The sequence below is a fragment of the Pseudomonas sp. 8(2025) genome, from assembly GCF_052665325.1.
The window spans coordinates 169,733-227,403 of the sequence record NZ_JBQOIE010000011.1 but is presented as its reverse complement, the minus strand read 5'-3'; the positions used below and the strand labels follow the sequence as shown (position 1 = coordinate 227,403).

The following is a 57,671-nucleotide window of genomic DNA, read 5'->3' as shown; positions in this document are numbered from 1 at the left end:
AAAATATCGGGCCAACTGCCAAGCATCCGGTCGTTATTGATTAATTCATACCCAAGAGCGACATCAATCACTCCATAAAGCCAACTAGCAAGGTCACCGGGACTTGCTGTTCAACGCGCTGTGCATGCGGGCAAACCCGCTCCCCAGCACACTTTGCGCGATGTTCGGGCGCAGGTGGCGCCAATGGTACCGACGTACCGCTACCCTCCAGTTCCTGACTCTGAAGTCCTATATGACTGAGCGTATAAACGCGACCGACGGTATCTTCGGTGGTATTATGCGGCGCATAAACGGACACAGTTAATGGCACATTGATTCCAATGGCGGCAGTTACTACTCAGCCTGTACAACACGAACAGACAGCGTTGATTGAAACCGGGTATTCAAAGAGCACCGTTTCCCAAACAAGCCTCGTCATCCATACTTGACCGGGCTCTTCGCAGCGAACATCCATTGGCTCCATCCGCTATGTACGCCAGCCTCAAGTCATTCTTCTCTTGGCCCCCCTCCCGTGATCACCTGCGCTGGCTCAGCCTGTTGCTGTGCTCCTGCTCGACCCTGGCCAGTGTGCTGGTCTACTGGCTGGGCCGGCCTCTGCCTCTGGGGTTGCTGGTCATCAACGTGGCGGCGCTGGCCTGCATCTGGATGCAATACGGTTATTCGCGCAAATCCATCCGCTTCCAGCCCCAGGAACTCGCCGAGCGCCTGCTGGAGGTCAAGGAAAACGAACGGCACCGTCTGAGCCGTGAACTGCATGACGACATCGGCCAACTGCTGACCGCCGCCAAGCTGCAGACCGACTGGCTCAAGCGCCGCCTGCCGGACGAGCTGCAAGAACATTGCGCGGTGCTGGGCACCACCCTGGAAGAGACCCTGGCCAAGGTGCGGGACGTCTCCGCCATCCTCAACCCGCGGCAACTGGCCAGCCTCGGGCTGGAAGCCAGCCTGCGCGCCCACCTGCTCAAGACCCTGGAAAACACCTCGGTGCACTGGAGCCTGGAGTGCCACCAGCGCCTGGCGGGCATTCCCGAGGAAATGGCCGTCGCAGCGTTTCGCATCACCCAGGAAGCAGTGACCAACATCCTGCGCCACGCCCAGGCGAAAAACCTGCTGGTACGCCTGCAACGACTGCCCGAAGGCCTGTCGCTGTTCATCAGCGATGATGGCCAGGGTTTCGCCCCGGCCAGCGACCCGGGCGCCCAGGGCCAGCGGGGCATGGCCGGAATGCAGGAACGAATCAGTCAGTTGGGCGGCCTGTTGAAGGTCACCAGCGAGGCCGACCAAGGCACACAGATCGAAGCACTCTTTCCCTGGGCCCCTCGCACTCTGGAGCGGGCCAGCACGAATAAGGTTTTACATTGACCTGTAATTTACTCTTGGTGGATGACCACTCGCTCATCAGGGCTGGCGTGCGTGCCCTGGTCATGGACATTCCCGGATACGCGGTGATCGGTGAAGCGGATGACGGCTCGTTCCTGCTGGAAATGGTCGAAAGGCTGCATCCGGACATCATCCTGCTGGACCTGTCGATGAAACACACCGGCGGCCTCGACGCCCTGCGCCGGCTCAAGGCGCTCCACCCGCAGAGCAAGGTGCTGATCCTGTCGATGCACACCGACCCGGCCCTGATCATGCAGGCCCTGGAATGCGGCGCCCACGGCTACCTGCTCAAGGACACCACCGCCACAGAACTCGAGCATGCCCTCCAGGCCCTGCGCAACAATGAACGCTACCTGAGCCCGGCCATCGCCCACACGGTGATCAACCAGGCCCTGACCCGGGCTCAGAAGCAACCTCCGCCACCGGAGCAGAACCACAACCTGACGGCCCGCCAGCTGGAAATCCTGCGGCTGATCGTGCGCGGCAAATCCACCCGGGAGATCGCCCTGGGCCTGGGCCTGAGCATCAAGACCGTGGAAACCCACCGCTCGCAGATCATGAAGCGCCTGCAGATCTTCGACGTTGCCGGGCTGGTGCTGTTCGCCGTGCGCGAACGCATCATCAGCCTCGACGACTGACTCAGCGGGCGCCTCCCAGCAGCGGCGAATCCTCGGGCAGATGCACCCGCAACGCGCCAGGACGGGCGGTGAAACGCAAGGTATCGCCCTGCAGCGGCTCGCCGTCGAGGTTGATGTCCAGGCCTCGGGACGCCTTGATCTCGACCCAGGGCAGGCGTGCCCGGACAAACAGATTGTCGATCCCCAACCCGCCCGCCAGCAGGTTCTTCAGCGTGCCGACCAGTTCCTGGGGCGCCGGCAGGATGCTGATATCCAGCAAGCCATCATCGGCCAGGGCCCCCGGGCACAACTCGTGCCCGCCGCCCGCTTGACGGCCGTTGCCGATGCCCAGGGCCAGAAGTTCGCCATGCCAGTGGAAACCCGGCCCCTGCAACTCGCCATAGGCCGCGCTCAGCTCGGCAAAACGTGACAGACCGGTGAACAGGTAGGCCGCGCCCCCCAGGACCTTCTTCAAATCCTCCGAGGTGTTGGCGGTGACCTGGCTGCCAAAGCCGCCCGTGGCCATGTTGAGGAACATCTGCCCGCCGACCTCCCCCAGGTCGATCGCCCGCGCCGGCACATCCAGCAGGTCCAGGGCCGCCGCCGGGGTCAGCGGCACGCCGGCAGCCCGGGCAAAGTCGTTGGCCGTGCCCAGCGGCAACAGCACCAGGCTGGCCGGGGCGTCGGCATTGGCCAGGGCTTCGGCGATGTCCCGCAGGGTACCGTCGCCACCGCCGGCAATCAGCCGGGTATGGCCGGCAGCCAACGCCTCCTGCACCAGGCGCTGGGCATCCCCCGCCTCCCAGGTCAGGCGCACCTGCAAGTCCCAGCCGGCGGCGCGCCGGGCCTCGACGGCCGCGCGCACCTCCTCGTTGAGGGCCTGTTTGCCGTGCAGTATCAACAATGCCTTGCGCTCACTCATCAGCCCTGACTCCGGTTATGGATTCCATGAAGGATGTTGACCCTGCCGCCCGCCGAAAAAGTCTGTCGTCGGAATTTATTTTTTTGCCGGAAGCAGTCTGGCCATGGCCCCCCCGGCAATCCGGCAGCTTAGCCGCAGGGAGGCAAGGATTCGTCCGGCACGGTTCGGCTTTCAATTAGCGGGTCGCTGTTTCATGAGCTTTACTGACCCCTGTCGTTTAGATGAGGAAGTGCAGGTCATCACCTTGACCGGCGCCGGGGGCCCCACCTGAATATGCAGAGGGCCCGGTTTTCCCACTTGAATGCCGACCACGCCTGGGGATGAAGGGACGTGGCTTTTTTCGGTGCCGGGACCAGACGACGGGAAGTCGCAAACATTGCGAACTTCCTCGCGATCTCTCCAGTCAACCGGTGTGCCTTAGGTCGAGGGAATTGATCTTATGCGGTTGCAACCTGTAGACAGCCTGTTACTGACTCGCCCCAGCATGGTCGAGTACTTCCTGTTCGGCATCCGTGTGGTTCATGGGCTGACTGCAATCCTTCCCGGGCTGTTGCTGATCCTGCTGTCCAACAACAGCCAGGAAGCCTTGAAAAGCGACCTGACCCTGCTGGTGTTCTTCGCCCTCATCAGCGTGCTGATCTTCCAGGCCCTGGGGGTGTACGCCGAATCCATCTTCAGCAACCAGCTGCGCTTCCAGCTGACCCTCTTCGCCTGGGCCTCGTCCTTTTGCGTGCTGCTGTTCATGCATCACTCGATGCAGATGTTCAACACCATCGGCAACCCCGAGCTGTTCGGCTGGTTTGCCGGCAGCTTCGTGCTGTTCGGCATCGAGCGCCTGGTGCTGCTGACCCTGTTCCAGCAGTTGATGCAGCGCGGCGTGTTCCTGCAGAACGCGGTGATTCTCGGCGCCACGGAAAACGGCCAGCGCCTGGCCGAATACCTGGCCCAGCATCAGGACATCCGCTCCGGAGTGACCGGTTTCATCGACGACCGCATCGGCCGCCTGCCCAAGACCCTGTGCAACCTGCCGCTGCTGGGCAACTCCAGCGACCTGGAACGGCTGATCCGCGAGGAAAAGGTTACCCAGGTCCTGGTGGCGCTGCCCTGGTCGGCGGAAAACCGCATGGCCTATGTCATCCGCGAGCTGCGAAGGCTGCCGGTGAATGTGCTGCTGGTGCCCGACATGGTGGCCTTCCGGCACGCCCACAACCGCATCACCGAAGTCGCCAACCTGCCGATGTTCAACGCCTCCGAAGTGCCGTTGCGGGGCTGGTCGCCGTTCTTCAAGCGCCTGGAAGACATGGTGCTGTCGAGCATCGCCCTGGTGCTGCTGTCGCCGGTGATGCTGCTGGTGGCACTGGCGATCAAGCTGGACTCCAGCGGCCCGGTGCTGTTCAAGCAGAAGCGCTACGGCTACAACAACCGGCTGATCGAGGTCTACAAGTTCCGCTCGATGCACCAGCACATGGCCGACGCCCATGCCGAAAAGCAGACCACCCGGGGCGACCCGCGCATCACCCGGGTCGGGCGCTTCATTCGCAAGACCAGCCTCGATGAACTACCCCAGCTGTTCAATGTGTTCGGCGGCAGCATGTCCATGGTCGGGCCGCGCCCCCATGCCACCGCGACCAAGGCCGCCGGCATTCTCTTCGAAGAGGCGGTCAAGGAGTACACCTCGCGCCACCGGGTCAAGCCGGGGATCACCGGCCTGGCGCAGATCAACGGCTATCGGGGCGAAACCGATACCCTGGAAAAAATCGAGAAACGTGTCGAGTTCGACCTGGAATACATTGAAAACTGGTCGGTCTGGTTCGACCTGTACATCCTCTTCCGCACTGTTCCGTCCGTGATCATGACCCGCGAGGCCTTCTGAATGAGCACACTCATTCCCTGCATCATTGCTGGCGGCGCCGGCACCCGCCTGTGGCCGGTATCCCGCGAGGCGATGCCCAAGCCCTTCATGCGCCTGCCAGACGGCGAAAGCCTGCTGCAGAAAACCTTCGTGCGCGCCACCGCGCTCAAGGACGTCGGCCGCCTGTTGACGGTGACCAACCGCGAGGTGTTCTTTCGCACCCTCGACGACTATCGCCTGCTGAACAAGGCCAGGGTGGAGCTGGACTTCATCCTTGAGCCGTTCGGGCGCAACACCGCACCGGCCATCGCTGCCGCCGCCCTGCACGTGAGCCGCCTGTATGGCGATGATGCACAGCTGCTGGTGCTGCCCGCCGACCACCTGATCAAGGATGTGCAGGCTTTCGCCAACGCCGTGGACAGCGCCCGGCAATTGGCCGAGCAAGGCTGGCTGGTGACTTTCGGCCTGGTGCCCACCCATGCCGAGACCGGCTTTGGCTATATCGAGAAAGGCCAGGGCCTGAACAAGGACAGCTTCCAGGTCAGCCGCTTCGTCGAGAAACCCGACGCCGCCACCGCCCAGCGTTATGTCGATGGCGGCCTGCATCTGTGGAACGGCGGGATGTTCTGCATGCGTGCCGACGTGATCCTGCAGGAACTGCGCGAGTTCGTGCCCGAGGTGGTCAGCGCCGTCGAACACTGCCTGGAGCAGAGCCACCGCAAGGAGGGCAAGCACGAACTGCAAGTGGAGCTGGATGGCGACAGCTTTGCCCAGGCCCCGGACATCTCCATCGACTACGCGGTGATGGAGCGCTCGAAGAAAGTCGCCGTGGTGCCCTGCCAGCTGGGCTGGAGCGACATCGGCTCCTGGCAGGCAGTGCGCGAGCTGACCCCGGCGGACGAACATGGCAACCAGTGCAACGGCGAGACCGTGCTGCACGATGTCAGCAACTGCTATATCGACTCGCGCAAGCGCCTGGTGGGCGGGGTCGGGCTCAACAACCTGATCATCATCGACACTCCGGACGCCCTGCTGGTGGCCGACGGCAACCGCAGCCAGGACGTCAAGCTGATCGCCCAGGAACTCAAGCGCCTGGGCCACGACGCCTACAAGCTGCACCGCACCGTGACCCGTCCCTGGGGCACCTACACCGTGCTCGAGGAAGGGCCGCGCTTCAAGATCAAACGCATCATGGTCAAGCCCAATGCCTCGCTGTCGCTGCAGATGCACCACCACCGCAGCGAACACTGGATCGTGGTCAGCGGCATGGCCCTGGTCACCAATGGCGAGGACGAATTCCTGCTCAATACCAATGAGTCGACCTTCATCAAGCCCGGCCGCACTCACCGCCTGGTCAATCCCGGGGTGATCGACCTGGTGATGATCGAAGTACAGAGCGGTGAGTACCTCGGCGAAGACGACATTGTGCGCTTCAACGACATTTACGGGCGGGCTCCCGCCGAAGCCGCCAAGACCTGAACTGACGCTCCAAGCAGCAATCTGGCCCGACAGGGAGTTGTGACTATGCACGCCAGGAAGACCGCTCGATGAAAAGACTCCTGCTGATTTCCAGTGTTCTCATGCTCTGCGCCTGCTCCATTCCGGCAAAGGTGGAGCTGCCGCCCAGCCAGGACCTGGAGGCTGCCCATCGGGCCGGTGATGCCCTGGCCGGCCAACCGTTGCCGCCCCAGCGGATTCGCCCGGGGGACACCCTGCGCATCGTCCGCAACACTGGTGAGGCGCCATCGATCTCGGCATTCACCGCCAACTCGATCTACGAACTGACGCTGTTCACCGTGCTCAACGATGGCACCTTCGCCTACCCCTATGCCGGGCAGGTCAAGGCCGCGGGGCTGACTCCGCAGCAACTGACCCAGGTCCTGGAAAACAAGCTGAAGAACATCTACCAGGACTCGGCACTGACCGTGAACATCAACCAGGCACCGGGCAACACCGTGTTCGTCGGCGGCTCGGTACGCAACCCGGCGTCCCTGCCGGTGACCGTGACCACCACCCTGGAGCAGGCCATAGTCGGCGCCGGGGGCCTCTTGAACGTGGGCGACAGCCGCAATATCGCCCTGCTGCGCGAGGGCGAGGACGGCCGCTACAAGACCTATTTCTTCGACTACCGCAAATTCATGATCGCCGGCAACGCCGGCGCCGCCCCGGTGCTGCTGCAACGCGGCGACGTGGTGTTCGTGCCCAAGTCCAGCGTCGGCAACGGCATCGAGTGGGTGGACGTGTACCTCAACCAGTTGATTCCGTTCACCAAGTCGATCGGCATCGGGGCGAGTTACGAAATCAATCGCCAGTCGGCCAACTGATCGCCAAGGACAGCACTCATGATCAATATCCGTTCCTTTCGCGATCTGCTGCGGTTGTTCTTCATCTTCAAGCGCGAGGTCAAGATCACCGTCCTGGTGACCTTCGTCATCATCCTGCTGGGCGCCTTCCTGCTGCCCAATCGCTTCGAGTCCACCGCCCTGCTGCTGGTCAAGCCGGGGCGCGACACCAGCACCCTGCCGATCGAGATCGCCGATCGCCAGGCTGTGGTGATTCCCAGCGCCCAGCGTGATCCGATCATCGATGAGGAGCGCATCCTCGGCGGCGAGCCCATCGCCCGCAAAGTGGCGGAAAAGTACCTCGACGACCTGTCCCGCCAGCCCCAGCCAAGTGGTGCCCTGGCCACCCTCAAGAACGCAGTGAAAGGCGCGGTGGAAGGCATCGTCGACCTGCTGCGCGGGGCCCTGCAACTGGTGGGCCTGGTGGAGAAGCAGACCCCGGTGGAACGCCTGACCGAACGCATGTTGAAAAGCTTCAGCGTGACCCACGCCGCAGGCTCCTCGGTGATGGAAGTGAGCTTTACCTGGAACGACCCCAAAGTGGCCCAGACAGTGGTCAAGAGCTGGATCGAGCAGTACCAGCAGGAACGCGCGCAAACCCTCGGGCGCAAAAGCCTGTACGCCTTCTATGAAACCGAAAGTGGCGCCACCAACCAGCGCATCCTCGGCTACAAGAAGCAGATCGCCGACTACCTGAACCAACTGGGGGCGGTGAGCATCGAGGAGCGCCTGAACGATATCTCGCGCAACCTCAACAACCTCAAGGGCGAACACCTCAATACCACCCGAGCAGTGGCATCCACTCGCAGCGGCCTGGAGACCATCCAGAAGCAGCTCAACAGCATGAAGAAAGAAATCAGCATCGGCCGCCAGATGAGCCTCAACCCGGACCGCCAGGACCTGCAGCAGCGGATCAACGCCAAGCAGATCGAGCGTCAGGAAATGCTCCGTACCTTCAAGGAAGGCGCCCCTCCGGTCCGCGCCATGGATGCGGCAATCGCCAACCTGCAAGCCTTGCTGAAATCGGAAAGCGGCACTGTGCAACGCAGCGAAAACCTGGCCCCGAACCCGGTCTATACCCGCCTGCAGAACAGCTTCGCCGACCAGCAGGCCAGCCTCAGCCGCCTGCAGACCCAGGCCGCCCAACAGGAAACCCAGTTGCTCAAGCTCGAACAGGAACGGCGCCAGGCGCTGGCCGTGGAACCTGAACTGGCACGCCTGCAACGGGAACTGAGCGCGGCGGAGAAAAGCTTCGCGCTGTACAGCGACAGCACCGAGAAAGCCCGCATCGACCGCGAGCTGGACCAGAGCCAGATCAGCAACATCGCGGTGATCGAAGAAGCCACCTTCAAACCCAGCCGGGTCTTTCCCAAGAGCCTGAGCATGCTGCTCGCCGCCATCCCCCTGAGCCTGGCGGTGGGCCTGCTGGCGCTGTACTTCTTCTATCTGCTGGACCAGCGCATCCATGACGGCGACCAGATCGAGGAGCGCTTCGGGGTCAAGGTCTGGACCAGCCTGCAGGACCTCGACAGCCACCTGCCGCAACGCAACAGCGCCTTCACCGCCAGCCTCTACCGCCTGTACGGCATCCTGCCCCTCAAGCAAGTGGCGCTGCAGGGGCTGGTGATCGGCCTGACCTCGGCACGCCGCGGCGAAGGCGTGAGCTTCGTCACCGCGCACCTGCGCGACCTGCTCCAGGAGCGCGGGCACGTGGTGCGGGTCAATGGCGCCCCCAACGCGGTGCCCGGCGAAATCGTCCTGCTGGAAGCCTCGGGCTTCTTCTCCAACCAGGAAGCCTTCGTCAGCCTGCGCGAGGCCGACCTGATCGCCCTGATCGTCGAAGCCGAAACCACCACGGTGCCCGTGCTGCAAAACGCCCTGTCGATTCTCACCACCGCCTTCAAGCGGGTCGACGGCATCATCATCAACCGCCGGCGCTTCGGCATCCCGGAGAACGTGCTGAACTTCCTGGCGCGGATCAGGAGCCCCCACTGATGCACATTGCCCTGCTGGCACCCATGCCTCCCGAGCAGAACGGCATTGCCGACTACGCCGCGCACCTGCGCGCCGCGCTGGAAGGCCTGGGGCTGAAAGTCAGCACGCCCCTGGCCGGGCTGGGCAACGACCCGCAACGCGCCATCGAGCGGGTGGCGCACAGTGACTGGCAGGGGATCGACCTGGTGCACGCCGAGCTGGGCGGTGGCCGGCTGGCGGAGTTTCATGCCCTCAAGGCGTTGCGCGAGCGTTTCCCCAGCCTGCCGCTGAGCGCCACGGTGCACGACCCCGAACGCCTGGTCTGGCGCCGGGCCAGCCTGCCCTGGCCGCTGTCCCTGGCCACGCGGCTGCCCTCACCGCTGCCACAGATCGCCACGGTACTGACCGACCCCTTGTGCCTGCACGAAGAAAAGCAGCTGGCCCGCAGCCTCACCCGGCTGATCACCCTGACCCACGCCGGCGGCGCCTGCCTGCGCCAGCGCATGGGGTTGCGTGCGGAGCAGATGGTGGTGATCCCCCACGGCAACCTGGCCATTCCCGCCCGGCCGCTGCCGCCGCTGAGCCCGTTGAGGCTGCTGTATTTCGGCTTCATCTACCGCGGCAAGGGCATCGAGGATCTGCTGGATGCACTGGCCATGGCCTTCGCCCAGCAACCGGCAATGCGCGAGCGCATGCGCCTGACCCTGGCCGGGGGCAGTGAACCGGAAATGGCCTTCGGCAGCGCCGGCAGCTACCTCGACCAGTTGCGCCAGCACATCCAGCGCCTGAACCTGCAGGACAGCATCGACTGGCAACTGGACCTGCCGGCCACGGACATTCCCAAGGTGATCCAGGCCCACCACGTGATGGTCCTGCCCTACCGCGAGTCGAGCAAACTCAAGCTCCTGGGCACGCTGCGGGGGACCAGCGGCGCCCTGTCCTGGGCGGTGGCCTGCGGCCGCGGCGCCATCACCTCCGACGCCCGCTCCTTCGCCGAAGAGGTGGCCCAGGACAACGGCGTGATCTTTCCCCAGGGCAACGTCGCCGCCCTGGCCGCCGAACTCAGCCACTTGTGCGCCAGCCCGGAACGGGTGGAGCGCTGGGCCGAGCACGCCGCGGTGATCGGCTCCCGGCGGGTCTGGAGCCATACCGCCGAGCGCTTTGCCCGGGTGTTCAGCGATGCCTGTGGAGGCCCGGCCCATGCCTATGCGACGTAGCTCGGCGATTGCCCTGCTGGTGCTCGCCTGCCTGTCCTGGAACGCCCTGGCGGATACCACCCTGCGCGCGCCGCGAGCGGTGGTGTGGAAGGATTTTCTCGGGGTCAACGCGCAGTTCCAGTACTTCACCCCCGGCGTCTACCAGAAGCAGATGGACCGGCTCGATGCCCTGGGCCTGAGCTGGGTCCGCCTGGCCATTCACTGGGCCATGATCGAACCCAGCGAGAATGACCTGCAGCTGGACACCCTGGACGCCGCGATGAACGCCATGCAGGGCCGCCAGTACCGGGTCCTGGCCTACATGGTGGGTTCGGCGCCCTTCGCCGCCAACGTGCCCAGCGGCTCGCCCCCTTCCGACCAATACCCGCCCAAGGACTTCAACGTCTTCGCCCAGCGCATGAAAATGCTCGCCCAGCGTTATCCCCAGGTGAACACCTGGCAGGTGTGGAACGAACCCAACATCGTCTGGCTGCCCAAGGAAGACCCCGACGCCTACGACCAGTTGCTCACGACCACCACCAGCGCCATTCGCGCGGCGATTCCCGACAAGCCTGTAGCGACCGCGGGCATGGCCTACTACAGCCAGATGCGCAGCACCCCGGGGCTGATGCTCGAAGACCTGCTGCAACAGGGCCTGGGCACGGAAAACCTGATTGCCGCCTACCACCCCTATTCCGAGCTCCCGGAAGGCGACGATGCCGCGGCCCAGGATTTCCTCGTACGCGGCAACTTCCTCAACAACGCGCTGCACAGCCAGGGCGTGCAACAGGTCTGGGCCACCGAGTGGGGCTGGTCGAGCTACACCAGCGGAGCCCGGGAAATGCAGGCGATGATCGGCGTCAACGGCCAGGCCGACTACACCCTGCGCCGCCTGGCCCTGATGGCGGCCATGGACTACCAGCGGATCTTCCTGTTCAACCTCAGCGACCTGGATGCCCGCGCCAGCAACCGCGACCAGTCCTACGGGCTGGTGGACCTGGCCGGCGAACCCAAGCCGGTCTACAACGCCCTCAAGTATTTTCTCGACACCACCGGGCCGAGCCTGGCCCCGGCTGATCCCCCCGGCCTGAGCAACGCCCCGAGCGACTTGTACAGCATCGCCTGGACCCGGCCCGACGGCTCCCACGTCTGGATGTTCTGGAGCGCCAGCGGCGCCAGCCTGCAGGTTCCCGGGCTCAACGCGGCCACGCTGCATGATCCGCTGACCGGCACCCGCACCGAGCTGAGCGGGCAAGCGGGCCTGAGCGTGCCGTTGAAAACCAGCCTGCAACTGTTGGTGTGGTGAGCATGAAAATCCTCTGGACCCTGCCCTACCTGCCCTGGCCCGCCACCAGCGGCGGCAAGACCCGGCAATACCACCTGCTGCGGGCCCTGGCCGCCCGCGGGCACCGCATCACCTTGCTGGTGCAATCGAAAACCCCGTTGGACGACGCCACCCGCGCGGCCCTGGAGCCCTGGCTGGAACGCCTGATCGTGCTGCCGCGGCGGCCGTTGCGCAGCCTCAAGACCCTGTTCTCGGTGCTGTTCGCGCCCTACCCCATGCTGGCCGACGTCAACGGCTTGGCCGTGCCGCTGCAACAGCGTTTTCGCGAGCTGTTGGAGGAACCCTGGGACGTGATCCAGATCGAGCACAGCTACAGCTTCCAGCCCTTCGAACAGCCGCTCAAGCAATTGCAGCGCCCGTTCATCCTCACCGAACACAACGTCGAGTCGGCCCTCGGTGCCGCCAGCTACGACCGCCTGCCGGCCTGGTCGAAACCCTTTACCCGTTACGACCAATGGCGCTACCGGCGCTGGGAACGCCGGGTGTTCCAGCAGGCGGCCCGGGTCATCGCGGTGACCGAACAGGACGCCCTGACCCTGGCCCGGCTGAGTGGCAAACCGGCCGCGGTGGTGGTCAACGGCGTGGACTGCGGGCACTACGCCGCGGTGCAACCGGACCTTGGCAGCCAGCGCCTGCTGTTTATCGGCAACTACGAATACAGCCCCAACCTGGATGCGGTGCAATGGGCCCTGGAAGAGATACTGCCGCGCCTGTGGGCCATCAACCCCGAGGTGCACTTCGCTATCTGCGGCTACGCCCTGCCGGACAGTTTCCGCCAGCGCTGGACCGACCCGCGCATCGAGTGGCAGGGTTTTGTCCCCGACCTGCGGGACCTGCAACGGCGCTCGGCGCTGTTCTTCGCCCCGCTGCGCCAGGGCGGCGGCTCCAAGCTCAAGGTCCTGGAGGCCATGGCCGCCGGCCTGCCGGTAGTCACCACGGCCCAGGGCAGCTCCGGGCTGCAGGTGGAGAACGGCCAGCATTACCTGGGCAGCGAAGACCCCGGGGCCCTGGCGCAGATTCTCGCCCAGGCCCTGGCCGATCCCGAGCGCCTGCAACGCATCGGCGCCGCCGGGCGCGACTACGTGCTGGCCCACCATGACTGGAGCGCCGCGGCGGCCCAGCTGGAAGCGGTCTATCACCAACTCCCCTCTGACAAAGAAGAAGTGTCCGTATGCGCATAGGTCTGGATTACCGCCCCGCCGCGGGCTACAGCAACAGTGGTATCGGCCGGCAGAACCTGGCACTGGAAGACGCCCTGCGCGCCAATCCGCAGGTCAGCCTGCAATTGTTCGGCGTCGCCCCGGAAGACCATCCGCTGCGCCGCCGGGTGCATTGCCCCAGGTGGGGCGCACCACTGCAGGGGGTGCATCGCCTGCCGAACCGGCTGCGCTTCGAGGGCGGTTTTCTGCCCGAGGCCCTGCGTGAGGCCGAGGTGGAGCTGTACATCTGCAACTTCAACATGGGCCTGCCCCTGGGCAGGAAACCTAAGAACCTGCGCTATGTATTGCAACTGCATGACCTGTTCCAACTGACCCTGACCAACAGCCATGGCTCGCGGCTCAAGGAGCGGGTCTATGGCCTCACCGACAAGCTCTCCATCGGCCACTCGGTGAAGCAGGCGGACCGCATCTGGACACCTTCGCAGTACACCGCCGACGAACTGGTGAAGCTCTTTCCCGAGGCCCGGGACAAGGTCCGGGTGCTGCCCAACCTGGTTACCGGTTTCCAGGGCGAACCCGCCGACATCCGCGACCTGCAACTGCCCGAGCGCTACTGGCTGGCGGTGGGCACCCGCGAGCCGCGCAAGAACATTCCCTGGTTCGTCGCTGCCTGGCAGGCCGCACGCCAGCAATCCCCGGATGTACCGGAACTGGTGCTGATCGGCGCACCGGAACACCTGCCCAGCGAGCTGCGCGCCGTGCATGGCCTGCACTTTCTCAGCGACCTCAGCGACAGCCAGTTGCATGGGGTGTACCGCCAGGCCCAGCGCCTGTGGCAGCCCTCCTACGCCGAGGGCTTCGGCCTGCCGGTGATCGAGGCCCTGAGTGTCGGCACTCCGGTGGCGGTGGCCAGCGGCTCGGCCCTGGACGAGATCACCCCGGCGGGCAGCCCGCGCTTCTCGCCCACCGACAGCGCCGCGCTGAGCCAGTTGATGGTGCAACTGGCCAGCGCCCCGCCGGAAGACCCCGCCCCCCTCAAGGCCTGGGCGGCCGGCTACGCCGAGGATGCCTATCGCCAGCGCTTCAATGAATTGCTCGAGGAGCTCAAGTAATGCCCATCGCCCTGCCGCTGGCGCTGATCTTCGGCCTGGTTTTCGGCGTGCTGATCTGGTTGCTGCCAGCGTTCAAGGTGCTGGTGCTGATGGTCGGCATCGCAGCGGCGGTGACCGTGGTCCGCCAGCCCATGCGCGGGCTGCTGCTGTTCGCGGTACTGGCGACCTTCCTGCCCTATTCGACGGTGCAGATCGGCCTGCGCACCACCGTCTCCGAAGCCCTGCTGCTGTTGGTCTGGGCCAGCATCCTGGCCCAGGGGCTGTTCTCCAATCTGCCCCGGCCGCCCAGGCTGCTGCGTACCGAGAAGCTGCTGCTGGCCCTGATGGCCTTCAGTGCCCTGCCCTTCATCATCGGCCAGGTGACGGTGAACGCCGATGGCAATGGCCCGGTGAACTGGGTCCGCTGGTTGCTCAACCTCTCGGCGCTGTTTCTGGTGCGACGCCTGTTGCAGCAAGCCAAGGCCCGGGAGCAACTGGTCTGTGGCCTGTTGCTGGGGACCCTGCTGCTCCTGCTGCTGTCGATCCCGGTGTTTCTGAAGAACGGCAGCGCCACGGCCATGACCCCGATCCTCGAAAAGCTCGGCTACGGCGGCATCGCGGTACTGGGCGACAGCCTCAGCGCCCTGGCCAATCGCATGGGCTCGCCGTGGATGCACCCCAACGTCACTGGCGGCGCCATGGCCCTGCTGCTGCCCCTGGCCTTCTGTTTCGGCCTGACCCGCAGCGGCTGGCAGCGTAAACTCGGCCTGGCGGTGGCCTTGCTGGGGGCCGCCGGGCTGCTGCTCTCCGGTTCTCGCGGAGCCTTGCTCAGCCTGCTGATCGTGCTGATCTGGATGGCCCGCCAGCGGGTGCCCTACACCGGACGCATGCTGATGGGTGGCTTCGTTCTCGGGGCCTTGCTGCTGATGTCCTATCCGCCCTTGCAGGACCGCCTGCTGACCCTGTTCACCTCCAACGATGCCAGCACCAGCGTGCGGGTCGACGAGTACTCGCACTTCCCCGCCGCCATGGCGATGTTCCCCTTCGGCATCGGCTTCAAGGTCGACCCACCCGTGCCCGGCACCGGCCTGTGGGGGATTTCCAACCTGTGGCTGAACTACATCTACAAGATCGGCGTGCCCGGCATGCTGCTGTTCGTCGCGGTGATCTGGAGCTGGTGGCGGGAAACCCGGGTTCCCGGGGTGGCCATCCAGTTGAATCGGGACAACGCCCTCTGGCTGGGCAGCGGGGCCGGCCTCAGCGCCGCACTGATCAGCGGCCTGTTCGACCATTACTTCAGCTTCACCCAGGTGTTGATCGCCCTGTTCTGGCTGCTGCTGGGCCTGAACCTGCATGAAGCCAGACGCCTGCGACTCAAGGCCGGCGCTGCGGCGCCCAGGGTTACTCCAGACTCCCCACCCTCAGGAATCCAGCCATGAAACATCGCCTCTTCCACTCGCAGAACCTGAAACAGGCCTTGCCTGACTATGCGCAGAAAATGGGGGTGAGCCTTGCAGAACTGGAGGCGGCCTATCAGTGGATGCTGGAGAACGATGTCGTGTTCGAGCAACCGCTCAAGGGCAACGTGCTGACCTACATCAGCTACCTGAACATCGAATCGAAGATCGAGCCGCCCCTGCCCCGGCGCTTCTACAAACTGCTGGGCCGCGAACTCAAGGGGGCGCTGATTCCCATGTACGGAATCAACTGGCCGACCCTGCGCGACCGCATGCTTCGGGTCTGGGAGCAGATCTACAACATCCTCATCTGCAAGATCCCCAGCCACACCCTGCGCCTGTTCTGGCTGCGCCTTGGCGGCGCGAAGATCGGCAAGGGCTCCACAGTGTGGCGCAATACCGAGGTGCTGGGTGTCGACAGCCTGCGCATCGGCCAGGACAGTACCGTGGCCTGGCACTGCCAGTTGGACGCCCGGGGCGGGCTGATCATTGGCGACCATGTGACCATCGCCTCCCATGTGCTGATCATCGCCGGTGGCCACGACCTCAAGGAGCCGGAATTCTGGGCGGTAGGCGGGCCGATCTACATCCATGACTACGCCTGGATCGCCAGCCGCGCCCTGCTGTCGTTTGGCGCCGAGATCGGCGAAGGCGCGGTGGTCGGCGGGCAGACCGTGGTGTCCAAGCCGGTACCGCCCTACGCCATCGTCAGCGGGCCGGACGCGGCGATCAAGGGCGAGCGCTGCCGCAACCTCAACTACAAAGTGGGCGGCAAAGGCCTGTTCACTTTGTTCCACTAAGCCCGGCCCATGTTCGGCGCGACGCTGTGGTTGACCCTGGCCACCCTGACCGGGCTGGCCGCCGGCTTTGCCCGGGAATGGCTGCTGGTGGCGGCCTGGGGCGCCGGTGGCCAGAGCGATGGTTTCCTGGTGGCGATGTTCCTGCCCGAGGCCCTGCGCATGGCCCTGGCTGCGGGCCTGCTGAGCGCCGCCGCGCTGCCGCTGTACCAGCAGCGCTCGGCCGGGGAGCAACAGGCCTGGCTCAGTGCCCTGGCCCCCCGCCTGTTGCTGTGTGGGCTGCTGCTGGCGCTGCTGCTGAGCCTCGGCGCGCCGCTATGGGTACGCCTGATCGGCCCCGGCCTGGGCAGCGACGGTTATTCCCTGGCCAGCGGCGGCCTGCACTGGCTGGCCTGGTGCGCGCCGGGGTTCATTCTCCACGGCTTGTTCTGCGTCCCTCTGCAGGCTCGCGCCCGCTTTGTCCTGGCGGGCCTGGGCTCGCTGCTGTTCAACCTGCCGCCAGTGATCTACCTGGCGAGCCTGCACCATGCCGCCACCCCCACCGGGCTGGCCGCGGCCTGTGTGCTCGGCAGCCTGCTGATGCCAACGGTGCTGTTGCCTAGCCTGCTGCACGATGGCTGGCGGCCCTGGCGCATGCAGGCCGCGCCCGGGGCCGGGCGCGAGTTGCTGCAACGCATCGGCCCGCTGCTGAGCAGCAACCTCGCCAGCCAGGGCCTGGCCCTGCTGGAGCGCATGGCGGCCTCATTGCTGGGTGAAGGGGCGGTCACCTGGATCAACCTGGCACGCAAGCTGATCAACCTGCCGCTGATCGCCCTGATGAGCCTCAACCAGGTGCTGCTCGGGCTGATGAGCGGCAGCTCCGGCGAACAGCGCCTGGACCTGCTGCGCAAAGGCCTGAGCAGCGCCACCCTGCTGACCATTCCTGCAGTGGTCGGGCTGATTGGCGCCGCCGCCGCGCTGGTGCACCTGCTGCTGCCCAATCAAGCGGCGGACAGCCCCTTGCCGGAGCTCTTGGCCTGGTTCTCGGTACCGCTGATGTTCGGCGCCTGGAACGCCCTGCTGGCGCGCTACGCCTATGCCGCCGGCGACACCCGCATGCCGCTCAATTGCGAACTGGCCGGCAGCCTGCTCAATGCCCTGCTGCTGGCGGCGCTGCCGTATTTCCTCGGTTTGATCGGCATCGCCCTGGCGGCGATCTGCGGGGTGATCCTCACCGGCCTGCTGCTGATGCGCCGCCAGCAGTTGCTGGGGCTGGTGCCTTGGCGCAGTCATTGGCTGATCGGCCTGGGTGGCATGGCCCTGGCGGCGCTGTTCCTGCATCCGCTGACCTCGATCTGGTGGCAACTGGGCCTGAGCAGCGCCTGCGGCCTGCTGCTGTTGCTGATCCTCGCGGCCTGGCTGCGGCCCTGGCGCCAGAACCTGACCTGAACCGGAGGCTTGGACAATGTCGACACTGCGCGTGGCCTGTGTGATTCCCACCTACAACGGTTGCCAGGACCTGGCGCGGCTGCTGGATTCCCTGGAAATCCAGAGCGCGCCCTTCGATACCCTGATCGTCGACTCCAGCTCCAGCGACGGCACCTACGAGCTGGCGCTGGCACGCTGCGCCAATGTGCTGCGCATCGACAGCCGCGACTTCAACCACGGCGGCACCCGGCAACTGATGGTGGAGCGCAACGCCGATTACGACCTCTATGTGTTCATGACCCAGGATGCCTACCTGGAGGATGCCGAAGGTCTCGCCCGCATCGTCGCGCCCTTCGCCGACCCGCAAGTGGGAGCAGTATGCGGTCGCCAGTTGCCGCACCTCGATGCCAGCCCCCTGGCCAGCCATGCGCGGTTGTTCAACTACCCGCCGACTTCCCAGGTGAAAAGCCTGGCCGATGTGCCGGTACTGGGGATCAAGACCGCCTTCATGTCCAACTCGTTTTCCGCCTACCGGCGCGAAGCGCTGATGCAGGTCGGCGGCTTTCCCAACCACGTGATCCTGTCCGAAGACATGTATGTGGGCGCGAAGATGCTGCTGGCCGGCTGGAAGGTTGCCTATGAAGGCAGCGCCTGCTGCCGCCACTCCCATAACTACAGCCTCAAGGAAGAGTTCCGCCGCTACTTCGACATTGGCGTATTCCATGCCCGGGAACCCTGGATCCGCCAGGCCTTCGGTGGCGCCGGTGGCGAAGGCCTGCGCTACGTCCAGTCCGAACTGCGCTTCCTCGGCCCCGGACGCCTGGGGCAGTGGCCCGGGTCGCTGCTGCGCAACGCGGTGAAGCTCTTCGCCTACAAACTCAGCCAGCAGGAGCGCTACCTGCCCCTGGGCCTGAAAAGAAAGCTCGGCATGTACAAGCGCTATTGGGACAGCCCCTATGCCTGAACCGAGCCCCCAGGCCTAAAGTGAATTTTCTGACCGAAGAAAGAGAATCACCTGAATTGACCCTGCGGGGCCAATCAGTGACTGTGCATGTCAGGCACTGACGCCTCATACAAGGAAGTGCACCGTCATGAAAGACAAGGAGTTTTATCCACAAGCGCGATCACCGCTCAAGCATCTGCAGGGCCAGCCCTGGGTGACCGCCCGCTCCCCCCGGGAGCTCGACCTGCCTCTCTCCTCGCAGCCGCTGCCGCGTCATTGTCGGCACCTGTCGTGGCTCAAGCGCCTGGCCAGGGCGGTACTGGCCGCTGCACTGCTGGCGGGCCTGGTGACCTGGGGTTTGCACAGCCGCTTCGGCCTGTTGCTGCTGTTGCTGCTGCGTTAAACCGCTCGGCGCGGGCCGGTGGCAGCCGGGCCCGCGCTGCCGGGGTCAATCCAGCACTTCACTCAGGGGAATGAAGTTGACCCGATCGCCCTGCACCAGGGTCCGCCCTTCAAGCACCTCCACCAGCCCTTCGGCCCAGGCCGCACTGCGCAACACGCCCGAGCTCTGGTTGCGGTAGATAATCGCCTGCCCGTTCTCCAGGCGCCCCCGCAGGTATTCGCGGCGATTGCCGGGCTGGGGCCAGACAAAACCCGCCGGCACCTGGAAGCTCAGGGGCTGCACCTGCTGTATGCCCTGGCGACGCAACAGGTAGGGGCGCGCCAGCAGGGCGAAGGTCACCAGGGTCGATGCCGGATTGCCGGGCAGGCCGATCACCGGCACACCGCGAAAATGGCCGAAGGTCAGCGGCTTGCCGGGCTTGATCGCCAGCTTCCACAGGGCCAGCTCGCCCTCTTCGCGCAGGGCGATGCCCAGGAAGTCCGCCTCCCCCACCGAGACACCACCGGTGGACAGGATCAGGTCGACCCCCCCCAGTTCCGCCAGGCGCTGGCGGGTCGCGGCCAGATCGTCAGGGAGGATTCCCGCATCCAGCACCTCACAGCCCAGGCGCTGCAACCAACTGCACAGCACCACCCGGTTACTGTTGTAGATCTGGCCCGGCCCAAGGGGCTGGCCAGGTTCCACCAGTTCGTCACCGGTGGACAGCACCGCCACCCGGACCCGGCGCACCACTTCAAGCTCGGCGCAGCCCAGGGAGGCAGCCAGGCCTTGCTCGATCGGCCCCAGGCGAGTGCCAGCCGCGAGCACCTGCTCGCCCACCGTAGTTTCCTGGCCCTGAGGGCGAATGTTCTGACCCAGTTGCAGAGGTTCGCTAAACAGCACGCGCTGATCGTCCTGGACCTGGGCGTTTTCCTGCATCTCGACGCAGTCCGCCCCGGCCGGCACCGGCGCACCGGTGAAAATCCGCGCGCAGGTCCCGGGCTGCAGTGGCTCAGGCGCCTGACCGGCAAAGATCCGCTGACTGACCGGCAGGGGTTCCCCCCGCCAGTCCTCCAGGCGCAGGGCGTAACCGTCCATGGCGCTGTTGGGCCAGGGCGGCAGGTCCAGGCTGGAGATCAGCGCCTCGGCCAGCACCCGGCCCTGAGTCGCCGCCAACGGCAAGCGCTCACGCTCGAGGATGGGGGCCGAACCGGCCATCGCCAACAGGCGCTCCAATGCCTCTTCCACCGGCATCAGGGCGCCCTGCTTGCCCGGCTTACCCGCGGGATTCACAGGGTGCCGCCTGTTTCAGGTGAGGAACGAAATTGCACGGCCGGTGCCGCGAATCCAGCTGTTCGGCGAGGATGCCGTCCCAGCCGGTGCGCACCGCATTGGTGGAACCCGGCAGGCAGCACACCAGGGTCCCATTGGCCAGCCCTGCCAGTGCCCGGGACTGCACAGTGGAGGTGCCGATATCGGCGACCGATATCTGCCGGAACAGTTCGCCAAAGCCGTCGACCTGCTTGTCCAGCAGGCAGGCCACGGCTTCCGGGGTGCTGTCACGGCCAGTGAAGCCGGTACCGCCGGTGATCAGCACCACCTGCACCACGTCGTCGGCAATCCAGGTCGCGACCTGGGCGCGGATCTTGTACAGATCGTCCTTGAGCAGCACCCGTGCCGCCAGACGATGGCCGGCGGCGCCCAGGCGCTCGACAAAGACCTGCCCGGAGGTGTCGGTTTCCAGGGTGCGGGTATCACTGACAGTCAGTACCGCAATGTTCAGCGGCGCAAAAGGTACATCAGCCTTGGCTTTCATAGGCTCGATCCAAAGGTAGGAGAAACAGCCCGTTGTTATATCACAGCGCTCCAGCCTGCCGCCGCTGTGGCCTCGGCAATAGCCCCCAGTGGGTAGACGCTGTTGCGAACTCGGCTAATCTGCCGCGGCGAACGCCTGCGATCTGCCCGGCAACGTGGCAGAATGTCCCTGGCCAAGGAACTTGCAGACGTTGTATACGTCTGAAGACCAGCACTCAAAAGTACTCATTTCGGAGACACACAATGACTCAACGGACCCTCGCCACTCTCATGCTCGCACTGGGCCTGGCCACTCTCGCCGGTTGCGCCTCGCCGACAGTGATCACCTTGAATGACGGTCGCGAAATCCAGGCCGTCGATACCCCTAAATACGACAAGGATTCCGGTTTCTACGAGTTTGAACAGCTGGACGGCAAGCAGACTCGCATCAACAAGGATCAGGTCCGTACCGTCAAAGAGCTGTAAGCCTGACGGTTGTCGACCTGAAAACAATAAAACCCGCCTGGTGCGGGTTTTATTGTTTCTGCGCCTGGGGTATTCACCACTGCAGGCTGATGCGGCTCTCGAACTCGCGTTCCTGCCCGGTCAACGGGTCGATGAAACGCAGCCCCTGGGCCAGCAGCTTCAGCGGCCGGGCATAGTCGTCCTCGATGTCCTTGAGCACCTCAGGATAAAAGGGATCGTTGCAGATCGCCGCTCCTAGGGCATTCATATGCACCCGCAGTTGGTGCTTCTTGCCCGTGACCGGGTACAGGGCGTAACGCCACAGCTCGCCGTGTTTCTCCCTGACCTCGATGGCTGTTTCAGTATTGCTTGGCCCCTGCGTTTCTTGCATGCGGAAGAAGGGCTCACCGTCCACCAGCCGGCTCTTGTGCAGCAGCGGAAAGTTCAACTGCGGCAAGGCAGCGGCAATCGCCTCGTAGCGTTTTTCTATCTTGCGGGTGGGAAACAGCGCCTGATAGGCCGAGCGACTGTCTGGGTTCGCGGAGAACAGCACCAGCCCAGCCGTATGCCGGTCGATACGATGCAGGGGCACTAAGTGCGGGTTGCCCAGGCGCCGGATCAAGCGCCGCAGCAACGTCTGCTCGACGTACTCTCCTGCCGGGGTCACCGGCAGAAAGTGCGGCTTGTCCGCCACCACCAGATGCTCATCGGCGTAGAGGATGGTTTCCTCGACCGGAATCACCTTTTCATCCGGCACCTCGCGAAAGTAGTGAATCCTCAAGCCTTCGCGATAGGCCAGCTCCAGACTGATGGGCTGGCCCTGCCCGTCCAGCACCCGGCCACGGGCGATACGGTCCAGCCACTGTTCGCGGCTGATGGCCTTGAAGTGATCACACAGACAATCCAGCACCGTCGCCCAGGAGCCCGGGGGCAGGTACAGGGTACTGGCCTGATGCTGTGCAGCGGAAAAAGGTGCGGATGACATACAAAAAGCTCGAAGGATCAATGCAGGGCGGCATTATCCAACAGCCGCCACAAGGAACCTAGGAACAGTTTCCGAGGTTTCAGGCGCAGGACTGCTTGGCCTGGGCCGCGGCCTCGGTGAACTCCTTGAGCCAGCGCAATACATCCACCGCCTCCCAGCGGCCCGGATCGTAGAGGGCGTACAACAGCCCCTGGTAACCCACCACGTCCAGTTGCCGGTGGTAGCCCGCACGCTGGAACAAGGCTTCGATCTCGGCAAAGCAGGTGTTGAAGTGCAGCTTGTTGAAAGGCGTCTTGCCTTCGGTGACCAACCCGTCCAGGCGCAGCTCAAGCACCGCTTCACGCACCACATCGGTGGGCATGCTGTTCACGCTGTTTTTCAGTTGTTCGACATTGACCATCATCTATTCCTTTAACGGTTTGAAGCGTCCACCACACTCATCAGGGCTGCTTGCGCCCCACATAACTGACCACCCACAACACCACGCCCCAGATCTCGATCGAGCCCAGGTCATCCAGAACGATGGAGGGGATTGAAGGGCGCGCCGCCTTGAGCAGCAAGCCGCCACGAGGATCGGGCGCCAGCAGGCGCAGCGAGTATTCGCTGGCGCCCTGGGCCCGAACCACCAGGTACTGGTCGACCGCCGGAGTGGCCGAGCGGTCGACGATCAACCGGTCACCGGGGTAGATGCCGAACCCCAGCAGGTTGTCATCGTCCACCAGCAGGCCATGGATCTGCGGCGCGCCCAGGCCCAGGGTCCGGTCGAGGGAAAAACCGCTGCCGCTGGGGCCATCGGCCAACGCGGCAGGCTCGCTGTCACCCAGCGGCGCAAAGCGGGCTGGCATCGGTTGCGAGCGTTCGGTACCGGTCAGGAAAGTGAGAGACATGGCGAGACTCCTCGATAGCTGTATATGCATACAGTAAACCAATCGAGAGCTCTCGCCAATGAATTCGCACGATGAGCGACGGGCGGAAACCCTGCCCCCCCTGGTGCATCAGCGCAGGAAGGCCACCACTTGCTCGGCGTCGAAGGGCCAGCCCAGCTCGGCGCCGGTATCCACCCGGCGCAGTACCGGGATGCGCAGGCCGTAGCTGTCGAACAGTTGCTGGCTGTCGGCGATATCCACCAGTTCGACCATCAGGCCGTGTTCCACCAGGGGCATCAGCTCGGCCTCGGCCAGTTCGCACAGGTGGCATCCAAGGGTGCCGAACAATTGGCATTCAGGGGGCATGACTGGGCAACCAAAAAAGAACAGGTGCCTATTCTAGGCCCGAGAGAAAAAGCCGTCGACCAAGCGCCCTCAGAGAATGAAACGGACCCGGCGACTGGCCATGATCAACAGCGGCGCAACGCCAAAGGCCAGCAGCAGGACCAGCCCGGCCATGCCGTTGCCATAGGCCATGCCCAGGGACAAGGCGCCGAAGATGAACCAGGGATGCACGTAATACACCGCCGAAGACAGCTTGGCCGCGAAGTTGCTCCGGGAGGCCCGGAAGTACACCTGGGGCAACAGGAACAGGGCCGGGGCAATAACCAGCAACGAGGCGAGGAAGTCGAAATTCTGCTCTACATCGGCGCGCAGGGCGAAGTTCAGCGCCGCCTCGGCCAGGATCAGCCCCAACCCCAGCACCAGCCAGCAGCACACCCCGCGCCGGCTGAGCCGCTCTGCCAAGCGATGCCGGGCACAAAGAAAGCCGATGGCCATGAACGGGAAGCCCATGAACAGGAAATTGCGCGCGGTGTAGTCGTTCTGATTGAAGTGCTGGAGAAAGCCGTTGGGCAGTTCGTAGTAGACCCGCGCGTACTGCAGGCCCAGACCGATGAGGAACGCCGTCAGGGCCAGGCCGATCAGCGCACTTGAACGCCAGCGACGCAGCACCAGCAGCATCGCTGCGCCGCCGAGCATGCCCACCAGGTACCAGAGGTGGAAATAGCCGATCAGCAGCTTCTTCACGACCCCCAGCACCCCGCCCAGGCTGGCGATCGTGCTCGGGTCGATGTACTGCGGGCTGTAGACCAGCATCCAGAACAGGTAGAGCAGAAGGCCGCGCTTGAACCACTGGGCGAAGGAATGGCCGCTCTCCAGGGTCTGGAAGAGGTAGTAGCCGTTGATGATGAAGAACGTCGGCACCGCCACCCGGAACAGGCCGTTGCACAGCAAGTAGCCGACCCAGGTGTAATTGCCCCCCAGCAGCTTGCAGTGCAGCGCCACCACCATCACCGCCAGCAGGACTTTCAGCGCGTCGAGGTTTGCGTTGAGCACTTTCGGCATCGATGGCTACCCGAGTAAGCAGGAAGGACCGGACGACTACACCGGATCGTAGTGTTTGCGCCGGGGGGCGGTACTGAACCGGCGCTTGCAGTAGGCCGTGGCACGATCGAGGATCGGCTTTTCATAAAAGTGATAGCCAACCCAGCCATAGCAGACCACCGCCGTCATCATCAGCACGATGAAGGCCAGGTTATCCACATAGCTCTCGGGCCAGGCGCCGATCACCTGCCAGGCCCGGCCGACGACCCCCAGCACCAGTAAGTGGGATAGATAGATGGTGTAAGACATATCACCGGTGGCTGTAAGAAACCCTGGCATACGGATCAGTTGCCGCCGCTCCAGCAAGGCCAGGGACAGGGTCAGGGTACCGAAGGTCAGGCCCACCGCGAGCATCCTCGGCAAGCCCTCGGTGAAGAACAGCTGGTAGGCGTAGATCAGCGGAAACCCCACCAGCAGAGCCGCCGCCAGCGCGACCCAGACCAGCGCCGTCGGCACCCTGGCGCTATGGGGTCCGTAGAAGAACAGCGCCAGGGCACTGCCGGCAATGAACTCCAGGGCGTAGGGATGGAGGATGATCTTAAGCGCCGGGGAATAGTCCTGCCAGTTCTGCAGCAGGTTGAACACCACCAGCGCCACCGCCCACAGCAGCAGGATCAGCGGCAGGCGCTTTTCCTTGAAGAACAGGAACAGGGTGAACATCAGGTAGAACCACAGCTCGAACAGCAGCGACCAGGCCACCATCACCAGCAGCACCCGGTCATTGGGCAGCAGCAGGAAGGACATCCACAGGTTGGAGCCGCCGTGGGAGCTGTTCACCAGCGCCGGCTGCCACAGATACACCCCCAGGGTGATGAAGAAATACAGCCAGTAGGTGGGGTAAATCCGGGACAGGCGGTTGAACAGGAAGCGCTGGGTCTCGACGGTTTTCTGAAAGCGCCCACGACTGACGATGACCATCACGAAGCCGCTGATGACAAAGAACAGGTCGACCCCGAGCTGGAAGAAATTCAGCATGACCGGCAGCAGGATGTCACCGCCCGAATACTTGATTTCCACCGACATCATGTGGAACAGCACCACGCCCAACACCGCGGCGCCCCGCAACCCTTGCAGTGAATACAGACGCTCCATACACCTCTCCGGCACCTCACTGGCAGGGTCCTGTGGATAACCCCGTCACCCGGGCACCGCCTTTATCGACAATTTCTGAGCATAGCGAAGGCTCATGAATATGAGACATTCTCGACAAACAATGACCTGAATCAGCGTCACTCTCTGCGGCCCGGGTAATCCTCGCGCCTTTTTTTGCCTCTAGGCTTTGCCTTGCCCGCCCCCTGTCCGGAGATGCCCGTTGTTTGCCAATCTGCTGATCATTCTTGCCTCCTCGCTGGTGGTGATTGCGTTGTTCCGGCGCCTGAGCCTGCCCCCGGTGCTGGGCTATCTGTCGGTGGGCCTGATGGTCGGCCCCACTGCGCTGGACTGGGTCAACGACAGTGAAGACCTGCCCGACCTGGCGGAACTGGGGGTGGTATTCCTGCTGTTCTCCCTGGGCCTGGAGTTCTCCTTGTCGAAGATGCTTGCCCTGCGCCACGTGGTGTTTGGCCTGGGCAGCCTGCAAGTGCTGTGCACCGGCTTGATCCTCGGGGTCCTCCTGGCCCTGTTCGGCATGCCCCTGACCGCAGCGCTGATGCTCGGTACCGGGCTGGCCCTGTCCTCCACCGCTATCGTCAGCAAGGAACTGACCAGCCTTGGCGAGATCTTCAGCAGCCACGGGCAGAACGCCATTGGCGTGCTGCTGTTCCAGGACGTGGTGGCGGTGCTGTTGCTGACCCTGGTGCCGGTCTTCGCCGGCAGCAGCGAGCACGCCTGGTACTGGGCCCTGCCGGCGACCCTGGGCAAGACCGTGGTGCTGTTCGTCGGCCTGCTGCTGGCCAGCCGCTGGCTGTTGCCGCGGCTGTTCCATGAAGTGGCCGCTTCGCACTCCGCCGAACTCTTTGTGCTGCTGGCCCTGGTGATCGTCCTGCTCACCGCCTGGCTCACCCACCTGCTGGGCCTGTCACCGGCCCTGGGGGCCTTCCTCGCCGGCATGCTGCTGGGGGAAAGCCATTACCGGCATCAGATCGAGGCCGACATCCGCCCGTTCCGCGACATTCTGCTGGGGCTGTTCTTCGTCAGCATCGGCATGCTCATCGACCTGCAACTGTTCATCGACCATGCCCTGCTGATCACCGGCCTGACCCTGGCCCTGCTGCTGATCAAGGGTTCGGTGGTGGCGACCCTGCTCAAGCTGCGCGGCAGCGATGGCGAAACCGCCTGGCGCAGCGGCCTGGCCCTGGCCCAGGGCGGTGAATTCTGCTTCGCCCTGATGGCGCAGATGCAGCTCAGCCAGATGATCCCGCCCGACATCAGCAGCCTGCTGCTGGCCGCCACCTTCTGCTCGATGCTGGTAACCCCGCTGTTGCTGCGAGCGGCGCCGGTCATCACCGCCCGCCTGCACCGCAAGCCCAACCAGGCCGCGCAACTGGAGGAAATCAGCGCGCAGAACGCCGAGCTGCAAGGCCATGTACTGATTTGCGGGTATGGCCGCGTCGGCCAGTCCATTGGCCGCTTCCTGCGCCACGAGCAACTGCGCTACATCGCCCTGGACGATGATCCGGTGCGGGTCCAGGAAGCGTCTGCGGGAGAAAGCTGCGTGCACTACGGCGACTGCCGGCGCGGCGACCTCCTGGCCGCAGTCGGCCTGGAACGGGCGCGGCTGCTGGTGATCGCAGTGGACAAGAGCGATATCGCGCTGACGGTGCTCAAGGCGGCGCGCCGCCTGGACCGCACGGTGCCGATCCTGGTGCGCACCCGCGATGACAGCCAGTTGGCGGAACTCAAGGCCGCCGGCGCCAACGAAGTGGTGCCCGAACTGCTGGAGTCGAGCCTGATGCTCGCCTCCCATGCCCTGATCATGCTCGGCCTGCCGGAGCAGCGAGTGCAGCGCACCGTGGATGAAGTGCGCCACAGCCGCTACCAACTGTTGCACGGCTTCTATCACGGCACCCAGAACAGCGCCCAGGACAACCGCGAACCGCCGACGGTGCAGATGCACGCGGTCAACCTCGACGCCGATGCCCACGCCTGCAACCGGCCATTGCAGGAGTTGGGCCTGGAGGCACTGGGCGTGGATATACGCGGGGTGCAACGCAATGGCAACGACCTGCCGCTGAACCCCAGCCCGCGCCTGCAAGCCGGCGACCGGGTGCTGGTGTCCGGCCCGCAGGCGGCCATCGAGGCTTGCGAAGCACGCCTGCAAGCCGGTTGAAGCCACCCAGACCAAACCCCGGGCGGCGAGCGCCCAGGGTCATCAATAGCAGGGGCGTCGTCTCAGTCCTGGCTCACCGCGCCGATCTTGTGCAGCGACAGGTCGGCGCCGTAGTACTCCTGTTCCTGGGTCAGGCGCAGCCCGCAGACCGCCTTGATCACCCCATACACGGCCAGGCCGCCCAGCAGCGCCACCGCCACCCCGAGGCCGGTGCCGATCAACTGGCTGACCAGGCTGACCCCACCCAGGCCGCCCAGGGCACTCTGGCCAAAGATCCCGCAGGCAATGCCGCCCCATACACCGCACAGGCCATGCAACGGCCAGACCCCGAGCACGTCGTCGATCTTCCATTGACTCTGCGCGGCGATGAAGCACCAGACGAACAGCGCTCCGGCAATGGCGCCGGTGATCAAGGCGCCCACCGGGTGCATCAGGTCCGAGCCGGCGCAGATCGCCACCAGCCCGGCCAGCGGGCCGTTATGCAGGAAGCCGGGGTCGTTGCGGCCGAAGATCAGCGCCGCCACCGTACCGCCCACCATGGCCATCAGCGAGTTCACCGCCACCAGCCCGCTGACGCCCTGCAAGGTCTGGGCGCTCATGACGTTGAAGCCGAACCAGCCGACAATCAGGATCCACGAGCCCAGGGCCAGGAACGGAATGCTCGACGGCGCGAACGCCACCAGCTTGCCGTCGCGGTAGCGGCCATTGCGCGGCCCCAGCAACAGCACCGCGGCCAGGGCCAGCCAGCCTCCCATGGCGTGCACCACCACCGAGCCGGCAAAGTCATGGAAGCCGGCACCAAAGCGCTGCTGCAACCAGGCCTGCACCCCGAAGTTGCCGTTCCACACCAGCCCTTCGAAAAACGGGTAGACAAAGGCCACGATCAGCACCGTGGCGCACAATTGCGGCACAAAACGCGCGCGCTCGGCGATGCCACCGGAGATAATCGCCGGGATCGCCGCGGCGAAGGTCAGCAGGAAGAAGAACTTCACCAGGCCGTAGCCGTGATCGGCACTGATCACCGCCGCCGGTTGCAGGAAGCTCACGCCGTAGGAGATCCAATAGCCTATAAAGAAATAGGCCAGGGTCGAGACGGCGAAGTCACTGAGGATCTTCGACAGCGCATTGACCTGGTTCTTCTGCCGGACGGTGCCGACTTCGAGGAAGGCAAAGCCGGCGTGCATGGCCAGGACCATGACCGCCCCGATCAGGATGAACAGGGTGTTGGAACCGTGGACCAGGGTGTCCACAGCGCTTTGCAGATTTTCCATGGAGTAGGCAGATCCGAAATCGGCCAGCCGTTCCCTGGCAGGGCGCCCCGCTCCTTGCACCAAGTTGGCTCCCGGGCGCGCCATTGCACGCATTCGGTGAACCGTTTTGGCGCGCCGGGGGCGGCACGACAAACCACGGGGTGAGGACTGACCTGAGGTTATGGTTTTCTTGGCCAGGGTTTACGCGGGCTACAGCGCGACCCTCGCTCGTTTTCGGCGCAGGCCCGGGGCCTGGCGCACCAGGACAAAGCAAAAGCTGTACCAGACAATTGCAGTGAACCTTCGCCCAGGGCTCACACTCATAGCTCACACAAGCAACTAACGGAGATGGAACCATGGCCAGCAAAACGGCAAAGACGGCTCAAGAAGTACTGATGGCGGATTTTCAGGCACTGGTCAGTGACACGGAGCGTCTGCTGGAACACACCGCGACCCTGGCCGGCGACCAGGCCGACGAGTTGCGCGAGCAGATCCACGACAGCCTGCTCAAGGCCCGGGAGACCCTGCAACTGACCGAAGACTCCCTGCGCCAGCGGGGCCAGGCAGCGGTCACCGCCGCCGAGGACTATGTGCAGAGCAACCCTTGGCAATCGGTGGGCATCGCCGCCGGCGTGGGCTTCCTGATCGGCCTCCTGGCGACGCGGCGCTGATATGGCTATCGGCGAATCCACTTCGTCCGGCAGCGGCCCGAGCGCGTCTTCGCGGCGCCTGGGGGCGGCAGTCCTGGGGCTGCTGCACAGCCATGTCGAGCTGTTCGGCATCGAGTTGCAGGAGCAGAAAGCACGCACCGTGAGCCTGCTGCTGTTCGCCGGGCTGGCCCTGGTGTTCGCCCTGCTGTTGCTGGTGGGGCTGTCGGCACTGGTGCTGATCCTGTTGTGGGACAGCTATCGCCTGGCTGGAATCATCGGCCTGTGCGTGTTCTACACCCTGGCGGCGATCTTCTGCGGATTGCGCCTCAAGGCAGCGATCTTCGATGAATCCTCACCTTTCCACGCCACCCTCGAAGAGTTGGCCAATGATCGGGAGCGCCTCCTGCCATGAAACTGCCTGAAGTCCCGCAGAACACTTCACGCCGGGAAATGCGCAAGGTACTGATCCGCCTGCGCATGGAAATGCACCGCCAGGAAATCCGTCACGAGTCCCAGCAACTGCTGCAACCCCTGCAACGGGTCCGCGGCCTGGGGCAGAGCTGGCAGGAAGGCTTGGGCATCAAGCACGCCCCGCTCTGGGGCGTGGCAGTGGTGACGCTCCTGGGCTTCATCACCGGCAAGGGTGCCAAGAGCGGCGGCGCCGGCGGCCTCACACGCCTGGTTCGCCTGGGCACCACGCTGGTGCCGCTGATCAAGCTGGTGATGCAAGGCTCCTCGCGCAAATCCTGAGCGGCGCTATCTGGCTGCATTCTTGCTAAGCAACCCGGATCGGCCCCTTTACCCAGGGGCCGGTTCGTGGCCGCCTACCCGTCAGCCACGGCCCTACTCCACCCAGACTCTTGTAAGGAGGCCCTGTGATCGACGGGCAACCGCTCGCCTGCTTCCAGCCCTTCATCGACACCGCCACCGGGCGTATCGCCGGGGTCGAAGCCCTGGGCCGCCTGCGCCAGGACAATGGCCAACTGGCGTCCGTGGGGCCGCTGTTCGCCGATCCTCGAACCCCCTCCAGCGCCCTGCGCCGCCTTGACCGGCTGATCCGCGACGACGCCCTGCGGCGCCTGCACGAGGCACCCGCGGACTGGTTCCTGAGCCTGAACATTTCCCCCCGATGGATCAGCCGCCTGCGCCCCGGGCAGCCCTTGCCCAGCCTCAAGCAATTGCAGCAGAACCGCGTAGACCCGCGGCGCATCGTGTTCGAGATCACTGAACTGGGGGGCAACAGCCAACGCCTCAGCGAAGTGGTGGCGCGCTACCGCCAGGCCGGGGCACGGATCGCCATCGACGACTTCGGCGCCGGCTACTCGCAACTGGACCGGGTGCTGGCCCTGCAACCGGACATCCTCAAGCTCGACATGCGCCTGTTCCAGGCCGCGGCCCGGGGTGGCCCCAGCAGCGACGTGGTCAAGGCCCTGGCGCAGATGGCGGAGAAGACCGGCTGCTGGATCATCGCCGAAGGTGTGGAAACCGAAGCCGAACTGGATTTCGCCCTGGAGTGCGGCTCGCGCTATGTACAGGGCTTCCTGTTTGCCCAGGCCGAGCAACAGTTTTACCCCAGCGATGCCTTCGTCCAGCCCTTCGCCCGCCTGCGCGAGCGCTACGTGCGGCACAAGCTGGCCGAACGCAACCGGCTGATGCGCATGCGCCTGCAACTGGCCGAACTGATGAACCTGCTGCAGGCCTGGGCCCAGGCCCAGGCGCCCATCAGCCAACTGCCCCGGGTCGAGGCCTTTCCCTGGCTACTGCGTTTCTATCAGTGCGACCGCCATGGCACCCAACTGACCCCGAACCTGGAATGGCGCCACAACAGCTGGCAGGCCGACAGCAGCTACGTTGGCCACAACTGGTCCTGGCGCCCGTACTTCTATCACCTGCTGGCCGAAGGCTGGGAGGAGCGACGCCTGACCCTGTCCAACACCTACCGCGACGCCACCAGCAACCAGTATTGCCTGACCGCCGGGCAGTTTTTCGACAACGGCCAGCGCCTGCTACTGATCGACATCGACGCGGCCGGCCTGTAACCCCGTCCCGTTTGCCGGCGAACGCAGCGACACGATGGATGCACGAACTGCGGGCCCTTTCGCCGGTAAGCCGGCTCCTACAGGTGGGCCGCAGGCCAGGTCATTTCCGTGCAGGAGCTGGCTTGCCAGCGAAAGCGTCGACACAAGCGCAGACCATGCGCCTCTTGCGGCCACGCCCGAGAAACCGGAAGCTCTGCCCTTCAGTTTTTTTCGGAGAGACCCGCCTTGGATTGGCAGACCCTGCTCAACCGCGAACGCCTCGGAAAGCCAGTGCACAGCCCGGAAGAACTCGGCCGTAGCCCTTTCCACAAAGACCACGACCGCATCATCTTCTCCGGTGCCTTCCGCCGCCTGGGGCGCAAGACCCAGGTGCACCCGGTGTCCAGCAACGACCATATCCACACCCGCCTGACCCACTCCCTGGAAGTCAGCTGTGTAGGTCGTTCCCTGGGCATGCGCGTCGGCGAGACCCTGCGCAGCGCCCTGCCCGATTGGTGTGAGCCCAGCGACCTGGGGATGGTGGTGCAATCGGCCTGCCTGGCCCACGACATCGGCAACCCGCCCTTCGGCCACTCCGGGGAAGACGCCATCCGCCACTGGTTCCAGCAAGCCGCCGGGCGGGGCTGGCTGGATGCGATGAGCGAGGCCGAACGCCAGGACTTCCTCAACTTCGAAGGCAACGCCCAGGGCTTCCGGGTGCTCACCCAGCTCGAATACCACCAGTTCGATGGCGGCACCCGGCTCACCTACGCCACCCTCGGCACCTACCTCAAGTACCCCTGGACCGCGCGCCATGCCGACTCCCTGGGCTACAAGAAGCACAAGTTCGGCTGCTACCAGAGCGAGCTGGCGCTGCTGGAACAGATCGCCCACAAGCTGGGCCTGCCCCAGCTGGAAGACCAGCGCTGGGCCCGGCACCCGCTGGTGTACCTGATGGAAGCGGCGGACGACATCTGCTATGCCCTGATCGACCTTGAGGACGGCCTGGAGATGGACCTGCTGGAGTACGCCGAAGTCGAGGCGCTGCTACTCGGCCTGGTGGGCGACGACCTGCCGGAAACCTATCGCCAGCTGGGCCCCAGCGATTCGCGCCGGCGACGCCTGGCGATCCTGCGGGGCAAGGCCATCGAGCACCTGACCAACGCCGCCGCCCGGGCCTTTGTCGAACAGCAGGACGCCCTGCTGGCCGGCACCCTGCACGGCGACCTGGTGGAGCACATGCATGGTCCGGCCAAGCGTTGCGTACTCAATGCCAAGGATGTGGCGCGACGCAAGATCTTCCAGGACAAGCGCAAGACCCTGCACGAGATCGGCGCCTACACCACCCTGGAGATCCTGCTGAACTCCTTCTGCGGCGCGGCGCTGGAACAGCACGGCGGCAAGACCCCCTCGTTCAAGAACCGGCGGATCCTCGATCTGCTGGGCAATAACGCGCCGGACCCGAACTGGCCGTTGCATACCTCGTTCCTGCGCATGATCGATTTTATCGCCGGCATGACCGACAGCTATGCCAGTGAGATGGCCCGGGAAATGACCGGGCGCTCCAGCCCGCAATAACCGTCATTCATCAAGTGCCCGGCCACTGTGCCAGGCACTTGATATGACCTGCGACATCCAATCTGCAACTAAGGGGATCCCCTAGCCAGAGTATCGCTATATAGTTTTCTATACGTCGATAATTTCACCGGCGACACCACCAGAAACTATGGGTGCAGTGCAGAATTCTTACCACCAAGACATCTAAGGAGATCCCCTAGCAACAACAGCCCGATTAGACAAGAACAACAATAGAGCAACTACTCAAACAGAAAGAGCAAGTAGCCGAAAACACTTGGCGCTCGCAAGTTGATATACGAACTGACGATTACAGAATTAAACATCCAGTTAGCCATTCAACCAAACATCCTACCTTTGAATAATTCACCCGAGCGCCACACCCCTTGCCAATCAGGGCTGACAAGCAAATTTCATTAGCCTTCTATGTATTTACAATTTACGTACAAATAGCCTTTTGGGTTTCGGATAGTCTCGATTTCACAGGCTATTCCCCCCCGCTGACCACCCCCGGAAAAATTAATTTTGCACTGCGCTGTAACGTTTCCACTGCAACTCACTCAACCCTTTTGTCATACCTGAATTTGCACTAACCCATCCGGCACTTACTCAGGAACTGTCACTTCCGAGCACTTGAGCACTGAACCTCAGATATAGATATCGAAGGTATTTAGCGTTCACAGGGCAGAACTAAAAGCGACGCCACTAGTTGAGCCTCATACCCGGCTTTCCGAGTGCCTGTCACTTCGTCTTATTACAGTAAGGATGCCAAGTGCCCTATTCATTACGCACTGACCGCTCCCTTCTCCCCCACACCAGCACTTGGTGCCTGGGACTGCTGCTGGGCCTGACGTACCTGACGCCGGCCCTGGCCGATAACCTGCAACCGGGCCAGGAAGCCCTGCGCCTGCAGCAACAACAGCAACGGGACCTGCAACAACTGCAACTGGAACAGCGCCAGCGGCAGATGCAGCGCGGCAGTTTCAGCAGCACCCCGGCGGCCCCCAGCCAACCTGCGCAGACTGCCAGCGACGAGCGCTGCTGGCCCCTGAGCGGCACCCGCATCGGCGGCGTCAGCCTGTTCGACAAGGCCCGGCTCAATGACTACATCAAGCCGTATGTCGCGCCGTGCATGGGGGCCAACCAGATCAACCAGCTGCTGGCGGCCATCACTCGCCTCTATGTAGAGGCCGGCTACATCGCCAGCCGCCCTTACCTGGCCAGCACTCCGGCGGCCGGGCACAGCCTGGATATCCTGGTAGAGGAAGGCTACGTCGAAGCCATCGAACTGGCCGACCAGAGCCTGCCGGTGTCCCTGCGCGGCGCTTTCCCGGGCATGCTCGGCAAGCCCCTGTACCTGCGGGACCTGGAGCAGGGCCTGGATCAACTGAACCGCCTGCGCTCCCTGGACCTGACCGCCGACATCGCCCCCGGCAGCCAGCCCGGGGCCTCGCGGATCATCCTGCGCTCGCGCAGCAGCGCCGCACGCTGGGGCCTGGGCCTGGGGGTGGACAACCTGGGCAGCGCCGGCACCGGGCGTGACCGGCAGTCGATCAACCTCAACCTCGACAGCCCGTTGCAGATCAACGATGCGCTGAACCTGAACTACAGCGACACCCTCAACCACGGCCCGCGCTACAGCCGCAGCAGCAGCCTGTTCTACTCGGTGCCCTACGGCTACTGGACCTACAGCCTGTTCGCCAGCCATGCCGAATACCGCGCGCCGCTCAAGCTGCCCCGCACCACCTTGTACAACAGCGGGCGTACCGACATGGTCAGCGGCCGCGCCGACCGGGTGCTGTGGCGCGACCAGAGCCACCAGCTCAGCGCCAACCTGCAACTGGCCTACAAGGACGTGGACAGCTACCTGCAGAAGGCCCACCTGCAGATCCAGAGCCCGACCCTGACCGTGGCCGAAGCCGGGCTCAACCTGTTCTGGCTCGACAGCGCAGTGTGGAACCTGGATGTCAATTACGCCCAGGGCCTGACCTGGTTCGGCGCCGACCGCGACTCGCAGCAGGTACAGCGCAACCTGCCCCAGGCGCAGTTCCGCAAGTACCGCGCCGGCCTCAGCCAGTGGCGCAACGGCCAGTTGGGCACCCAGCGCTGGCAGTGGCAGAGCCAGCTCTCGGCGCAGTACAGCCCGGACCCGCTGCCGGCCATCGAACAACTGCTGGGCACCGACGATTCGGCGGTGCGCGGCTATCGCATCAACAGTGCTTCCGGCGCCATTGGCGCGGTATGGCGCAACACCCTGCGCCTGCCGCTCGACAACGACCTGCCGGTCAAGATCACCCCGCGCCTGGGCCTGGACAACGGCTGGATCAAGGCCGAGCACGGCGCCCGGAGCCGGCAGCTGAGCGGTGCCAGCTTGGGGCTCAACCTGAGCTGGAAAAAACTCCAGGTCGACCTGGACTACCAACGCAGCCTCAACACCCCAGAAGGTTTCCGAACGGAGCCGGAAGTCTGGCTGGCCAGGTTCAGCCTGCAGATTTGACCCGACCGCCGATTAGCCTGAATCAACCGACGAACCTGAGCATCACGCGCCGTTGCCCCCTTAGAAAGCAACGCCCGGCTCACCCCACTCAGAACGAGGTTCTCATGCCTGACAACACTCACAGGTTCCACCTTTCGCCCCAGGGCACATTGCGCTGGACCATCGCCGGCCTGCTGCTGGTCTCCCATCTGCCCCTGGCCCTGGCCGGCGGGATCACCGTGGCCGAGGGGCCCGGCGGCATCCCCCAACTGCAAAACCAGGGTGGCGTACCCATCGTCAACATCGTCGCGCCCAATGCCGGCGGCCTGTCCCACAACCAGTTCCTGGACTACAACGTCGGGCAACAGGGCGTGGTACTGAACAACGCCTTGCAGGCCGGGCAGTCGCAACTGGCCGGGCAACTGGCGGCCAACCAGCAGTTCCACGGCCAGGCGGCCAGCGTGATCCTCAACGAGGTGATCAGCCGCAATGCCTCGCAACTCAATGGTGCCCAGGAGATCTTCGGCCGCGCCGCCGATTTCGTGCTGGCCAACCCCAATGGCATCTCGGTCAATGGCGGCAGCTTCATCAACACCCCCAATGCCAGCCTGGTGGTGGGCCGCCCGGAACTCCAGGACGGCAAGCTGCAAGGGCTCAACACCCAGGATGCCCACGGCCAGTTGGCTATCCAGGGCGGTGGCCTGCGCAACGCCGAGGGTTCGATCAATCTGATCGCCCCGCGCATCGACAGCCAGGGTGCCCTCAAGGCCCGGGACCAGTTGAATGTCACTGTCGGTCGCAACCAGCTGGACTACCCCAGCGGCCAGGTGCGTAACGTCGACCCGGCAAGCCGCACCCAGGAGCAGCGCATCGACGCCAGCCTGTTCGGTGCCATGCAGGCCGGGCGGATCAATATCGTCAGCACCGCCGAAGGTGCCGGGGTGCGTGTCGGCGCCGTCCAGGTGGACGGCCGCGACGGGGTCAAGCTGAGTTCCGCCGGTGACCTGGACATCCGTGGCCAGGCCGTGGACAACAGCCTCGACGCGATCCGTGCCGGGGTCAGCAGCCAGGGCGACATCGAGCTGCACGGAGCCAAGGACCTGACCCTGGCCGCCACCGATGTCAGTGGCCGCAACGTCAAGCTCGACGCCGGGCGCAACCTGACCCTGAGCAGCATCGAAAGCCGCAAGCTCCAGGAAAAACGCCAGCAATGGGAAAACAGCACCATCGGCATCACCTGGGAAACCTACGACAGTACCCACACCGACAGCGACAGCCGCCAGCACGGTAACAAGGTCGTCGCCCGGCAGGATGCCGAGCTGAATTCCGGCGCCAGCACCCAGATCCAGGGCAGCAGCGTCGAGGCCGGCAATCGCCTGAGCGCCCAAAGCGGCGGCGACCTGCGCCTGACCGCTGCCACCGAGACCCACACCCAGCGTGACCAGGGCCGGCATCGCAAGCACCTGTGGAAGGAAAACTGGGACAACGCCAGCAGCGAGCAGCGCACCGTCACCAGCCAGCTCAAGAGCGGCAAGCAGCTGGAACTGACCAGCCAGCAGACACTGCAACTGCAGGGCGCCGAGCTGCACAGCCAGGGCGACATCCTGCTGAGCGCCAAGGACGTCGACATCACCAGCGCCAGCCGCCAGCAGAGCCAGAGCAACCAGCGCTACTCCGGCGACCTGGTGGGCGGTGGCTTCTTCGGCAAGAACGCCGACGGCGACCAGGGCAAGACCCAGAACCAGGGCAGCAAGGTCAACGCCGACGGCAAGCTGATCGTGCGCGCCGACAGCGTACGCATCAGCGGCAGCCAGGCCCGCGGCGGCACCGAGGCCAGCGTCATCAGTGACAAGGGCGCGCTGACCATCGACGGCGTGCGGGACACGTCCCACAGCAACAACCACAGCAAGGACAGCAAGTTCTTCGGCATTGCCAAGGACGAGAGCCGCCAGCAGAACAAGGGCAGCACCACGGTCGGCAGCCAGTTGCGCTCGGACAGCAACCTCAAGTTGCAGAGCGCCGAGGACCTGACCGTCAGCGGCTCCCAGGTCGCCGCAGCAGGGGCACTGGACGCCAGCGCCAAGGGCACGATCAAGGTCGCGGCCGCCGAAGACACCCAGCACGACAGCAGCAGCACCCAGAAGCGCGGCTTCGACGCCTACGCCAAGGAAAATGCACCGGGCACCGGCCAATACCGGGCCGGGGTGCGCTACCAGGATCAGCAGCGCAACGACAGCAGCGACAGCACCCGGCAACAGGCCTCCAGCCTCACCGGCGGCACCCTGGCGGTCACTGCCGGCGAAGATCTCAAGGTGCAAGGCAGCGACCTTGCGGCCACGGCCGGCGATGCCAGCCTGAGCGGCAAGCATGTGCAGTTGCTGGCCGCGGACAACACAACCGAGAAGCACAGCGACAGCACCACCACCGGCGGCGGCTTCTATTACACCGGCGGCCTGGACCGGGCCGGCAACGGCGTGGAAGTGGCGCACAACAGCAGCCAGGACAGCAGCAGCAAGAGCACCGCGCAAACCAGCAACATCGGCGCCAGCGGCAACCTGACCATCAACGCCGGCAACCGCCTGACCACCGAAGGGGCCCAGGTCAAGGCTGGCGGTACCTTGCAGGTCAACGCCGGCGAGGTGGTGAACAAGGCCGCCCGCAACAGCGAAACCAGCCACCACCAGGACAACAACTGGGCAGTGGATGTCGGCGCCAACGTCGAATACAAGGGCGTCACACGGCCGATCGAGAAGGCCATCCAGGGCGTGGCCCAACGCAAGTTCCATCAACCGGGAGTACTCGATGCCCTGGAACAGCCCAACGTCGGGCTGGACGTGGACGTCAGCCACCAGAACCGCCAGCTGGACAGCAGCAGCGGCACCGCGGTGGTCAGCCAGTTGAGCGGTGGCCAGGTCGAGGTCAAGGTCAAAGGCCAACTGCAGGACCAGGGCACCCAGTACCGTGCCACTGATGGCGCGGTGAAAATCAGCGCCGACAGCCTGCTGGCCAGCGCCGCCAGCAACAGCACCAGCAGCAGCGAACAGGCCCTGGATGCCAAGGCCGGCGTGCGGGTCTACACCAATACCGGCGAGGACCTGAACATTCGCGGCAGCGGCGCCGGTGGCAGCAGTACCGTCACCAGCAGCAAGGACCAGGCCCAGGTCGGCAGCTACAACGCCAGCCAGGGCGTGGACATCCAGCTGGCCGGCGACGGGCGCTTCGAAGGCAGCCAGTTCAACGGCGGCCAGGGTGGCGTGACGCTCAAGAGCGGCGGTGAACTGGCGCTGAACCAGGCCAATGACCGCCAGAGCAGCAGCAACTCCAGCCTGCGTGGCGACGCCTCGCTGACCCTGGGCACCACCCCGGGCAGCAACGGCAGCAACCTCAACCTGGGTGCCGGTGTCCAGTTGGACCACAAGAGCCTGGAGCAGCAGGACAACCAGGCGCGGGTTGCCAGCATCCAGGGCCAGGGCCCGGTGCAGCTCGACAGCGGCGCCAACCTGACGCTGCAAGGCACGCAGATCGGCAACGCGGCACGGCCTACCGGCGATATCCGCCTGGACGCTGGCGGCAAGCTGGACCTGCAAGCCGCCGTGGACACCCACACCAGCCAGGGCAGCAACCTGGGTGGCGGGCTCACCGCCGGTGCCAGTAAAACCAGCAGCGAGCAAAGCAGAGGCAAGAGCGTCAACCTCAGCGCCAACTTCAACATTGGCCGGGTCTCTGAAAACGACCAGAGCCAGCGCGGCGCGCAACTCTACAGCCAGGGCCAGGTCCTGCTGGGCAGCGCCGCCACCGGCGGCGACGCGATTCACTTGCAGGGCACCCGGATCGATGCCGGCAAGGTCGTCCTGGATGCGGCCCAGGGCGGCATCTTCCAGGAGTCGGCGCACTCTACCCAGGCCCATGACAACTGGGGCCTGACCCTGGGCGCCGGTGGCAGCATGGGCAAGACCACCCTGGCCGATGCCAGCGAGCACGACTCGCCGAAAATCGACCGCGGGATCAACGCCCGGGCCAAGATCGACGTCGACCAACGCCAGAGCACCACCCAGCACAACAGCCTGATCAAGGCCGACCAGGTGATCCTCAACAGCGCCGGCAACCTGCATCTGGCCGGGGCCAACATCGACGCGCAACGGGTCGACGGGGCCATCGGTGGCCGCCTCGACATCGAAAGCCGCCAGGACCGCCTGCGCAGCACCCAGGTCAATATCGACGCCAAGCTGGAGGTGGCGAAGAACCAGCCCGGGCTGGTGGACAAGCTGGCCAAGCCGGCCGGCCCACTCAAGGACGACCTGAAGGCCAAGGCCGAGAAAGGCTTCGACAAGCACCGCGAAAAACTGGAGAACGCCGTGGACAAGGGCGTCGACAAACTCGGCTCGGCCAAGGACAGCGTGGTCGCCCAGGCCAGCAACGCCAAGGAGCGCCTGGGCGAGAAGCTCAGCCGCAGCGGCAGCTACGACGTCAACCCCGAGCCCCGTGGCGCCTTTGGCAACGGTGTGGACAAGGCCAAGAGCTACCTGGCCGACAAGGCCGACGCCGTGGGCAATGGCTTCTCCAGCCTCAAGGAACGCTTCTGGCCGAAAACCAGCGACAGCTACTCGGTCAGCGAGAAGAACACCACCGGCAGCAAGGTGGCCAACACCGCTGAAGGCGTACTGTTCGGCGACAAGAGCGGCAACACCTCCTACACCCCGACCTTGAACCTGGGCTTCAGCCATGCTGGCAAGGACAGTGTGGAGCAGGCCTCGGGCATCCGTGGCCAGCAAGGGGTGAACCTGCGGGTCAGCGGCGAAACCACGCTCACCGGTGCACGCATCGGTGCCAGCGAGGGTCGGGTCGACCTGGGGGGCTCCAAGGTCACCAGCAACGCCCTGGCCGGCTCGGACTACCGCGTCGACGCCGGGCTCAACCTGTCCAAGTCACCGGTCAACCTGGCCCTGGGCGCCGGTAGCGAGCTGACCCGCAAACAGGACGAGGCCACCAGCAAGGACCAGGTGTTCAACCTCGGCCCGCTGCGTGTCGGCGGCCACAGCAACAGCCAGCTGCTGCAAGCCGGTATCGATCAGAAAACGCCATGAGGCCATGGCCGCCCTCCTTCCTGGGAGGGCGGCCTGGGTGCCCCACCCTGTTGAACTTCCATTAGATGCCACCCGCCTGTAATCCCTCCCCTTATTCTGTGTAAGGCGCTTCCTAGATTGCGTCTAACCGCACTTTCGCCACTTTTCCCCTCCACCAGCTGGGCTAACGTTCGGGCTTTCCATTGGTCGGCTGGAGGCCTGTATGGGCTCGGTACTAATCATTGATGATCATCCCGTGGTGCGCATGGCCATTCGCATCCTGCTGGAGCACGAGGGGTATTCGATCGTTGGTGAAACCGATAACGGCGTCGATGCACTGCAAATGGTCCGTGATTGCGAACCGGACCTGGTCATCCTCGATATCTGCATTCCCAAGCTGGACGGGCTGGAGCTGCTGGAGCGCCTCGGCAACATGCCGAAGCCCTCGCGGATCCTGGTCCTGACCGCCCAGTCCGCTGCCCTGTTCGCCAACCGCTGCATGCGCGCCGGGGCTTGCGGCTACGTCTGCAAACAAGAGGACATGAGCGAGCTGCTCAGCGCCATCAAGGCGATCTGCAGCGGCTACAACTACTTCCCCAGCCAGGCCCTGCAGGTTGACCGCATCACTTTTGGCTCGCCACTGGAGTTGGCGCAGTTCAACTCACTCAATGACCGGGAATTGATGGTCCTGCAGCTTTTCGCCATGGGCCAGACCAACAAGGAAATTGCCGCCGGCATGTTTCTCAGCAACAAGACCGTCAGCACCTACAAGAAACGCATCATGCAGAAACTGGCGACCACCTCGATGAGTGAACTGGTGGACATGGCCAAGCGTAACGCATTGATATGAACCGCCAGCCAGCCTCTTCCCCGATGCGCCGGGTACCCTGGCCATGACCCCGGCCCTGCTGCCGATGGGCGTCGCTGCCCTGCTGTTGCTGTCGATTGCTGCCGGGCTGGGCCTGGCCTGCCTGTACCGGCAACTGCGCCAACACCGGCAACAGGTCCAGGCGCTGCAACAGACGGTGGCAACCCTGGGCACCAGCCTGCAGCAGGCCGAGCGGGCCAACCGCCTGAAAGGCCAGTTCCTCGGCCACCTTGGCCATGAGATCCGCACACCACTGAACGCCTTCATCGGCCTTCTGGAGCTGGTGCTGCAACGCACCGAGGACGGCTCAGCCAACCGTGGTTCCCTGGAGCTGGCCCTGGGTGCCGCCAGTGACCTGCGGGAGCTGCTCGGCGACCTGCTGGACATCAGCCGGATCGAGTCCGGGCAACTGCAACTGAACCCGGCCTGGACCTGCCTGAGCCACAGCGCCGAGGCAGTGCTGGGGGTGTTCCAGGCCCTGGCCCGGCAGAAGAACCTGGACCTGAGCCTGGAATTCCAGGCCCCGCCCCCCGAACCCCAGGTACTGGTAGATGGCCTGCGTTTCAAGCAGATCCTGACCAATCTGTTGAGCAATGCCCTCAAGTTCACCCGACAGGGCAAGGTGCAGGTCAAGCTGCAATTGCTGCCGGCGGCGCGCCCCGGGCACTTCGACCTGCTGCTGCGGGTGCTGGATACCGGCATCGGCATTCCCCCACAGGAGCGCCAGCGCCTGTTGCAGCCCTTCGCCCAGGTGGAACCGACCAGCCAGTCGCCACGGGACAGCAGTGGCCTCGGCCTACCCATCAGCCATCAGCTGTGCCTGCAGATGGGGGGCAGCCTGAGCCTGCACGGCCGCACGGGCCCCGGATGCGAAGTGCAGGTCAGGCTGACCTTGCCCGGCCGCACGGCCGTCGCCCCCAGGCCCGTCGCCGCCACGCCGGCTGCTGCCCAACTGCCGCTGGATGTACTGCTGGCAGACGATCACCCTGCCAGCCTGACCTTGCTGCAAGGGCAACTGGAGCACCTCGGGCACCGGGTCACCTGCGCCGGGAACGGGTTGCAGGCCTATCAGCTATGGCGCGAGGGCGACTTCGACCTGCTGATCGTCGACTGCAACATGCCCTTGATGAATGGCTACCAACTGGCCGAGGCCATACGCCGCAGCGAAGGCTCCGGACCGGCGGTCAACCTGATCGGCTGCAGCGCCAGCAACGACCCGCAGACGCATCAGCGTGGCCTGGATGCCGGCATGCACGATTGCCTGTGCAAGCCCTTGGGGCTGGAGTTGCTGGGCTCACGCCTGGCGACGCTGCACCCCCGGCCAAGGCCTGACAGTTTCAGCATCGAGGCCTTGTTCACCCTGACCCATGGCAAGCCGCAGCTTGTCCGGAGCATGCTGGAAAAACTGTCGCAGTGTTGCCGTGAGGATCGCCACCTGCTGGGGAGGATCCCGCCCGACGATTTCACCGCCCTGCTGGAGCTGGCCCACAAGATCAGGGGCTCGGCGCTGATGGTCCGGGCCACCCCCTTGCAGAACTGCTGTGAAGACCTGGAGCGGGCTTGCCTGGAACGGGCCGGGGCTACCGTCATCAGCACCGCTGTGCGCGCCCTGGACCTGGCCCTGATACGCCTTGCCCAATCCCTGCACCGACACCTCGAAGGCCAGGCTCAATCGCAACCTGTGCTGCCCCGCGAAGCAACCCGGCCTGCCTCTTGCCAGGAAAATAGCAAAAGGCCAGTATTGCCTCGCCGTCAGCCACACCCATGAAACCCGTAGCGACGGTTTCCTCGACACCCTCGGCCCCCGGTAAAGCCAAGGCAGGCAATGCCAGCCTTAACTATGCTTGGGTCCTGAGCCATGCCTCGTGTGCCTTTGGAGTGAATTGGAATGCTGAGCACCCCTGCCTTAGCACAACGCCGCTTTCCTCTGCATATCCATATCAGTGCAATGTTCACCTTGCTGTTGCTCCTGACGGGTGTGGTGCTGGGCCTCTACAACTACCAGCAGACCACGCGGCTGATCCTCGACAGCAGTGAAAAGCTTTTCCAGCGCATCGAGCTGGATGTACGCAGCGACGTCAAGGCCACCTACGATCCCATGCGCCATCTGCTCAGCCTGCTGGCGGGCTCGCCGGCGGCCCAGGCGGCGAACCTGGAAGACCGGCTGACCCTGCTGCGGCCTTTCAGCCAGGCCCTGCTGGACAACCCGGACCTGGCTTCGCTGTACCTGGGCTACGCCAATGGCGATTTTTTCATGGTGCGGCCACTGCGCAATCCGCAGATCCGCGAAAGGCGCCAGGCCCCGCAGAACAGCGCCTACGAGGTGTGGAGCATCGAACGCGACTCCCGCACCGGCCAAGTCCATTCCCAATCGCTGTTCTATGACCCCGCGCTGGTATTGATCGACCGCCTGGAGCACCCCGACGAGCGCTACGACCCACGTAACCGCGACTGGTTCTCCAGCGCCCGGGGCGACGCCGACCAGATCACTACCCGCCCCTATGTGTTCTTTTCCACCCAGAACGTCGGCACCACCCTGGCCCGGCACAGCGGCAAGATGGCCGTGATCGCCGCCGACCTGACCCTGGAACAGCTGTCCTCGACCCTGGCCAAGCACCGCGTCACACCCTCCACCGAGGTTGCCCTGCTGGATGACCAGGGCAACGTCGTGGCCTACCCGGACAGCCAGAAGCTGCTGCCGGAACAACGCAGTGCGCGGCTGGTCAAGGCGAACGACCTGAGCCCGGCGCTCGCTGCCCTGATGCGTGGCCAGACCGAAGGCGGCCATCTGCAGGCCCAGGGGCGCAGCTGGATTGTCGCCAGCGGCCATATCGCCGAGGGTGGCCCCGGCGGCTTGCAGCTGGCACTGCTGGTGCCCGAGGACGAACTTCTGGCCGACGCCTATCGCCTGCGCTGGCAAGGCGCGCTGATCACCCTCACCACCCTGCTGCTGTGCCTACCCCTTGGTTGGCTGATCTCCCGGGTCCTGGTACGGCCGCTACACGCCCTGGTGCAGGAGGCCGACGCGATCCGCAGTTTCGATTTCGACTATCCGGTTTCCCGGCGTTCACCGGTGCTGGAGGTTGATCAACTGAGCATCTCGATGGCGCGGATGAAAGACACCCTGGCGAGCTTTTTCGAGATCAACGCCAGCCTGTCCGCCGAAACCCGTTTCGACCCGCTGCTGCAACGGGTGCTGTTCGAGACCGTAAAGATCGCCCAGGCCCAGGCCGGCCTGATCTACCTCTGTGAAAGCAAGGGCACGCGCCTGGAGCCCCATGGGCTGATCATCGATGGCCAGCCCCAGGACATGACGCAGTTCCCCATCGGCTCCCGGGAACTGGCGGACAGCCGGACTCCCGAGTGGCTGAGCCAACTGACCCACAACGACAGCGTGGTCACCACCCTGGGATTCGATCAGGCCGCGGACCTGCAGAGCGTGTTGCTGGCCCTCGACAGCCCCAGTGCGCACCTGGTGGGCATCCGCCTGCGCAACCGGCACAACGAAACCATAGGCATGCTCCTGCTGTTCCTGGTGGACAGCGGCGCCGAGGCCGACCTGGACAAACTCAGCCCGGACCGCATCGCCTTTATCCAGGCCGTGTCCGCCACCGCCGCCCTGTGCATCGAGAGCCAGCGCCTGCAGAACAAGCAGAAACAGTTGCTGGATGCCTTTATCCAGTTGCTGGCCGGGGCCATCGACGCCAAGAGCCCCTACACCGGCGGCCACTGCCAGCGGGTACCGGCCTTGACCCTGATGCTAGCCGAGGCGGCCGCCGCCAGCCAGGACCCGCGATTCGCTGCCTACCAGCCCGGCGAGGACGAGTGGGAAGCCTTGCACATCGCCGCCTGGCTGCACGACTGCGGCAAGGTCACCACCCCGGAATACGTGGTGGACAAAGCCACCAAGCTGGAAACCCTGAACAACCGCATCCACGAAATCCGCACCCGCTTCGAGGTGCTCAAGCGCGACGCCTGGATCGACTACTGGCGCGCCCTGGCCCTGGGCGGCGACGAACAGCCTCTTGCCGCCGAGCGCGAGGCCCGGCTGCTGGCCCTGGACGATGACTTCGCCTTTGTCGCCCGCTGCAACATGGGCACCGAATTCATGGCCGAGGCCGATCAGCAGCGCCTGCAGCGCATCGCCCAACGCACCTGGAGCCGAACCCTGGACGATCGCCTGGGGGTTTCCTGGGAGGAGAACCAGCGCCAGGAACGCACCCCGGCGCCGAGCCTGCCGGTGCTGGAACCGCTACTGGCGGACAAGCCCGAACACCTGCTGGAGCGCAGCGCCACGGAAGTCATGGCGGCGGACAACCCCTGGGGCTTCAAACTGCAGGTGCCCAGCCACAAGTACAACCGTGGTGAGCTGTACAACCTGAGCATTGCCCGGGGCACGCTGACGGCCGAAGAACGCTATGTGATCAACCACCATATCGTGCAGACCATCATCATGCTCGAGCACCTGCCCTTCCCCAGCCACTTGCAGAACGTGGCGGAGATCGCCGGCGGCCACCACGAGAAGATGGACGGCACCGGCTACCCCAAGCAGCTCAAGCGCGAACAGATGAGCCTGCCCGCGCGGATGATGGCCATCGCCGACATCTTCGAGGCCCTGACGGCGGCAGACCGCCCCTACAAAAGGGGCAAGACCCTGAGCGAGGCGCTGAACATCATGGCCATGATGTGCCGCGATGCCCATATCGATCCCGAGCTGTTCGAGCTGTTCATCCAGCAGCGGATCTACCAGCGCTACGCGGAGCGTTTCCTGACGCCGCAACAGGTCGACCCGGTGGACCAGGATTCACTGCTCAAGAAGGCGGGCTTGAGCACCTGAGGGCTTCAGCAGTCGCTCAGGCGCAGAAAGATCGCCGCCAGTTGCTCGATTCCCGCCTGGTCGGCAATACCGAAGCGCGCCAGCTTCGGGCTGTCCAGGTCGAGCACACCGATCAACCGGCCGTCCTTGACCAGCGGCACCACCAGCTCGCTGTTGGAGGCGCTGTCACAGGCAATGTGCCCGGCAAAGGCGTGCACATCTTCCACCCGCAGGGTCTGCAGAGTCGCCGCCGCGGTACCGCAGACGCCACGGCCAAACGGAATCCGCACGCAGGCGATCTGCCCCTGGAACGGCCCGAGCACCAGCTCCTGGTTGCGGTTGAGGTAGAACCCCGCCCAGTTCAGGTCCTCCAGCTGGCTATAGAGGAAGGCTGAGAACTGCGCGGCGTTGGCGATGAAATCACGCTCATCGGCCAGCAGCGACTCCAACTGCGCGCACAGCAGCCCGTAACCGTCCAGGCCTTGGCCGGCGCTTTGCAAATCGATCATGCTTTTTGCTCCAACAACTGCAGGCCCACCCAATAGCGGGCAAATTGATAGGCACAACGGCCATTGCGGTTGCCCCGGCCGGTGGCCCAGCGTACCGCGAGGATGTCCAGTTCTTCGTCACGCTGCCAGTCGAGGCCGGCCTTGCGCGCCAGTTCGCCGATCCAGTGCTCCACCACGTTGAGGAAGTGCTCCTGGGTGAAGGGATAGAACGACAGCCACAGGCCGAAACGGTCCGACAGGGCGATCTTGTCTTCCACGGCTTCACTGGGATGCAGCTCGCCGTCGACGCGCTTCCAGTTCTCGTTGTCGCTTTCCTTTTCCGGCACCAGGTGCCGGCGGTTCGAGGTGGCGTACAGCAGCACGTTCTCCGGGGCCTGCTCCAGGGAGCCGTCGAGCACGCTCTTGAGCACCCGGTAATCGCCCTCGCCGGCCTCGAACGACAGGTCATCGCAGAACAGCACGAAACGCTGGGGCAGCTTGACCAGCTGTTCCACCACCCGCGGCAGGTCCGCCAGGTGGTCACGCTCGATCTCGATCAGCCGCAGGCCGCCCTTGGCGTGCTCGGCCAGCAGGGCCCGTACCAGGGAAGACTTGCCAGTACCACGCGAACCCCAGAGCAGGGCATGGTTGGCTGGCAGGCCGTCAAGGAACTGCTGGGTGTTGCGCGCCAGTTGCTCACGCTGCTTGTCGACCCCGATCAGGTCGCTCAGGCGCATGTCCAGGCTGACTTCCAGCGGCAGCAGGAAACCGCTGCGCCCTTCACGCTGCCAGCGGGCCGCCAGGCACTGATTCCAGTCGATGGGCTGGCGCAGGGTGGGCAACAAGGGTTCAATCCGCGCCAGAACCGCATCGGCACGTTCAAGAAATGCATTCAATCGAGCATCCACGACTTTTCCTCAGGCACGTTCAAGGTAATGATGCGGCACACAGAGCAAACGCAATCCCGATCAAGGGGTCTATCGCTTTATCAGCTGCTGCCCGGCCAGCCCGGCAACCAAAAATGATCAGCTATGCTTGCGCAGCGAAGGGAAACGAAAGTGGTTCAACCCCCCATGGATATCAAGTTCACCAACCGCCTGTCCTATAAACAGGCCCGGCTCACCGTGCTGGTGGGTTTCATTCTGGGGACCGCGCTCAGTCTGCTGCAAATCGGCATCGATTATGCCAGCGAAGACGCCTCCATCAATCGTGAAATCCAATCGCTGCTGGAAATCAGCCACAATCCGGCCTCGCGCATCGCCTACAACATCGACGCCGAGCTGGCCCAGGAATTGACCCTGGGCCTGCTGCGCTCCCCGGCGATCATTCGCGCGCAATTGATCGACAACAACAATACCCTGCTGGCCAACGTCGAACGGCCACCGCAACAGAGCCGCTATCGGGCCATCAGCGACTTCCTGTTCGGCGCCGATCGCCAGTTCGAGGATCGCCTGTATCTGAGCCACCTGCCGGAGGAGTCCCTCGGCACCCTGCACCTGGATGTGGATACCTACGCCTTCGGCAGCCGTTTCCTGCGGCGTGCCGAAGTCACCCTGATCAACGGGTTCGCCCGCAGCCTGATCCTCACCGGGATTCTCCTGGCGCTGTTCTACGTGATGCTGACCAAGCCCCTGGTGCGGGTGATCCGCGAGCTCAGCAGCCGCGACCCGCGCAGCCCGAAACAGGCCAAGCTGGACTTTCCCCATGGCCACGAGAACGACGAGGTCGGGGTGCTGGTCAAGGTGGCCAACCAGCAGTTCGACATCATGGCCACCGAGATCCAGCAGCGGCGCAACGCCGAGAACCGCCTGACCGAATACCTCGGGCAACTGGAGAACATCGTCTCGGCCCGCACCACCGAACTCAAGGCCAGCAATGCCCGGCTCAGCCAGTCCAACGAGGAACTGGAGATCGCCCGGCGCACTGCCCTGGACATGGCCCAGGCCCGGGCGGCGTTTCTGGCCAACATGAGCCACGAGATTCGCACCCCGCTCAATGGCCTGCTGGGGATGATCGCACTGTCCCTGGACAGCCCGCTGAACCCCGAGCAGCGCCAGCAGCTGTCGATTGCCCATGACTCCGGCAAGGTGCTGGTGGAATTGCTCAACGATATTCTCGACATGTCCAAGTTCGACGCCGGGCAACTGGAGCTGGAGCGCATTCCCTTCGATCTCGGGGTACTGGTGGAGGACACCGCCAACCTGCTGTCGCAAAACGCCGCGGCCAGCGTGGAGCTGGCCTGCCTGATCGCCCCGGACTTCCCCGCCCTGGTACTGGGGGACCCGACCCGAGTGCGGCAGATCGTCAGCAACCTGCTGTCCAACGCCCTCAAGTTCACCCGTTTCGGCCGCGTCGATGTGCGCCTGAGCACCCTGGGCGACGGGGTGCGCATCGAGATCTGCGACACCGGCATCGGCATCGCCCAGGAAGCCCAGGTGCGCATCTTCCAGCCCTATACCCAGGCCGGCGCCGGCATCACTCGCCAATACGGCGGCACCGGCCTGGGCCTGGCCCTGACCTACAACCTCTGCGAAGCCATGGACGGCCGCCTGAGCATCAGTTCGGAAGTCGGCTTCGGCAGCCAGTTCTGCGCCGACCTGCCGCTGCCCTGTCACACTCCGGCCGCCCCGCCGCCGGCGCTGGCCGGGAAGATCATCGCCATCACCGAGGCCGGCAGCGGCCTCGCCGAGCTGCTGGCCAGCCTGCTGCCCAGTTGGGGCCTGAGCTATCAGCGCTGTGATATCGAGGATTCCCTGGCCGGCCTCGACCCCGACCTGCTGATCACCGACTGCCCGGAATGCCTGTTCGGCCTGCGCCCGGCGATCCGCGCGCCAATCCTGCTGGTGACCGCCTATGGCAGCTTCCTGCCCAGCGAAGAGGCCAACGCCCTGGCACCGCTGCAACAGCAGGCCCGGCCCCTGGCGCGCAATGCGTTGTATCAGACCCTGCGACGCTCGTTGCTGGGGGAAACCATCACCCTCAACGACGCCCAGCTGGAAATGCCGGTGCAACGGCGCCGGGCGGACATTCTGCTGGTGGAGGACAACCCGGTGAACCAACTGGTGGCCAAGGGCATGCTGAGCAAGCTCGGCTGCGCGGTGACCGTGGCCGCCCATGGCGCCGAAGCCCTCAACCAGTTGGAGCTGCATCGTTTCGATCTGGTGCTGATGGACTGCAACATGCCGGTCATGGATGGCTACGAAGCCAGCCGGCAGATCCGGCGCAGCGGGCGCTGGCCGGATCTGCCGATCATCGCCCTGACTGCCAACGCCATGCCCGAGGAGCGTGAACGCTGCCGCGCCGCCGGCATGAGCGACTACCTGGCCAAACCGTTTCGTCGCGAAGAATTGATCGCCCTGCTCGACCTCTGGGTGCCGACTACGACAAAGCTTTGATCTGCTGCAGCAGTTGATCCAGGCCCTCGCGCAGCTGATCGAGGTTGTCCAGATCGATCCCGCTGTCGCACAGCAGCGCCGCCTTCAGCGGCGGCACCTGCTCACGCAGCGCCAGGCCGCGCTCGCTCAAGCTCAAGTGCACCTCGCGCTCGTCGCGCCCGGACCGCTGGCGCTGCACCAGTTGCAACTGCTCCAGACGCTTGAGCAACGGGGTCAGGGTCCCGGAATCCAGGGCCAGGCGCTCGCCCAGGGCCTTGACCGTCGGCAGGGACGGAGGCGTTGCCTGCCATTCCCACAGCACCAGCATCACCAGGTACTGCGGGTAGGTCAGGCCCAGGCGGTCGAGCATCGGCTTGTAGCCACGGACCACCGCCCGCGAGGCGGCGTACAGCTTGAAGCACAGCTGGGAATCGAGTTTCAGTGAATCCACGGACAGGTCGTTCATTTGAGCAGGGCTTCGATCTCGCGGCTCAGGTCCTGGGGTTTGGTTGCCGGAGCGAAACGCTTGACCAGCTTGCCGTCCTGGCCGATCAGGAACTTGGTGAAGTTCCACTTGATGCCTTGGGAGCCGAGCACGCCGGGGGCGCGCTTTTTCAACTGCGCGAACAGTGGATGGGCCCCGGCGCCATTGACCTCGACCTTCTTGAACAGCGGGAAACTCACACCGTAGTTGAGCTCGCAGAACTCGGAGATCGCCCCTTCGTTGCCTGGTTCCTGCTTGCCGAACTGGTTGCAGGGAAAGCCCAATACCACCAGCCCCTGGTCCTTGTAGGTCTGCCACAGCTCTTCGAGCCCCTTGTATTGCGGGGTGAAGCCGCACTTGCTGGCAGTGTTGACCACCAGCACGGCCTTGCCGGCGAAGTCCGCCAGGGTCTTTTGTTCACCCTTGATGGTGGTGCAGGGAATGGTCAGCAGTGAGTCGGTCATGACGGCAACTCCATGTGTGGAAGTAAGAGGCAGCAAAATAGCGCTCAATTAAATTGCATGCAATTTAATTGAAAAAAGGCGATTCCGAAGAATCGCCAACCGGTCAGCGCGGCACCAGGTCCAGGCACACCGAGTTGATGCAGTAACGCAGGCCGGTGGGCGGCGGGCCGTCCGGGAACACGTGGCCCAAGTGCGCGTCGCACTTGGCGCAGACCACTTCGGTACGGATCATGCCGTGGCTCATGTCACGGATCTCCACCATGGCGCTGTCGGCAATGGGCTCGTAGAAACTCGGCCAGCCACACCCGGAATCGAACTTGGCCTTGGAATCGAACAGCGGCTCATTGCAGCAGATGCAGTGATAGACCCCATCGGTCTTGGTGCCGTTGTACTTGCCCGAGAAGGGCCGTTCGGTGCCCTTGAGCCGGCAGACGTTGTACTGCTCCGGGTCGAGCATCGACCGCCATTCTTCCAGGGTTTTTTCCAGCTTTTCCATGGTCCTTCCTCTGCAACGGAAAAAGCCCGATCTGTGTCTTTTCCACGGATCGGGCGGCACGTATGATTGCGCCTCGTCAGACGCCAGTCTGGCAGCCGCGTTACACCCATTCAAACGGATTTTGCCGCAGCCGGTGCGGGTTACAGGCCGGTGTGACACGGCAGGATTCCCAGTACGGTAGTTCATCCTCCGCCTGGATCGTTCATTTTCGGGAACACATCGCCATGCAGGTCAGCAAATCGAACAAGCTCGCCAACGTCTGTTATGACATTCGCGGCCCAGTGCTCAAGCACGCCAAACGTCTGGAAGAGGAAGGCCACCGCATCCTCAAGCTGAATATCGGCAACCCGGCGCCCTTTGGTTTCGAAGCGCCGGACGAAATTCTCCAGGACGTGATCCGCAACCTGCCCACTGCCCAGGGCTACAGCGACTCCAAGGGCCTGTTCAGTGCCCGCAAGGCGGTGATGCAGTACTACCAGCAGAAGCAGGTGGAAGGCATCGGTATCGAAGACATCTACCTGGGCAACGGTGTTTCCGAGCTGATCGTGATGGCCATGCAGGCCCTGCTCAACAACGGCGACGAAGTGCTGGTGCCGGCCCCCGACTACCCGCTGTGGACCGCCGCGGTGAGCCTGGCCGGCGGCAACCCGGTGCACTACCTGTGCGACGAGCAGGCCAACTGGTGGCCGGACCTGGCCGACATCAAGGCCAAGATCACCCCGAACACCAAGGCCCTGGTGATCATCAACCCGAACAACCCCACCGGCGCCGTCTACCCCAGGGAAGTGCTGCTGGGCATGCTGGAGCTGGCCCGCCAGCACAACCTGGTGGTGTTCTCGGACGAGATCTACGACAAGATCCTCTACGATGACGCCGTGCACATCTGCACCGCCTCGCTGGCCCCGGACCTGCTGTGCCTGACCTTCAACGGCCTGTCCAAGTCCTATCGGGTAGCCGGTTTCCGTTCCGGCTGGGTGGCCATTTCCGGTCCCAAGCAGCACGCCCAGAGCTACATCGAAGGCATCGACATGCTGGCCAACATGCGCCTGTGCGCCAACGTGCCCAGCCAGCACGCCATCCAGACCGCACTGGGCGGCTACCAGAGCATCAACGACCTGGTGCTGCCCCCGGGCCGCCTGCTGGAACAGCGCAACCGCACCTGGGAACTGCTCAACGACATTCCCGGGGTCAGTTGCGTCAAGCCCATGGGCGCGCTGTATGCCTTCCCGCGGATCGACCCGAAGATCTGCCCGATCCACAACGACGAGAAGTTCGTCCTCGACCTGCTGCTCTCGGAAAAGCTCCTGGTGGTGCAAGGCACGGCCTTCAACTGGCCATGGCCGGATCACTTCCGCGTCGTGACCCTGCCGCGGGTGGATGACCTGGAGCAGGCCATTGGTCGGATCGGCAGCTTCCTCAAGTCCTACCGCCAGTAACGGAAAAATCGCAGTGCGATCCTTCTCTGGTCGCACTGCGATTAATTCAGCAACACATCTTCACTGCCCTGCTCCACTCCCCTTCTATAAGCTTGCACTTTCCGTCCTGCCCACTGTCACACGTCTGCACCGCAGCCGGGTGGCGGCCGCCCTGGCGTTGGCTCATGGCGTTGAACTACAAGCGTCTAGACCCGGCCTGTGCGACACAGTTTGAAATAGAAGCCGTATTGAATAGGCGGTTGCCGCACCTTATATACCCCGCAGTACGCTACATCTTTAGCTTGAGGAGATTTCTACAACCATGATGCGAATCCTGCTGTTTTTGGCCACTAACCTTGCGGTCGTGCTGATTGCCAGCATCACCCTGAGCCTTTTCGGCTTCAACGGGTTCATGGCGGCCAATGGGGTTGATCTGAACCTCAATCAGCTGCTGATTTTCTGTGCGGTCTTCGGTTTTGCCGGTTCGCTGTTCTCGCTGTTCATCTCCAAGTGGATGGCGAAGATGAGCACCAGCACGCAGATCATCACCCAACCTCGCACCCGCCATGAGCAATGGTTGCTGCAGACCGTCGAGCAACTGTCCCGCGAAGCGGGCATCAAGATGCCCGAAGTGGGTATTTTCCCAGCCTATGAGGCCAACGCCTTTGCCACCGGCTGGAACAAGAATGATGCGCTGGTAGCCGTCAGCCAGGGCCTTCTGGAACGTTTTTCGCCCGATGAAGTGAAAGCCGTGCTGGCCCACGAGATCGGCCACGTCGCCAACGGTGACATGGTGACCCTGGCACTGATCCAGGGTGTGGTGAACACTTTCGTGATGTTCTTCGCACGGATCATCGGCAACTTCGTCGACAAGGTGATCTTCAAGAACGAAGAAGGCCAGGGCATCGCCTACTACGTGGCGACCATCTTCGCCGAACTGGTTCTGGGTATCCTGGCCAGCGCCATCGTCATGTGGTTCTCGCGCAAACGCGAATACCGCGCCGACGAAGCCGGCGCCCGCCTGGCCGGCACCAACGCGATGATCGGCGCGCTGCAGCGCCTGCGTTCGGAACAGGGCCTGCCGGTGCACATGCCCGACACCCTGAATGCCTTCGGCATCAACGGTGGCATCAAGCAGGGCCTGGCTCGCATGTTCATGAGCCACCCTCCGCTGGAAGAGCGTATCGAGGCCCTGCGTCGTCGCGGCTGATCCACTGCAAGGCAATACCCAAAAGGGCGACGCAAGTCGCCCTTTTGCTTGGCCGCCAAAAACCTATCTCGCGGCACCCTGCTTGCTCAGGCGATAGACCCTCTCCACCAGCCGGGTCACGCCACCCTGGAGAAACTTCCAGCTCTCGCCAAGAATGTCGCGCTCCGTTTCTACCTGCAGTTGCCAGACACCCCCCAGACGTTGCCGGACCTCATCGTCGAGCACCGCAAATGGCGGGCCGTCCAACTGCTCCTGGGCGTAATCCATGGTGATCAGCAGCCCCTTGCTGCCATTCGGCAACAGGCCATTGAGGTGAGCGGCATAGCGCTGTCGCATGGGCGAGGGCAAGGCAATCATGGCTGCGCGGTCATACAGGGCCGTGCAATCAGCGGTGTCCTCGGCGGTCAGGGCAAAGAAATCACCGCACCAGAGCTCAATGGGCCCGTGGGCGTAGACCTTGAACACCCCGTGCTGGCTGATCTGCGGCTGCAACTGGTGCTCACGAAAGAAATCCTCCACCGCCTTTTCCGCCAGTTCGATGCCCAGCACCTCGAACCCTTGGTCGGCAAGCCAGATCAGGTCCAGGCTCTTGCCGCACAAGGGCACCAGCACGCGGCTTTGCGCCGCCAGGCCCAAGGCCGGCCAGTACTGCTGCAGGTAAGGGTTGACCTCTGCCAGGTGAAAGCCGATCTGATCGCGCTCCCAGCGCTTTTGCCAAAAGTCCGCTTGCATGAGAAGTCCTTAAAATTCGATCAAAAAGCGCTAAAACTTATATTAGATTTAGATCATTGATCTGATTGAAGATGGCGCATCTTAACCTTCAGGAGCCTCTTCATGCTTCCCAGCCTGTTCATCTCCCACGGCTCTCCCATGCTGGCGCTGGAACCCGGCGCCAGCGGCCCGGCCCTGGCTCGCCTGGCAGCCGAGCTGCCCCGGCCCAGGGCGATCCTGGTGGTCTCGGCCCACTGGGAAAGCTCCGATCTGCGAGTCAGTTGCAACCCGCACCCGGAAACCTGGCACGACTTTGGCGGCTTCCCCGCCGCGCTGTTTGCCGTGCAATACCCGGCCCCGGGCGATCCGGAACTGGCAGCCCAGGTAGTGGAGCTGCTCCAGGCCGAAGGCCTGCCCGCCCAACTGGACAGCCAGCGCCCCTTCGACCACGGCACCTGGGTACCGCTGTCGCTGATGTACCCGCAGGCGGACATCCCGGTGGTCCAGCTGTCGCTGCCCAGCCGCCTGGGCCCGGCCCTGCAGACCCGTATCGGCCATGCCCTCGCGGGCCTGCGGGAACAGGGCGTGTTGCTGATCGGCTCCGGCAGCATCACCCACAACCTGCGGGACCTGGACTGGCACGCTGGCCCGGAAAGCGTCGAACCCTGGGCCAAGGCCTTTCGCGACTGGATGATCGACAAGCTGGCGGCCGATGACCAGGCGGCCCTTCATGACTACCGCCAGCAGGCACCGAATGCCGTGCGCAGCCACCCCAGTGATGAACACCTGCTGCCGCTGTATTTCGCCCGGGGCGCCGGTGGCAAATTCAGCGTGGCCCACCAGGGCTTCACCCTGGGCGCCCTGGGCATGGACATCTACCGATTTGGCTGATGGCCGCCAGCTCCAAGGCAAATGACAGGCAAAAAAAATCCCCGAACCAGTCGGGGATTTTTTATGCCTGATCAATCAGCCCAGGGGCCGATCAATCTTCGCGATAGCGACGCAGCTTCAGCTGCTTGCCGGCAACGCGAGTGTCCTTGAGCTTGGTCAGCAGACGGTCCAGACCGTCCTCCGGCAGCTCGACCAGGCTGAAGCTGTCACGCACCTGGATGCGGCCGATAGCTTCACGGGCCAGGCCGCCTTCATTGAGGATCGCGCCCAGAAGGTTCTTGGCAGCGATGCCGTCACGGGCACCCAGCGCGGTGCGGCAGCGTGCACGACCTTCGCCCAGAGGCATTGGCGCGCGACGCTCACGGTCACCACGATCAGGACGGTCACCGGAACGCTCGGGACGATCGCCACGTGGGGCGCTGTTGGGCACCAGTGGACGCTCTTTCTCGATCGCGGCCAGGTTCAGCGCTTGACCGTTGGTAGCCTTGCGCAGCAGGGCTGCGGCCAGGGCACGCGGGCTGCAACCGATGTCGGCGGTCAGGCGATCAAGCAGATCACCGTGGGTCGCTTCAGCATCAGCCACCAGCGGCGACAGGCTGTTGGTCAGCTTCTTGATGCGGGCATCGAGAACGGCTTGGGCGTCCGGCAGGCGAACTTCGGCAACCTTCTGACCGGTTACACGCTCGATCACTTGCAGCATGCGACGCTCACGTGGAGTCACCAGCAGCAGCGCGCGGCCTTCGCGACCGGCACGGCCGGTACGGCCGATACGGTGCACGTAGGATTCCGGGTCGTACGGCATGTCCACGTTGAATACGTGGGTGATGCGCGGTACGTCCAGACCACGGGCGGCTACGTCGGTCGCCACAACGATGTCCAGGCGGCCATCCTTGAGGGAGTCGATCACGCGCTCACGCTGGTTCTGGGCGATGTCGCCGTTCAGCGCAGCGGCTTTGTAGCCTTTGGCTTCCAGGGCACTGGCCAGGTCCAGGGTCGCTTGCTTGGTGCGCACGAACATGATCAGGGCGTCGAAATCTTCAACTTCCAGCAGGCTCAGAACGGCAGAGGTCTTCTGGTCGGCGTGAACCAGCAGGTGAGCCTGCTCGATCGCGGTGACGGTCTGGGTCTTGCTCTGGATCTTGACGTGTTTCGGGTCTTTCAGGTGACGCTCGGCGATGGCCCGGATCGACTGCGGCAGGGTGGCCGAGAACAGTACGGTCTGGCGGGTCTCCGGCATGGCCTTGAAGATCACTTCCAGGTCATCCATGAAGCCCAGCTTGAGCATCTCGTCGGCTTCGTCGAGAACCAGGTGGTTCACGGTGGCCAGGACTTTTTCGTCGCGACGCAGGTGGTCGCACAGACGGCCCGGAGTGGCGACAACGATCTGTGCGCCATTACGGATTGCTTTCAGTTGTGGGCCCATCGGCGCACCGCCGTAGACGGCCACAACAGTCACGCCCGGCATTTGCTTGGCGTAGGTTTCGAAAGCGGTTGCTACTTGCAGCGCCAACTCACGGGTTGGGGCCAGGATCAGAGCTTGCGGCTCGCGCTTGGACGGATCAATGCGGTGCAGGATAGGCAGGGCAAAGGCAGCGGTCTTACCGGTACCGGTTTGCGCCTGACCAATCATATCGTGACCGGCAAGGATGATCGGGATCGACTGCTGCTGAATAGCCGAAGGCTCTTCATAGCCGGTAGCGACTACTGCAGCGACAATATTGGGATGAAGTTCA

Annotated in this window: 47 protein-coding genes and 1 pseudogene (1 of these 48 cut by a window edge); 31 read left to right on the top strand and 17 right to left on the bottom strand. The window is 64.3% G+C overall.

Annotation, left to right across the window (positions count from 1 at the left end; genetic code table 11):
* Nucleotides 1-468: 468 nt before the first annotated feature.
* Both ACUXVH_RS21500 and ACUXVH_RS21495 read left to right on the top strand, forming a co-directional pair.
* Nucleotides 469-1,362: a sensor histidine kinase gene (locus ACUXVH_RS21500; protein ID WP_011062480.1), complete on the top strand. Its 894-nt coding sequence runs from the start codon at nt 469-471 to the stop codon at nt 1,360-1,362.
* Nucleotides 1,359-2,018, top strand: coding sequence for a response regulator (locus ACUXVH_RS21495; protein ID WP_011062481.1), 660 nt, complete (start codon nt 1,359-1,361; stop codon nt 2,016-2,018). Before ACUXVH_RS21500 ends, ACUXVH_RS21495 begins: the two co-directional genes overlap by 4 nt.
* Nucleotide 2,019: 1 nt before the next feature.
* Here the strand turns inward: ACUXVH_RS21495 and yegS are convergent, their stop codons facing one another.
* Nucleotides 2,020-2,919 carry a lipid kinase YegS gene (gene yegS, locus ACUXVH_RS21490; protein ID WP_011062482.1) on the bottom strand — a complete coding sequence of 300 codons (900 nt, stop codon included), beginning with the start codon at nt 2,917-2,919 and terminating at the stop codon, nt 2,020-2,022.
* Between the two features lie 439 nt (nt 2,920-3,358).
* On the opposite strand from yegS, the gene ACUXVH_RS21485 reads away from it, so the two are divergent.
* The 13 genes from ACUXVH_RS21485 (at nt 3,359) to ACUXVH_RS21425 (ending at nt 18,886) form a co-directional block, all read left to right on the top strand.
* Nucleotides 3,359-4,792, top strand: a complete 1,434-nt coding sequence (locus ACUXVH_RS21485) for an undecaprenyl-phosphate glucose phosphotransferase (RefSeq protein WP_011062483.1) — start codon at nt 3,359-3,361, stop codon at nt 4,790-4,792.
* Nucleotides 4,793-6,250, top strand: a complete 1,458-nt coding sequence (locus ACUXVH_RS21480; RefSeq protein ID WP_011062484.1) for a mannose-1-phosphate guanylyltransferase/mannose-6-phosphate isomerase — start codon at nt 4,793-4,795, stop codon at nt 6,248-6,250.
* A 68-nt stretch (nt 6,251-6,318) separates the two neighbouring features.
* Nucleotides 6,319-7,095: a polysaccharide biosynthesis/export family protein gene (locus ACUXVH_RS21475; protein ID WP_015636504.1), complete on the top strand. Its 777-nt coding sequence runs from the start codon at nt 6,319-6,321 to the stop codon at nt 7,093-7,095.
* 18 nt (nt 7,096-7,113) lie between these two features.
* Nucleotides 7,114-9,108: a lipopolysaccharide biosynthesis protein gene (locus tag ACUXVH_RS21470; protein WP_072442890.1), complete on the top strand. Its 1,995-nt coding sequence runs from the start codon at nt 7,114-7,116 to the stop codon at nt 9,106-9,108.
* Nucleotides 9,108-10,304, top strand: a complete 1,197-nt coding sequence (locus ACUXVH_RS21465; RefSeq protein ID WP_011062487.1) for a glycosyltransferase — start codon at nt 9,108-9,110, stop codon at nt 10,302-10,304. The genes ACUXVH_RS21470 and ACUXVH_RS21465 overlap by 1 nt, the downstream gene beginning before the upstream one ends.
* A complete protein-coding gene (locus ACUXVH_RS21460) occupies nt 10,294-11,589 on the top strand; it encodes a cellulase family glycosylhydrolase (RefSeq protein WP_065365491.1) in 1,296 nt (431 codons plus the stop codon). Before ACUXVH_RS21465 ends, ACUXVH_RS21460 begins: the two co-directional genes overlap by 11 nt.
* 2 nt (nt 11,590-11,591) lie before the next feature.
* Complete coding sequence (locus ACUXVH_RS21455; RefSeq protein ID WP_103408132.1) at nt 11,592-12,809, top strand: glycosyltransferase family 4 protein; 1,218 nt, start codon at nt 11,592-11,594, stop codon at nt 12,807-12,809.
* Nucleotides 12,800-13,900, top strand: a complete 1,101-nt coding sequence (locus ACUXVH_RS21450; protein ID WP_445495849.1) for a glycosyltransferase family 4 protein — start codon at nt 12,800-12,802, stop codon at nt 13,898-13,900. Before ACUXVH_RS21455 ends, ACUXVH_RS21450 begins: the two co-directional genes overlap by 10 nt.
* Complete coding sequence (locus ACUXVH_RS21445; RefSeq protein ID WP_445495847.1) at nt 13,900-15,318, top strand: O-antigen ligase family protein; 1,419 nt, start codon at nt 13,900-13,902, stop codon at nt 15,316-15,318. The genes ACUXVH_RS21450 and ACUXVH_RS21445 overlap by 1 nt, the downstream gene beginning before the upstream one ends.
* Nucleotides 15,315-16,136, top strand: a complete 822-nt coding sequence (locus ACUXVH_RS21440) for an acyltransferase (RefSeq protein WP_015636510.1) — start codon at nt 15,315-15,317, stop codon at nt 16,134-16,136. Before ACUXVH_RS21445 ends, ACUXVH_RS21440 begins: the two co-directional genes overlap by 4 nt.
* A 9-nt stretch (nt 16,137-16,145) precedes the next feature.
* A complete protein-coding gene (locus ACUXVH_RS21435) occupies nt 16,146-17,561 on the top strand; it encodes a lipid II flippase MurJ (RefSeq protein ID WP_445495844.1) in 1,416 nt (471 codons plus the stop codon).
* Between the two features lie 16 nt (nt 17,562-17,577).
* Entirely contained in the window at nt 17,578-18,504 is a 927-nt protein-coding gene (locus ACUXVH_RS21430) for a glycosyltransferase (RefSeq protein ID WP_065365488.1), read from the top strand.
* A 127-nt stretch (nt 18,505-18,631) separates the two neighbouring features.
* Complete coding sequence (locus tag ACUXVH_RS21425) at nt 18,632-18,886, top strand: hypothetical protein (RefSeq protein ID WP_041119363.1); 255 nt, start codon at nt 18,632-18,634, stop codon at nt 18,884-18,886.
* Nucleotides 18,887-18,931: 45 nt separating this feature from the next.
* On the opposite strand, the gene ACUXVH_RS21420 is transcribed toward ACUXVH_RS21425, so the two are convergent.
* Nucleotides 18,932-20,158: a molybdopterin molybdotransferase MoeA gene (locus ACUXVH_RS21420; protein WP_065365487.1), complete on the bottom strand. Its 1,227-nt coding sequence runs from the start codon at nt 20,156-20,158 to the stop codon at nt 18,932-18,934.
* Complete coding sequence (gene moaB, locus ACUXVH_RS21415) at nt 20,142-20,681, bottom strand: molybdenum cofactor biosynthesis protein B (protein ID WP_015636514.1); 540 nt, start codon at nt 20,679-20,681, stop codon at nt 20,142-20,144. The genes ACUXVH_RS21420 and moaB overlap by 17 nt, the downstream gene beginning before the upstream one ends.
* A 242-nt stretch (nt 20,682-20,923) precedes the next feature.
* On the opposite strand from moaB, the gene ACUXVH_RS21410 reads away from it, so the two are divergent.
* Nucleotides 20,924-21,145, top strand: a complete 222-nt coding sequence (locus tag ACUXVH_RS21410) for a YgdI/YgdR family lipoprotein (protein ID WP_015636515.1) — start codon at nt 20,924-20,926, stop codon at nt 21,143-21,145.
* A 73-nt stretch (nt 21,146-21,218) separates the two neighbouring features.
* Here the strand turns inward: ACUXVH_RS21410 and ACUXVH_RS21405 are convergent, their stop codons facing one another.
* The 6 genes from ACUXVH_RS21405 to ACUXVH_RS21380 all read right to left on the bottom strand — a co-directional run bounded on the left by ACUXVH_RS21405 (nt 21,219) and on the right by ACUXVH_RS21380 (nt 25,513).
* A complete protein-coding gene (locus ACUXVH_RS21405; protein WP_065365486.1) occupies nt 21,219-22,109 on the bottom strand; it encodes a pseudouridine synthase in 891 nt (296 codons plus the stop codon).
* 79 nt (nt 22,110-22,188) lie between these two features.
* Complete coding sequence (locus tag ACUXVH_RS21400; RefSeq protein WP_011062499.1) at nt 22,189-22,509, bottom strand: hypothetical protein; 321 nt, start codon at nt 22,507-22,509, stop codon at nt 22,189-22,191.
* A 40-nt stretch (nt 22,510-22,549) separates the two neighbouring features.
* The gene (locus ACUXVH_RS21395; protein WP_011062500.1) at nt 22,550-22,996 is read right to left on the bottom strand and encodes a S24 family peptidase; all 447 of its coding nucleotides are present in this window, start codon (nt 22,994-22,996) and stop codon (nt 22,550-22,552) included.
* 108 nt (nt 22,997-23,104) lie between these two features.
* Nucleotides 23,105-23,341, bottom strand: a complete 237-nt coding sequence (locus ACUXVH_RS21390; RefSeq protein WP_011062501.1) for a glutaredoxin family protein — start codon at nt 23,339-23,341, stop codon at nt 23,105-23,107.
* A gap of 69 nt (nt 23,342-23,410) precedes the next feature.
* Nucleotides 23,411-24,382, bottom strand: a complete 972-nt coding sequence (locus ACUXVH_RS21385; protein WP_053153057.1) for an acyltransferase family protein — start codon at nt 24,380-24,382, stop codon at nt 23,411-23,413.
* Between the two features lie 36 nt (nt 24,383-24,418).
* Nucleotides 24,419-25,513: an acyltransferase family protein gene (locus ACUXVH_RS21380; RefSeq protein WP_041119367.1), complete on the bottom strand. Its 1,095-nt coding sequence runs from the start codon at nt 25,511-25,513 to the stop codon at nt 24,419-24,421.
* 220 nt (nt 25,514-25,733) lie between these two features.
* Here ACUXVH_RS21380 and ACUXVH_RS21375 point away from each other — a divergent pair, with 220 nt between their 5' ends.
* Entirely contained in the window at nt 25,734-27,689 is a 1,956-nt protein-coding gene (locus ACUXVH_RS21375) for a monovalent cation:proton antiporter-2 (CPA2) family protein (protein WP_445495838.1), read from the top strand.
* A gap of 62 nt (nt 27,690-27,751) precedes the next feature.
* Here ACUXVH_RS21375 and ACUXVH_RS21370 read toward each other — a convergent pair whose 3' ends face one another.
* Nucleotides 27,752-28,960, bottom strand: coding sequence for an ammonium transporter (locus tag ACUXVH_RS21370; protein ID WP_445495836.1), 1,209 nt, complete (start codon nt 28,958-28,960; stop codon nt 27,752-27,754).
* A 335-nt stretch (nt 28,961-29,295) separates the two neighbouring features.
* Here ACUXVH_RS21370 and ACUXVH_RS21365 point away from each other — a divergent pair, with 335 nt between their 5' ends.
* From ACUXVH_RS21365 to ACUXVH_RS21320, 10 genes are all read left to right on the top strand, one after another.
* Nucleotides 29,296-29,610 carry a DUF883 family protein gene (locus ACUXVH_RS21365; protein WP_011062506.1) on the top strand — a complete coding sequence of 105 codons (315 nt, stop codon included), beginning with the start codon at nt 29,296-29,298 and terminating at the stop codon, nt 29,608-29,610.
* Between the two features lies 1 nt (nt 29,611).
* The gene (locus tag ACUXVH_RS21360) at nt 29,612-30,001 is read left to right on the top strand and encodes a phage holin family protein (protein WP_011062507.1); all 390 of its coding nucleotides are present in this window, start codon (nt 29,612-29,614) and stop codon (nt 29,999-30,001) included.
* Nucleotides 29,998-30,339 (top strand): hypothetical protein, encoded by a 342-nt coding sequence (locus ACUXVH_RS21355; protein WP_011062508.1) that lies wholly within the window; start codon nt 29,998-30,000, stop codon nt 30,337-30,339. The genes ACUXVH_RS21360 and ACUXVH_RS21355 overlap by 4 nt, the downstream gene beginning before the upstream one ends.
* A gap of 125 nt (nt 30,340-30,464) precedes the next feature.
* Nucleotides 30,465-31,628 (top strand): EAL domain-containing protein, encoded by a 1,164-nt coding sequence (locus tag ACUXVH_RS21350; protein WP_053153063.1) that lies wholly within the window; start codon nt 30,465-30,467, stop codon nt 31,626-31,628.
* A 225-nt stretch (nt 31,629-31,853) separates the two neighbouring features.
* Nucleotides 31,854-33,185, top strand: a complete 1,332-nt coding sequence (locus ACUXVH_RS21345) for a deoxyguanosinetriphosphate triphosphohydrolase (RefSeq protein ID WP_047288195.1) — start codon at nt 31,854-31,856, stop codon at nt 33,183-33,185.
* Between the two features lie 769 nt (nt 33,186-33,954).
* Entirely contained in the window at nt 33,955-35,679 is a 1,725-nt protein-coding gene (locus tag ACUXVH_RS21340; protein WP_011062511.1) for a ShlB/FhaC/HecB family hemolysin secretion/activation protein, read from the top strand.
* 104 nt (nt 35,680-35,783) lie between these two features.
* Nucleotides 35,784-40,742, top strand: coding sequence for a hemagglutinin repeat-containing protein (locus ACUXVH_RS21335; RefSeq protein WP_445495832.1), 4,959 nt, complete (start codon nt 35,784-35,786; stop codon nt 40,740-40,742).
* Nucleotides 40,743-40,944: 202 nt separating this feature from the next.
* Nucleotides 40,945-41,571 carry a response regulator transcription factor gene (locus ACUXVH_RS21330; RefSeq protein WP_123431289.1) on the top strand — a complete coding sequence of 209 codons (627 nt, stop codon included), beginning with the start codon at nt 40,945-40,947 and terminating at the stop codon, nt 41,569-41,571.
* Between the two features lie 43 nt (nt 41,572-41,614).
* Nucleotides 41,615-43,357: a response regulator gene (locus ACUXVH_RS21325; RefSeq protein WP_445495830.1), complete on the top strand. Its 1,743-nt coding sequence runs from the start codon at nt 41,615-41,617 to the stop codon at nt 43,355-43,357.
* A 120-nt stretch (nt 43,358-43,477) separates the two neighbouring features.
* Nucleotides 43,478-46,426 (top strand): HD domain-containing phosphohydrolase, encoded by a 2,949-nt coding sequence (locus tag ACUXVH_RS21320; RefSeq protein WP_019092870.1) that lies wholly within the window; start codon nt 43,478-43,480, stop codon nt 46,424-46,426.
* A 5-nt stretch (nt 46,427-46,431) separates the two neighbouring features.
* Here the strand turns inward: ACUXVH_RS21320 and ACUXVH_RS21315 are convergent, their stop codons facing one another.
* Nucleotides 46,432-46,914 carry a GAF domain-containing protein gene (locus ACUXVH_RS21315; protein WP_445495827.1) on the bottom strand — a complete coding sequence of 161 codons (483 nt, stop codon included), beginning with the start codon at nt 46,912-46,914 and terminating at the stop codon, nt 46,432-46,434.
* Nucleotides 46,911-47,801, bottom strand: coding sequence for an ATP-binding protein (locus tag ACUXVH_RS21310; RefSeq protein WP_019092871.1), 891 nt, complete (start codon nt 47,799-47,801; stop codon nt 46,911-46,913). The genes ACUXVH_RS21315 and ACUXVH_RS21310 overlap by 4 nt, the downstream gene beginning before the upstream one ends.
* Before the next feature lie 165 nt (nt 47,802-47,966).
* Between ACUXVH_RS21310 and ACUXVH_RS21305 the strand changes: the two genes are divergently transcribed.
* Nucleotides 47,967-50,288 (top strand): hybrid sensor histidine kinase/response regulator, encoded by a 2,322-nt coding sequence (locus ACUXVH_RS21305; protein ID WP_011062517.1) that lies wholly within the window; start codon nt 47,967-47,969, stop codon nt 50,286-50,288.
* Here ACUXVH_RS21305 and ACUXVH_RS21300 read toward each other — a convergent pair.
* From ACUXVH_RS21300 to msrB, 3 genes are all read right to left on the bottom strand, one after another.
* Nucleotides 50,272-50,733 (bottom strand): MarR family winged helix-turn-helix transcriptional regulator, encoded by a 462-nt coding sequence (locus tag ACUXVH_RS21300; RefSeq protein ID WP_011062518.1) that lies wholly within the window; start codon nt 50,731-50,733, stop codon nt 50,272-50,274. The genes ACUXVH_RS21305 and ACUXVH_RS21300 overlap by 17 nt on opposite strands.
* Nucleotides 50,730-51,215: a glutathione peroxidase gene (locus ACUXVH_RS21295; protein ID WP_011062519.1), complete on the bottom strand. Its 486-nt coding sequence runs from the start codon at nt 51,213-51,215 to the stop codon at nt 50,730-50,732. Before ACUXVH_RS21295 ends, ACUXVH_RS21300 begins: the two co-directional genes overlap by 4 nt.
* Nucleotides 51,216-51,318: 103 nt before the next feature.
* A complete protein-coding gene (gene msrB / locus ACUXVH_RS21290; RefSeq protein ID WP_011062520.1) occupies nt 51,319-51,711 on the bottom strand; it encodes a peptide-methionine (R)-S-oxide reductase MsrB in 393 nt (130 codons plus the stop codon).
* A 224-nt stretch (nt 51,712-51,935) separates the two neighbouring features.
* Here msrB and ACUXVH_RS21285 point away from each other — a divergent pair, with 224 nt between their 5' ends.
* Both ACUXVH_RS21285 and htpX read left to right on the top strand, forming a co-directional pair.
* Entirely contained in the window at nt 51,936-53,147 is a 1,212-nt protein-coding gene (locus ACUXVH_RS21285; protein WP_011062521.1) for a pyridoxal phosphate-dependent aminotransferase, read from the top strand.
* 301 nt (nt 53,148-53,448) lie between these two features.
* Entirely contained in the window at nt 53,449-54,336 is an 888-nt protein-coding gene (htpX, locus tag ACUXVH_RS21280; RefSeq protein ID WP_015636531.1) for a protease HtpX, read from the top strand.
* Nucleotides 54,337-54,399: 63 nt separating this feature from the next.
* On the opposite strand, the gene ACUXVH_RS21275 is transcribed toward htpX, so the two are convergent.
* Nucleotides 54,400-55,068: a thiopurine S-methyltransferase gene (locus tag ACUXVH_RS21275; protein ID WP_011062523.1), complete on the bottom strand. Its 669-nt coding sequence runs from the start codon at nt 55,066-55,068 to the stop codon at nt 54,400-54,402.
* A 102-nt stretch (nt 55,069-55,170) separates the two neighbouring features.
* Here ACUXVH_RS21275 and ACUXVH_RS21270 point away from each other — a divergent pair, with 102 nt between their 5' ends.
* A complete protein-coding gene (locus ACUXVH_RS21270) occupies nt 55,171-55,938 on the top strand; it encodes a DODA-type extradiol aromatic ring-opening family dioxygenase (RefSeq protein ID WP_019092872.1) in 768 nt (255 codons plus the stop codon).
* A 91-nt stretch (nt 55,939-56,029) separates the two neighbouring features.
* On the opposite strand, the pseudogene ACUXVH_RS21265 reads toward ACUXVH_RS21270, so the two are convergent.
* Nucleotides 56,030-57,671, bottom strand: a pseudogene (locus ACUXVH_RS21265) (DEAD/DEAH box helicase); it runs 66 nt beyond the window's last position.

Coding starts and splice junctions, on each gene's coding strand:
- ACUXVH_RS21325 (WP_445495830.1), top strand. CDS start 41,615: ATGACCCCGGCCCTGCTGCCGATGGGCGTCGCTGCCCTGCTGTTGCTG.
- ACUXVH_RS21365 (WP_011062506.1), top strand. CDS start 29,296: ATGGCCAGCAAAACGGCAAAGACGGCTCAAGAAGTACTGATGGCGGAT.
- ACUXVH_RS21335 (WP_445495832.1), top strand. CDS start 35,784: ATGCCTGACAACACTCACAGGTTCCACCTTTCGCCCCAGGGCACATTG.
- ACUXVH_RS21445 (WP_445495847.1), top strand. CDS start 13,900: ATGCCCATCGCCCTGCCGCTGGCGCTGATCTTCGGCCTGGTTTTCGGC.
- ACUXVH_RS21320 (WP_019092870.1), top strand. CDS start 43,478: ATGCTGAGCACCCCTGCCTTAGCACAACGCCGCTTTCCTCTGCATATC.
- ACUXVH_RS21430 (WP_065365488.1), top strand. CDS start 17,578: ATGTCGACACTGCGCGTGGCCTGTGTGATTCCCACCTACAACGGTTGC.
- yegS (WP_011062482.1), bottom strand. CDS start 2,919: ATGAGTGAGCGCAAGGCATTGTTGATACTGCACGGCAAACAGGCCCTC.
- ACUXVH_RS21480 (WP_011062484.1), top strand. CDS start 4,793: ATGAGCACACTCATTCCCTGCATCATTGCTGGCGGCGCCGGCACCCGC.
- ACUXVH_RS21270 (WP_019092872.1), top strand. CDS start 55,171: ATGCTTCCCAGCCTGTTCATCTCCCACGGCTCTCCCATGCTGGCGCTG.
- ACUXVH_RS21380 (WP_041119367.1), bottom strand. CDS start 25,513: ATGGAGCGTCTGTATTCACTGCAAGGGTTGCGGGGCGCCGCGGTGTTG.
- ACUXVH_RS21455 (WP_103408132.1), top strand. CDS start 11,592: ATGAAAATCCTCTGGACCCTGCCCTACCTGCCCTGGCCCGCCACCAGC.
- ACUXVH_RS21355 (WP_011062508.1), top strand. CDS start 29,998: ATGAAACTGCCTGAAGTCCCGCAGAACACTTCACGCCGGGAAATGCGC.
- ACUXVH_RS21275 (WP_011062523.1), bottom strand. CDS start 55,068: ATGCAAGCGGACTTTTGGCAAAAGCGCTGGGAGCGCGATCAGATCGGC.
- ACUXVH_RS21485 (WP_011062483.1), top strand. CDS start 3,359: ATGCGGTTGCAACCTGTAGACAGCCTGTTACTGACTCGCCCCAGCATG.
- ACUXVH_RS21360 (WP_011062507.1), top strand. CDS start 29,612: ATGGCTATCGGCGAATCCACTTCGTCCGGCAGCGGCCCGAGCGCGTCT.
- ACUXVH_RS21425 (WP_041119363.1), top strand. CDS start 18,632: ATGAAAGACAAGGAGTTTTATCCACAAGCGCGATCACCGCTCAAGCAT.
- ACUXVH_RS21470 (WP_072442890.1), top strand. CDS start 7,114: ATGATCAATATCCGTTCCTTTCGCGATCTGCTGCGGTTGTTCTTCATC.
- ACUXVH_RS21390 (WP_011062501.1), bottom strand. CDS start 23,341: ATGCCCCCTGAATGCCAATTGTTCGGCACCCTTGGATGCCACCTGTGC.
- ACUXVH_RS21295 (WP_011062519.1), bottom strand. CDS start 51,215: ATGACCGACTCACTGCTGACCATTCCCTGCACCACCATCAAGGGTGAA.
- ACUXVH_RS21385 (WP_053153057.1), bottom strand. CDS start 24,382: ATGCCGAAAGTGCTCAACGCAAACCTCGACGCGCTGAAAGTCCTGCTG.
- ACUXVH_RS21300 (WP_011062518.1), bottom strand. CDS start 50,733: ATGAACGACCTGTCCGTGGATTCACTGAAACTCGATTCCCAGCTGTGC.
- ACUXVH_RS21330 (WP_123431289.1), top strand. CDS start 40,945: ATGGGCTCGGTACTAATCATTGATGATCATCCCGTGGTGCGCATGGCC.
- ACUXVH_RS21460 (WP_065365491.1), top strand. CDS start 10,294: ATGCGACGTAGCTCGGCGATTGCCCTGCTGGTGCTCGCCTGCCTGTCC.
- ACUXVH_RS21440 (WP_015636510.1), top strand. CDS start 15,315: ATGAAACATCGCCTCTTCCACTCGCAGAACCTGAAACAGGCCTTGCCT.
- ACUXVH_RS21395 (WP_011062500.1), bottom strand. CDS start 22,996: ATGTCTCTCACTTTCCTGACCGGTACCGAACGCTCGCAACCGATGCCA.
- ACUXVH_RS21465 (WP_011062487.1), top strand. CDS start 9,108: ATGCACATTGCCCTGCTGGCACCCATGCCTCCCGAGCAGAACGGCATT.
- ACUXVH_RS21285 (WP_011062521.1), top strand. CDS start 51,936: ATGCAGGTCAGCAAATCGAACAAGCTCGCCAACGTCTGTTATGACATT.
- ACUXVH_RS21450 (WP_445495849.1), top strand. CDS start 12,800: ATGCGCATAGGTCTGGATTACCGCCCCGCCGCGGGCTACAGCAACAGT.
- ACUXVH_RS21315 (WP_445495827.1), bottom strand. CDS start 46,914: ATGATCGATTTGCAAAGCGCCGGCCAAGGCCTGGACGGTTACGGGCTG.
- ACUXVH_RS21410 (WP_015636515.1), top strand. CDS start 20,924: ATGACTCAACGGACCCTCGCCACTCTCATGCTCGCACTGGGCCTGGCC.
- ACUXVH_RS21370 (WP_445495836.1), bottom strand. CDS start 28,960: ATGGAAAATCTGCAAAGCGCTGTGGACACCCTGGTCCACGGTTCCAAC.
- ACUXVH_RS21435 (WP_445495844.1), top strand. CDS start 16,146: ATGTTCGGCGCGACGCTGTGGTTGACCCTGGCCACCCTGACCGGGCTG.
- msrB (WP_011062520.1), bottom strand. CDS start 51,711: ATGGAAAAGCTGGAAAAAACCCTGGAAGAATGGCGGTCGATGCTCGAC.
- ACUXVH_RS21475 (WP_015636504.1), top strand. CDS start 6,319: ATGAAAAGACTCCTGCTGATTTCCAGTGTTCTCATGCTCTGCGCCTGC.
- moaB (WP_015636514.1), bottom strand. CDS start 20,681: ATGAAAGCCAAGGCTGATGTACCTTTTGCGCCGCTGAACATTGCGGTA.
- ACUXVH_RS21400 (WP_011062499.1), bottom strand. CDS start 22,509: ATGGTCAATGTCGAACAACTGAAAAACAGCGTGAACAGCATGCCCACC.
- ACUXVH_RS21500 (WP_011062480.1), top strand. CDS start 469: ATGTACGCCAGCCTCAAGTCATTCTTCTCTTGGCCCCCCTCCCGTGAT.
- ACUXVH_RS21305 (WP_011062517.1), top strand. CDS start 47,967: ATGGATATCAAGTTCACCAACCGCCTGTCCTATAAACAGGCCCGGCTC.
- htpX (WP_015636531.1), top strand. CDS start 53,449: ATGATGCGAATCCTGCTGTTTTTGGCCACTAACCTTGCGGTCGTGCTG.
- ACUXVH_RS21405 (WP_065365486.1), bottom strand. CDS start 22,109: ATGTCATCCGCACCTTTTTCCGCTGCACAGCATCAGGCCAGTACCCTG.